We start from the raw sequence: 49,080 nt of genomic DNA, 5'->3' as shown, positions 1-49,080 counted from the left end.
ACCGGGATTGAAGGGCAATTACCCAAGATTTGTATGACAAATCGTACAAATGCAGCGGATTGAGGTGTGATTACCCGAGATTTGTATGACAAATCGTACAAATGCATACAAATGCATACAAATGCAAGGTCTTTAAGCTATTAAGGAACTGCAGTCAGTGGTTCAGACAAAATTTCGTAGCTGTTTTGTGATTGAGGTACGATTGCCCAAGGATTGCCCATCATGCGGGGAGTTTTATTTTCACAGACAATCTAAGGATGAATGAGTAAATGTAAGAAAACAATAATTAATTTTAACTATAAAGTGGGAGGGTATTTGATGCGAATATATACACGTACAGGGGATCAAGGAGAAACGAGCATTGTTGGCGGCAGGGTATCCAAGGCAAGTGCTAAAGTGGAGGCTTACGGAACTGTAGATGAAGCGAACAGTGTGGTCGGTATGACCATCGCTTTTATTCCCGAATCCGAGCAGGAAGTTCGCGCAGAGCTGGAGAATATTCAGCAAATATTGTTTGATTGCGGAAGCGATCTGGCCAAGAAGGAAGGAATGGAAGCAAGAAGGCCTTTTAAGGTGGAAGAAGACGTGATTGATGATTTGGAAGCTAGAATCGATGCTTATATCGAAGAAGCTCCTAATGTCGAGCGGTTTGTTCTGCCCGGCGGCTCGCAGGCATCTGCTTATCTGCACCTGGCTCGTACCGTTGTCCGCCGTGCAGAACGGAGAGTCGTTGCCTTGGCCCAGGAAGAGCAAATCAATCCTATGGTTTTAAAATATTTAAACCGCTTGTCTGATTATTTCTTTGCACTGGCGCGGGTTATGAACTACCGACTAGGCTATAAAGATGTAGAATACGAGCGCGGTGGCAAGGTGTTCCGGGATATTAAAAGAAAAGGTGACTGAAGCAATTAAAAACGGTGACATGTAGAAATGAGTCTGTTATGCCTCTAGAAAATGGTGTCATGCGGAAGGCGATTAGCAGGAAGGTGGAATTGGGCTACCGTCTCTTCAAGCCTGCAGGCTATGAGGAAAAGAAGAATAAGGCGTGGCCCCTTCTGTTATTTCTTCATGGCATCCGCAAGCGTGGCAATGATTTAAGTTCTGGACGGTTATGGAAGAAGTGTATGGAAATCCGAAAGCTCTACACCTGGCTGCTGAATCATAGGCTGTCTAGGTGAGGTTAATGTAACTGCGCTAAGAAGAAATACATTGGCGAACGAAGGGAGCCAGATCATGTACAAGTACCGCGATGCCCGAAAAGAAGACTTTGATACGATCGCCTCATTCCCGCAAAACGCACGGGAACAATTTTACATGTTTCCCAACGGGACTTACCCTGTCCAAGGCTCGCAATTGTATGAAGTATCTCTGCAGCGTCACCTGCCAACCGTGCTGTTAAAGGGAAGCGAAATTGTCGGCTACAGTGTGTTTTATGGCTGGGAACAGGAAAAGTGCCACCTGGGCAATTTTGTTGTTGCGCCATCTGTAAGAGGACAGGGTGCCGCAAGATTTCTCTTGATGACGATGTTGAAGAGGGCCAAGGAGGAACTGAAAGTCTCAGAACTGCATCTGGTGTGTCATAATCCGAATACGGCTGCGCTGCTGCTGTATACGAGTGTAGGATTTGTTCCTTATAGTGTAAAAAAAATGAAAGACGGCGAAGGCCAACAGTTAGCCGGTATTTCTATGAAAATAGACTTAAGATAGGATATTTAACTTGAGCTGGAAAAGCAAAGCGGAGGCAGCAATATGGATAAGCCTATAACTCTGCAGGCATTACAAGATTATATCAGACGAACCGATCATAACCCGGACAACAAGCATGCCTACTTTTTAAAATTGGTTGAAGAAGTGGGAGAGCTCTCGGAAGTGCTGCGCAAAGACAAGAGACTGGAGCCTGGAGGAACGATTAAAGGCACAATAGAAGAGGAATTGTACGATGTGTTATATTACGTTGTCGGGCTGGCCAATGTGCACGGGATTGATTTGGAGCAATGCTTCCATCTGAAAGAGGAAATCAACCAGGTCAAATGGAGCAAACCGGGGATCTAGCGAACGGCGGGAAACGACGACTGGCAGGAAGGCTGTGCTACCCGAACGATTCGATTCTATCAGTCTAGTATGCTGTTACGGTAGTATGAAGTTACGGTAGTATGCCGTCACGTTGACGTGAGAAGCTGCTTTGGTGTTAGACATGAGCGTGCTGTTTGTAATTATCCTTATATCAACGGTAAATTCAACTTGCAAAGTCAACTGCTTGAGTACAATCAGGCGGCTGACTTTTTTAGTTTACTTGATAAATGGTTTTTAAAATGGACATTTGATACAGGAAAGAAGGACCCGCGCTTAGTTTTACAGAATTTATATTGATATAGACAGAAGGAGGTTGAAAGAGTGATAGACGACGGAGTTAGGGCTATCCTCTTCGATTGTTATGGTACTTTAATCAGTACGGGAAACGGATCCATAACAGCAGTGCAAAAGATTCTCAAGGTTAATCAAGCCGTCCTTGATGAACGGGAATTCTACAGCCTGTGGAAAAGGCAGATGCGGGAAGAATGCATGTCCCGCACCTTTCGCTCGGAGGCCGAGTGCTTTGCAGCAAGTCTGGAAAAGCTATATATCCGCTACAATTTTGACAGGGACGCTAGAACCGATGTTCAATACATGCTGGATACGCTAGGAAACCGACATCGTTTTGAGGAGGCTGCTGATGTGTTAAACCAGCTTCGGGAGCGGTACATGCTAGTCGTTGCCTCCAATAGCGATGAGCTTCCATTACGGGAAGATTTGAAGCGGAGCAAGCTGCCTATCGAACGCATGTTCAGCTCGGAGCAGCTGCGGGCTTACAAGCCGGATCGGAGATTTTTTGAGCAAGTATTAACGAGCATCGGCTTGTCTCCTGAAGAAGCGGTTTATGTTGGAGATTCCCAGACGGATGATGTGCTGGGTGCCCAGGGAGCAGAGCTTCGATGTGTATGGATCAACCGCTTGCAGGAATCGCTTGTACCCGGCATTCCAGAGCCATTCCGGGAGTTAAGCGATTTAACTGGCCTGCTGGATTTTTGCTGAGGAATACGTAGCTCAAGGAGGAGCAGTCGTGTCACCGTTTTCGTGGCGGGAGACGCAAGCCGTGAAAGAATGGAGGCTGCAGTCCTATGACGGTCTACGTCTGACTGCTATTATCTGGCCCCGGCTGTATCTTTACTGAGGGAGGGGAAGGCAGAACAGAATCCCCCAAAGCTGTTATTCTTGCACACGGCTATTCCGGCTATGCTGGGCAAATGGGGGAACTCATCAAGCTATTCGTTTAGGATAAGATAAGCGAGCAGATGAGCTGGCATTTAATGCCGTTCACTCACCTCATAGTGTGCCTTGTCGAGCCAATCCGGGTTGACTTGCACTCCCCACAGGCTCCCGGGGAACCTTGACTTTGCCATCTTTAACCTCGACAGCAGGGTAAAAAAAGTTTTTCGTCCAGGGGTCCAAATACTCCTGATCAATCGAAATTTCAAGAAACGGATAGGCATTAGCAAGAGCTGCGTACATATGGATGCTGAATACCTGCAGCAGGGAGTGGGTGCTGTTATGGGGAGTACAGTACAGTCCTGCTTTTTCCGCCATCCTGGCTACCCGCAAGGCACGGGTAAGACCGCCAATGGAGAGTATATCCGGCTGGGCAATCGACAGGGCCCGCTGCTCAATAATACGTCCCCATTGGGCAAGACAGAAATCCTGTTCACCGCCGGCTACCGGAATACTGAGAGTACGTGCAACTTCAGCTGATTTTTCCATCTGCCAGAACGGACAAGGCTCTTCGAAAAAGCCAATGTCCAGCTGCTCAAACAAACGCCCCAGCTCGATGGCACGGTTGACATCATAAGCACCTTTTGAGTCCACATACAGCTCGCTGTCTGACCCCAGTGCCTGCCTGACAAGGGAGACGACTTCTTCTGTCCGTCCCGGGTACATATCCAAGTTTTTACCGATTCCTTTGCCAATATGAAGCTTGAAAGCTCGAAAGCCCTTATCCTGCATGAGGGCCTTCATTCTATCCGCCTCCAGCTTTGGCGTAATCGTTTTATCCATACTGGAACCATACACATCAACACTTGAGGCTGTGCTGCCAAGCAATTGGGCAACGCCTTTGCCAGCACGTTTGGCTTTCAAATCCCATAGAGCAGTATCAATTCCGGCAGCGGCCCGGCAAATATAAGAGCCGTAGAACTTGTATGTCGATTCGATACAGCGGTCTGATATCTCCTCAATTTGCCCGGCATCCATACCCAGCACCAGCGGTGCCAGCTGCCGATGAACGATCCTGCAGGTGATATCGGTAAAGTCGGGAGCTGTTTGACCGATTCCGCTAAGTCCGTCCTCCGTAGTAATTCTCACTACACATAAATGAGGAGTGGAGTAGGTTTCGATTTTATCAATACGCATAGGCTGCATCTCCTTACAGAATATGGCGGGCATCTGCTTCTAAAACAATCGCCCATTACCATTCTTCAACTGTTTGTAAAATTTCATACTATTTGTAAAAATTTCTAATATATTCAAAAAACGTGGTTATCATCAAGAACTCCGTGTGTTGCGTCGCGGATTTGTGCTTTCTTGATTATGAAGCTGTCAAACGCTTTAACGAGCCGGTGAAAAGGCGAAGCTGGCTTAATCTTGTGAATCTCCGGGTGCAGAGGTCTGTACAAGCTCAATAAAGCGGCTTGAGAACGATTCCGCAGATTCGAGTCCGGACCAGAAGAAGTCCATTTCCTGCTCCCAGTCCTTGAGCACGCTCGGCTTGTTAATCCATTCATATAGAAAATAACAATCACGCAGCTGTGTATCCAGCAACTGAAGGGAATTGAGATACGGCTTATCCCATATTTTCTCGTTCACTGCTTGATGCACCGATAAAAAACCGGTTTTCCGGCTTAACGTTTCCTGCAGCGAAGGGTCGAGAGCGGTCTCAAGGAAAAATAAAGCTAATTCCTGCTCGCTGCTTGCAGTAGGAATCATAAAGGTATTGGCTAGCAGCAATGTAGATGAATTGTGACCGAAAGGCATAGTGGCCACGCGGGCTTCAAAGCCCATCCCTTCACCTTGCCAGTTGCCGAGCTCTACAGAGGTGGTCATCACCATCGCTGCTTTCCCCCGCATAAAGGCTCTGGAGTTAATTTCGTTGTTGGAAGAACGGGACAAGGTAGCAACCCGATAACGGTAAAGAAGATCGTGCAGGAAAGTAAATGTCCGGACAACAGCAAGCTTCTCCAGGTGTTCCTTACGGGTAATGCCCTGCTGCAGAGCAAATACGGGCCAGCGATAAACAGAGGGGGATAACAGCAGGCCGTATTGATCGACAATGCCATCGCCGTCAGTATCCACCGTTAGCTTCTGAGCCGCTCTTAAAAAATCTTCCTTTGTCCATTCCACCCGGGGCTCAGAAACCCCATATTTCTCAAACAACTGAGGATTGTACGCCAAATATACAGTGGAGAACGTAACAGGGACCGCGATCAGCTTGTCTTGACGGAGGCAGGCATCCAGCAGACGGGGATATATTTGCCGCAGCTGGTTCTTGAAGGGTTCACCTAATTCAACATAATGCTTATCATTAGGATCGAGTTCGTTAAATTGCCGGTCTGTTATAAATATCAAGTCCGGAACGATTCCGTTTTCCCGCATGGTTCGGACGGACTCCCAAAAATTCACTGTAGGAAACTGGATAAGCTTTAACTCGACATGAGGATATTTTTGCTGAAAAGCTGTCGTGATCAACGGCATAACATGATCGACAAAATAGGACGGGGAGGTAACTGCTATCCGCAGCACCTTTCGTTCACTCTTTGGAATTACAAGGTCTGGAGAGACCATCGTGCCCTGGCCGGTTTTTTTGATAATCAGTCCTTCCTGCAGCAGCTTGTCCAAAGATCTCCTCACGGAAGTCCGGCTTAGCCCATAGTATTGGCACAGCTCGAATTCCGACATTAAAAACTGCCCTGGTCTGATGTACCCCGAATAGATTTGTTCTCTTAAAATATTTGCCAGTTTGCTGTATAAAAAGTTTTTCTCTCTTTTCATGTATTCACCTATCCTCTTTCACCGCGAAAATAAAAAAAGTACATGTTAGATACAATATAGCATTTTATCAAAGAAATTGAAGCTTTTAATCACATGTTTTTGCATATTTTTATTGGAATAACGATTTGTATGTTGGGTTTTTTTTATTTCTAGAAGGAAAATTTATGTTGACAGACCACATGTTAGAAGTATATCTTCTTTTTAGATACAGGTTAGATACATAGAAGGAAGAATGCCCTGTAGTTAGGAGCGTCAAAAAAAGGATAGGCAGAGTGCCTGTATAGCAAAGGGGGATTTCTAGTTGAATGAAGGACGCACGAACAGCTTTGTAAATCATGGAGTTCCCGTCCATGCAGAAGAATCGCGAACGGGAGCCGTGTGCACCAACAAATCGGGAGAAAGCCGGATCGTATTGGCAGCCAAAGGTTTTGTAGTCATTGTAGATCCATTGACAGAGCGGAACGTGCAGCTCTTTTTTCCCGCAGGAAACCGTGAATATCCTTATGCCTCCTTTAGTGATAGTCTAGGCTATTTTTATACAGGAGCCGGACGCATGTTTATGATGCTGGATCCTTTTCGGGAAAGCTTTGTTTATTATGAGACGGTTGGATATTCAGCAGAGCTGCTGTCATTTAGCTTTGAAGAGAATGCGGAAAAAGATGAGATCTATTTTACCGCTTATCCTACCTGTCATTTATATAAATTTAATAGAGTGAGCAAGCAGACGGTTCTAGTTACCCGTTTGGACAGCAGGCAGATGTATCCCAGTCATTTGGCACTGGGGAAGGATGGCTGGCTGTACGCTGGAGTAGGCACCGAAAGGAAAACGATCGTTGCTTATCACCTGGCAAACGGAGAATTGCGTTCCCTTGTTCCAGAAGAACAGCGGACCCGGGGTATGGGAGTCGTGTACCGCTGAGTAGACGGACAGGTATACGGGCATTGGAGCTATCAGGATTTGCGGGAAGAGAAGGAGCCATCGTCATTACCATGGTATAGATTGTACAATGGGAAGGCTGAATCAGTTCCTTACGCAGACATTGCCAAATCCCTGTACGAGGGAGACGGATTTCACAAGCTACATCGCCAGCTGGAAGGTGAGCTCCAGGTCGTCAGCTTCGAGTTAGCGGAGCGTGAACTGTTGCTTCGTGATTCTACAACAGGTGGGCATCGGCGGATAAAGCTTGATTTCGCGACGGAAGGTACTCCGCTCAGCACCCTTGTAGCCGGGCCGGACGGCAAAGTATATGGAACCTCCAAGCATCCGCTTCATTTCTATCAATTTGATCCGTTAACCGAATTATTTCATGATTACGGCGGGAGACCTATAGAACTGGGAGGGGGAGGCAATATTGCCGCTTTTGCAGTGACGGGCAGCTATATTGGTGGGGCAGCTTATGCCGGCGGTCATTTTCATTTGTTTGATGTTCGTCTGCCGGTAACGCCTGATCAAGCCGCTTCCCCTGAGCCGGAACGTGCAAACAGTCCAGGTCCCTGTACGCGAAATCCAAGAAAGGTATGCAGTCATGCAGCTATTCATCGCCCGCGATGCGCTTTGGCACTTAGCGATGGAAAGCATATGGTCTATGGCGGATTTCCCGGCTACGGAATGGTGGGCGGGGGACTTTGCTTTTACGATCTCGAGGAGGATCGAGACAGGCTGTTTACGCATGAGCAATTGATTCCGTACCACAGTACATTATGTCTGACCGAGAAATCAGCGAATTGCATCATTGGCGGCACCAGTGTAGAAACTCATGGGGGAGCCGTGCCGGTAGATTCGACAGCCCAAATCTATGAGTTCGACTGGCAACAGGGTGTCGTAAACCGGTCATGGAAGCCTTTGCCGGAAGCACGGGAATACGTCTGGGTCGAATTGGACGAGACCGGCCGGCTTCATGGATTAACGTCGCAGTCCGTCTATTTTGTAATGGAGCCGGACAGCGGAGTTGTTGCCGCCCGACGAGATTTGTCTTCCTGGGGTTTTCCCGTTAACGGTGGTATGCATAGATACGCATCAGACCGAGTGGTTGGGGTACTTAATCAATCGGTCATCTCGATCACCTTGTCAACAGCGCAAGTTACCCAGCTGGATAAAACCCCAGAGAAGATCACAGCGGGCTTGGCTGTCTTAAACGAAACAATGTATATGGCTGCAGGGAATAAGCTGCTGAGCTACCCGCTGCCAACAATTTGAAAGGAGTGAGGCTATGGCTTATCCGCTCGCCGCTTTGACCACCACACATTGGCCTTCGTTAACGGATGGTTTGAAAACGATTTCAGACTGGCAGAAGAGAAAAGAACAGCTATTGATTATATGGAAAGACTACTTAGGTGAAATACCGGAACGGGTCGCCTTAAACTATGAGATTTTGGCAGAGACTAAGGAAAAGGATCACTGGAGATTGCATTTGCGGTATGCGACCGGATTTGATGATTGGGTGACCGCTTACTTATTAATTCCTGGAACCAGCATGAATCCGAGTGGAAACTATCCGGCCATTATCGCCATGCATCCTACGAGTGAATTGGGCAAAGGCGATGTGGCCACGCCCGAAGGCAGAGCCAATCGTTTGTACGGAATAGAGCTGGTTTCCCGGGGCTTTGTCGTTCTGGCTCCAGATATGATTTCTGCTGGTGAAAGAATTTACGAGGGCGCTGATGCATATCAAACTGCACCATTTTACAAGCAATTTCCGGCTTCCACCGCTATTGGCCGCATGATTCACGATCATCAGCAGGGCCTGGATCTACTGGCAGCCTTGCCTTATGTGGACTCAAATCGCTTTGGAGCGGTTGGTCACTCCTTGGGGGCTTATAATGCTTTTATGCTGGCTACAATGGATGAGCGGGTCAAGGCTATCGTCTCGAGCTGCGGGTTAAGCTCCTTTGCAGGTGATCAGGATCCAAATCGCTGAGGGCTGCGTTATTGGTTTTCACATATACCCCGCTTAAGCGAAGACATTGAGAACGGAGTCGTGCCCTTTGAATGGCATGAAATAGCCGCTCTTTGCGCTCCTACTCCTTTCTTTAACTGGATGGGGCAAAAAGATCCTATTTTTCCTCATTGGGAATTTATTGCTAAGGCTTCACTTGAAATTAGCCATCTGTATAGTTTTCTGGATAAAGAAGATCATTACGTCGGGTGGATGGGCAGCGCCGGTCATGATTTTCCGGAAGCGGTCCGCAAAGCCAGCTATCAATTTTTGCAGAAATGGCTTGGATAAGTACTTCTGTGTACATTTTACTGCATCCTATGGAACTTGCGAGACCATCTTTCTAGCAGACAGGAGAGGATAGCAAATGTCATTAAGCCGTAATCGAATGATCCTATGGACCCTCATATTTTTTCTTACCCTCAGCACATTCCCGCTGGTTGCTCAAGCTTCAGTTATACAGGAAATGAACGAGCATGGGAGTTTTTCTGCTGCAGGGTTAACGAATGGAGGTTTTGAAAATGACGATGAAGACACGGGTGCAGTTGCAGGATGGCAGAGTAACGGTTCTGACGGTTCTGGCGGACCTATCCAGGTTACCGCTGCTGTTTACAAAGAAGGACAGCGGAGTGCTTTTATCGAGCATCATGCTTCGTTTACTGCCACTGGAATTGTTAGTGATTTGATTGCTGTCAATCCATTTGACAATATCATCGCATCTGCTGAAGTTTTGCGCGTTTTGGGCTCAGAGGCTACTATGGATTTGCGTTTTTACAATAACAATGAAGAATTGATTTCGATCGTCAGCGGACTTATCCAAGGACCAATCGGCGAGTGGAGTGAAGTCCGCGCTGCAGCCTCTGCTCCTAAAGACGGGGCTGCGGTACAAGTAGCTTTTACTATACCAGATCAGCAAGAGGGAAGCTTTTATGTTGACGATGTCCAATTGACGGTTAATGAAACACCGGATTATATTACCAGTCTGGGACCGCAATCCACAAGCCTGACTATCATGAAGGGGGCATACGGCCGGGACCCGCTTGGCCGGGATGTCCTCTACACTGTAGCGCAAGGAGATCCTGCTAAATTTATAGCGATGGATGTGCATACGAACGAACTGTATGCGGAGAAGCCTTTGGTTGCATTGGACGGCAGTTTTGCCACAGCTGCCTGGGCGATAACGGTTGCTACAGATGGCAAGGTGTACCTGGGCAGCACGCCGAACGGGACCTTGTTTCAATACGATCCTTTGACGGATCACCTAAGAGCTATCGGCAAACCGGCATCGACCGAGACGGTGATCTGGGTTCTTGTCCCCGGTCAGGACGGCAAGGTTTATGGAGGGACGGCTTACAATCAAATCTTGTTCGAGTATGATCCCGTCACGGATCAGACAACGACATTGACCTCCTTTAAAGGCTCTACCAGGGAGTACCATCTGCGCAGTCTGGCTTATGATGAAGACCGTCACGTGCTTTATGCAGGCGCTGCTGATGTAGTCCGGTTATATGAATATGATTTAACGACAGGCGCCAGCCGTGTCTTAAACCCGCCGGGCTTTGCCGGAAAAACTTCAGTGTACGATTTAATGTATACCGGGGGCAAGCTGTTTGTACGAACGGATCCCGGCCCGGAAATGTTCGTTTACGATCCCGAAGAGGAGACGTGGCTCGTTACTAACAATACAGCCTATAACACCCGGGGATTTTCGGAGGTATCTCCAGATGGACGCGTATTCTATACGTATTACGAGACAGTGGAGGGCGGAGGAAATCAATGGTCCTTATACGCCTATGACATCGAAACGGGGGAGTACGGCTCCCTGAATGCCGATGTGAAGGGACCGGCGATCGGGTTTCATTACGTGGAGCTTGAGGATCCCGATTTTCCGGGTATTAGCCTTGTAGGATTATCAGGCAACAGCGGTCGTGCCTTCTACTATAACCTGCAGAACGGTAATATAAAGACGGCTGAGCTGCCTATTCCTCCTCAATTTGTCGAGCTGTTCAGCATTGCCAAAAGCGTGGATGGAAAAATGTTATCATCCGGGTTTATTTCCGGAGGGGGAATGGGAATCTATTCTCCAACACTTAATGAAACGGTTCATCATGCAAGCCTCGGACAGATTGAGGGATATGGCAGCTTGAACGGACTGATGTATTTTGGGGGTTACCCTAATGCATCCGTATTCGTATATGACCCTTCAGCAGAATGGAACCGGACCGACCCAAGCCAGCCGCAAAACCCGTTCAGAATTGCCCAGCTTGGCCAACAGCAGGATCGGCCAATCGCTTTGCTTGGCGTGGAAGAAGAAAATAAATTATACATTGGCAGCTATCCGATAGCCGGTACTGTTGGCGGGGCGCTAACTATTTATGATCCTAATACTAATACATTTGATGTTAAGCGCCACATTGTTCCTAATCATTCTATTAATTCTCTATTATACCGGGATGGATTGCTCTATATGGCTACCAGTTCTATGGAGGGAGGAAGCGGCGAGATTGCCATCTATGATACAGCTCAAGGAAAGGTAGTGTCCTCTCAAGCCCCTGTACCCGGGAAACGGACCGTAACCGCTTTGCTTTGGGGGCCCGACGGCAACATTTGGGGAATGGCATTAGGCACGCTGTTTATTATGAATCCAGATACCGGGGAAATAGTTTATAGCGACGACAAGTTTCCGACGGCTGATTATTCCCACAGTAATCCGCAATTCATGATAGGCACAGACGGTCATATTTATGGCTCAATATATACCGGTTATGTCGCAAATCGGACTTATACAAGTAAACTGATCAGGATTGATGCAGAGACTAAGGAAGTAACGATTTTACTAGAAAGTAACGTGGAGAAATTGGCCCAGGACGATTTTGGCAACTTCTATTTCAAGTATGGCAGTGAGCTAATGAAGTATAGTGATCCGGCATTAGTTGTAGGTTTAACCGGTGCTCAGCTGGAGGTAAAAGCGACTCGCCTGAGCCGCGGAGAGACAACCACAACAGCACTTACGGCATTGCTGGAAAAAGGGCGCTCTACAGTAGAACTCTCCGGAGCAGAGATAAGCTATCACAGCAGCAAGACTAAGGTGGCGGAGATTGATGATTATGGGGTAATTCACGCCAAGCATCCAGGACGTACTGAGATTACAGCTGCGATTACGCTGGACGGAATCACGGTTGTTTCTAATTCTGTTTCTCTGTTGGTTACTGGATCTCATCCATAATTGGTTTGAAGGGTCATCTTGATGCAAATAATATAGTAGGGGCTGTCCGGAAAGTCCCCAAATAAAAAGTTGGGCGGAAGTAGTGTCCGTCCAACTTTTTTTGTCATGTTGTTTTTGTAAGAAAGTAGCGAGGCGGAGGCCTGCTACTTTCAGTAGGTTGCGGGCCAATGCCACAATCCCAAACTCCTCAACGTGAACCTTTTCAACGTGAACATTGTCCATTCCCCGTAAGGAGAACCGTCGGAATGACTGATTGCCCTTGAGGTGACCGCACACGCTTTTTATCTCCACTTATAGTTGTCCTAGGGTATGAGAAAATCAAATCGCGGCTGTTTTTCTTCGCCCGCCGCATCCAAGTAGTTTTCCTCACCGCCATAGCCCGCATCAGCAATCACGGTTTTGGGCATGGGTAAAGAAGACGCGGCCAATCGCTCGCCAATCACTCCATATGCGGAATGAAGCAGCGTGTATCCGTGGGACGCATTACGAATGCTGTAGAACAAAACAAACTGGTAGCGGCGATTGTATGCGGTTTTTCTGTGAAAATAACCCCCCCCGCGTATACTCCCCGCATGATGAGCAAGCTCGGGTAATCGGCCTTAATCACATAACTTGATACGAGATTTCGTCTGAAACACTGGCTGCAGCTTCTTAAACCCCGGCATTTGTACGATTTTGGGTAATCACCCTCCAATCCCCTGCATTTGTACGACGTTTCATACAAATCTCCGGTAATCGCACCTCACCCCCATGCATTTGTACGACATTTCGTACAAACCGCAGGCAACAAGCCCGCGAAGCCCTCGAACCCCGCCACCCGTGGCTACTTTTCATGCTGGAGTTGTGACTGAGAATTCAATGGCATGACTGTTTTCGCATACACTTCGCCTCGAGCCCCGCTACTGCAGCGAATGCATGCGGTTTTTCGCATACACTTCGCCCGGGGCCCGCTACTGCAGCGAATGTATGCGGTTTTTCGCATACAATTCCGCATACAATTCGCCACGGGGCCGCTGGCCTCGGGTTAGCTGCTTGGGGATTGCTTATTCTAGCTATCGGGCGGAACGTCCGCGTCCATTTTTCGGACAGCCCCAATCAGTACAGCACCAATCAGTTCTTCTAAACATAACTATATAACTCCATTCATTGCGGCTGCGATATTGGTAGGAAGATAGTTGTCCGGTTGATCGTAGCCGCTATATTTGAAATGCTGCTTTAGCCCAAGAATATTCAGGATCATCCTGAGCACCGTCCTTATAAGTGGAGATTAATGCCCAACGATCTTGACCGGAGCTGTTAGGATAGGAGGCATGGTACAGCAAATCGTGGAAAATAATCGCGTCTCCGCGTGATGCAACCACATCGATGATGTTCTGTCCTTCGATGTCTTTGTTCTCCAAACGATTTTTGAAACCTAGACCGTCAGAAGTATCTCCGTCATGGCTGGCTGACCCCAATAGATGGGAGCCAGGAACAATTCTTAAGCAACCGTTTTCCGGGGTAGCGTCATCCAAAGCAATCCAAACGGAAACTTTGTGGCTTCCTTTCCAATAGGGATAATCCTGATGCCAAGGCGAACCGAAATCAGTGGAAGCATCTTTGAAAACGAGCTTATCACTGAGGAACACAACGTTGTCCCCGATGATTTGCTGGAGTGCTTGAACCAGTACGGGGTGAGCAGCTGCTTGTTTAAAAACGGGACTGGCTACCGCCATTCCAACATAAACTCCTTCTTTTCCTACTCCGTTTTGCTTCAATACTTCTCTGGCAGTTTCTTTGTACCTGTGAATGTCTTCCTCCGAAAACAATCCGCGAATAATAACGTACCCTTCCCGTTCATAGTTTTCCTTGATATTTTCGGTCATAGCGTAAATCCTCCTAAACAATTTTGATGGCTCTCTCTAACAAAGGTAACGTGAAACGGATAAAACGAAAATGCATCATACGGGTGAATTTATGTACAAAAATGATATTTTGTCATGGACTTTTTTGTAAAAATCAAATTCGTGCACAAAATCACTATTTTCCTGCATTGAGGAGGTAAATGCTATCCCGGATAATGAAAGCATGCTTGACTTAGAATTATCAAAGTGTGAGAGGCGGTAATGAACAGGGGGTGGCGTTATTCAGTACGCTCCCAAAGTGGGAGGGAATGCGTGCAAAACCCGGTGGAGGATAACGAATTTGCGGCAGGGCAAGGTATAATACTTGTATTCAGTCAGAAAGGAGCTGCCTGCCATGTCTTCTCAATTAGTTCAATCCGCTTTTGACTTCGAGCGGGTCCGGCTCATTGTATCCGGGGACTTTACCGTTAAGCCTGGATGGGTGTATGGCCCGGTCCTTCACTCGAATTATCAAATCGTTTACTTTCCGGCCGTATCCGAAACCCGATTTGTAACCTCGAATAAATCGTTAGTGCTCAACAAGCCTTGCGTCATTATTACGCCGCCCGATGTAACTCATTCCTATGAATTTGACGCCAAACAGCCGGTCCGTCATTTGTTTGTTACGTTTCGGTGGGAGCGGGATGAGGCGGAGGGAGATAGCGAATCGGCGTATACAGAACCGGTTTTTCTACACTCCGTGGAGGAAACCATTGTGCCTATGCTGCTTCAGCAAATATTATTTCTTTCGAATAAGAAGGTATATAGGTGGGAAGAACGCTGTAAAACGCTGCTTGTCTCCGCTTTAATGGAGCTGGAGGGGCTGAAGGGCTCTCCTTCCTCGAAGCTTCCACCGATCTCGGACACCAGGCATTCTCTGCCGGTTCTAAAGGCTCTGGACTACATCGACAATCATTTGAATGAACAGATTTCAATTTATGAGCTTGCCAGAGAGGCGGGCTGGAGCCATGAGCATTTTACACGTAAATTTGTCCAATATACGGGAATTTCCCCCCAGAAAGCGATTGTTCAACGCAGAATTGAACGGGCGTGCCAGCTGCTGCTGCAGGGCAAGTCGAATATTTCTGAAATTGCCTATGCTGTTGGCTTTAAAAACGTACACTATTTCTACCGAACCTTTATGAATATTAAGAAAATGACGGCTTCTCAGTATCGCGAGAAATATTCTGCCCCGCATCTGATGCATTTGTCACCGGTGAACGATCTGGCCGCTGCTTATCCCCTTAATCGTTATAATTATTACCCCTAAAGGTAATTTGGGCTCACTCTCCTTCGCATCAGGCAGGTGCTGAAGCCCTGGAGCTTCTTTGGTAACCGTACCTTTTCGTTTGGCTGACCTTTGTGTAAACGATTTCTTCTGAGGTAGGGTGAAATTTTAAAAAAGAGGGGGATTTATGGATGAAAAGAAGGAACAGGACAGTCACCGCGGCGTGCGCTCTAAGCTTAGCTCTGCTCATGACGGGCTGCGGTGCACAAGGTGGCAAGGAGGGAGCTGAGGGGGAAAAGGAAATCGCGCCTAGTGAAAACATGAATTTGACCGGCTTTCCTATTGTGAATGAACCGATCCAGCTTACTTTCCTTGCAGGTGCAGCCCCTACGAGCAACTCGAACTGGAACACGGTCAGGCTGTTCACTGAGTACGCAGAGATGACAAATATAAACGTCGAATGGCAGATGGTGCCAACAGATGCGCTGCATGAAAGAGTCAACCTATTGTTGGCGAGCCGCGATTATCCGGATGCATTCCATACCGCCAGGCTGACTATAGCTGATATCATGAAGCACGGGGGAGAGGGCACATTTATCCCGCTGAATGATTTGATTGACGAATACGCTCCGAATTTTAAAAAGCTGCTGGATGATAATGAAGATTTGCGTAAGGGACTTACGATGCCGGATGGCAATATCTACTCTTTCCCGACGTACTATGATCCTGATTTTACTTACGTCCTCGTCAGTTCCCCCTTGTGGTTGAACGAGACCTGGCTGGAGCAGTTGGGGATGAACCCGCCGGCAACAACAGATGAGTTTTATAACTATTTGAAAGCGGTTAAAGAAACGGATTTAAACGGCAACGGTATTCTGGATGAAATCCCCTATGCGGGGGTTCGCCCAGATAATCTGGTTAACCATTTGAAAGGAGCGTGGGGACTAGGCAATCGTGGACGTTCTCATCCTTATGTTGATGTAAACCCGGAGTCTGGCGAGCTTCGGTTCATTCCTACAGACCCTAGATTTAAAGAAATAATGGAGTACGTTCACAAGCTGTACAAAGAAGGCTTGCTTAATGAAGATATTTATACGATTACGAGCAACGAGTTTTACGCTAGAGGGACTGAAGAAGGAAACTACGGCTCTTCCATTATTACAAGTATGGAGACGCTTATGGGACTGACCAATTATGTAGGAGCCCCTGCCTTGGAAGGACCGCATGGAGACAGGATTTTCTCTTTTTATGGATCACCGCTCGCAGCTCCAGGCTCATTTGTTATTACAAACCAAAATCCTTATCCGGCTGAAACGGTTCGCTGGATTGATTACTTTTATGGGGATGAAGGAAATCTTAAATTTTTTATGGGGTGGGAAGGGGAAACCTATGAGACGCTTCCGGACGGAACCCTTCAGTACACAGAGAACATAACTAACAGTCCGGATGGAAGAACACTTGAGCAGGTGCTTATGCAGTCTTTAACCTGGGCGGGCGGCTCTTACCCCGGTATCGTTAAGGAAAGTACATTTAAAGCCGCGCTGCCTGCAATGATTGAAGCGGCGGACCGGGTCGCTCCTTATAAGCCGGAAGAGGTGTGGCCGGCGTTCAGCTACATGCCGGATGAATCACAGCAAATGAGTCAGCTCCTTGCTGACATTGACGCATATGTTAAGGAAATGCAGGCAAAATTTATAACCGGTGGATTAGATGAGTGGGATCGTTACGTAGAGCAGTTAAACCGAATGGGCTTGTCTGAATTTATGGAGCTTTATAATGCTGCTTATAAACGCTACAAAGAAGGCTGAGTAAGTTCGCAGCAATGTAAAAAAACCACCAGGCTCCGTGTGGAATACCTGGTGGTTATACGTTTATAGGATTCCAATGGAAAGCTAATCGGCCCAACGCGCCATGATTGCCTCCAAGTACGCAGCGATCGTGGACCTGGCGTCACTCGTGATGCTGTTATCCCGAGCGCGGTCAAGATGCTTCTTCGCGTTGGCTAATTGATGAAGCGCTTGACGCTCCCGTCCATGATCGTAATGATGAATTGCTTTCCTAACGGCGTTGCTTAGCTGCTGGCTTAACGGATGCCGGAGATCACCGCTGGCTGTTAAATCCTCGATGGCTGTCAAAAGCTTTTGCGGAGAGACCATCAGCGTATACGAAATCGATACATCATCGTAGAATGCAGTGGTCATCCACAGCTGCGAACAGAATAACACCACCCGAACCGTGGCCGCATTTTCCGGTGCATGGGCTGCGAGCTCCAATGGGATCCATTGGCCGTGGCCGGAGGTGATTTGCACGCTTTGCCCGCCGACTTGGGTGCCTGCTTCGTCATAGAAATTCATAGAAGCCAGCGTGCGCCCTGACTCCAAATACACTTGCAAGCGTGTTTTATATTCTTCTCCCGGCTGAACGGGCAGAGGTTCTGAAGCCAAAGCTACCGTCTCTGTTGTCGATGCATCAGTCAGCTTCAAGCTGTATTGACCATCAGCAGCACGTTCATTGCTGATGCTGTAGGCTGCGTTAGGTGTAATCGTAAACAGGGAAGGCCAGCCGTTCACCGCTTGCTCTGGCTCCCACGGCTCCTCGAACGAGCTGTTGGCCAGCGGCAGCTGAATCGTCACGGGGAATTCGCCTGTACCCTCACCTACTTCAATCTTCATTAACTGAGTATCATCAGCATAGTAAATGTGGCCGTCGTGCCCCAGTGTCATAAGAGGGGTGGTGGCCAGCGTTACCGATTCCAGAGAGTCTGGATCCACGACGGTAATGCGTCCGGCCAATGTCGTATACAAGAGACCATCTGCGCCAGTACGGATATATACAGGGCGCCATCTTCCATAATTCGATACTTCGGGATAAATCGTTTCGCTCTTCGTGATTTCGAGAGTGTCGGGGTCAAAGGCAAAGAGCGTGCCATCCGCGGCAGCCCATATTTGTCCATCTGGTCCTGCCGTCAATCCGCTGATCATACGGGGAGTGGAGCTTATTCCCGGTATGGCAGGTACCCATTCCTGAAGCTTGGTTCCGCTCGCAATGTCCCATACAAACAGCTTGGCTGCTGTTTCCACCGGATCGATGCCCAGCCCCCCTGCCACTGTGGTAGAGCCGTACAGCTTACCGTCAGCAACGGTTAGTCCAACAATACTCTGGTTCTCAATCAGGTTCTCGTGGACTACAGGAGCTGACCCGGTCTCAGGCTCATAAATCGTTAAGGCGCCGCCTAATTCTCCATAATCCGGGATTGTGCCAATAAATAGCCTTTTCTCATCAGAAGTCATACTGAACGGACGATCCTGATGCGGAATCGTAAAGCGCTGAACAGGGTTGACCGATGCCTGTAAAGGCTTGTTCGTGTCAAGCTCATGGATAGCGGCTCCTGGATATACACCTAGAAAGAGCTTACTGCCAAAGCTGGTCATACCTTCAGCCTGACCGAGCGGGAACATCTGAAACTTATCAGTATCCGGAGAGTAAACTGCCGCTTGCCCGCCAGGATAACCGCTCATGTACAGCTTGCCGTCAGGACCGGTTTCAAGTGCTTGGATAGGAATCGGATTTCCTTGAATCGGATACTGCACAGATTTGACAATTTGGCTTTGTGGATTGAAAAACACGATTCCCCCGCCGAAGGTAACCGTTATTAAAGAAAGACCGGGAAGATCAGGGTCATTAGGCACATTTACCCAGGTTGAATTCCGCAGGTAAGAGCCATAAGCCAGGCCTGTTTCCTCCAGCTGCAGGGTATTTATGTTCAGCTCCATTAACTGGCCGTTACGGATAAAATAAACAACATTGCTTCCCTCGACGCCGTAGGATAAGCGGATACCCCGGTTGTTTTCATAGTAAGTGCTGCTCCACTGCTGAAGTTCAAGATCATAGAAGAGAAGGGGGCTCGTTCCGCTGTTCACCCCGGCTACGAGATAACGTCCGGCTACATCCAGCTGATTAACCGTTCCCGTGAGCGCTACACCGGGGTAATCCGGCAAAGCGATCGTTTCTTTTTCCCCGGTTTCCGCATCAATCTTGACCACACTAGCTGATGTCCCAATCCCGGCATAAATATATCCGTCATGATAGGCTGTGGAGCGGGTGTAACTTTGTCCCGGAGCTACCGTACCATAGTCTTTCATTTCTCCTGTAGCCGGATCATATCTTCCAATCTTTGCGTTAGGATAGGAACCAAAATAAACTCTACCTTGCTCGTCATGAGACAAGCCGTATACGACGGACTCGCCAATACCGCCGAGATCGGTTAACGATTGTGTTTGCGGCGAGTATTGATACAATTTACCATTACCGCCTATATAGACAGTTCCATCAGGGACGGTCAAATGCGTCCAGGAGCTTTCACTGCCCGGCAGCGGAAAAACACGCAGTACTTCCTGACTTAGGACATCGATAACTTGGAATTGCGCCGGGTTACCGGAAGTAGTGGTATACATGACATCTCTGCCGTTTTCCACACCATAGGCAGAATCATAAATCGCTATGCTTTGAATCGGGGAGCCAAGGTCGATAGGGGCGCTAAACGACCGGTCCACATAAGCGTGAGCGGGACGGGCAGGAAATAGGCTAAGCAACAGGACCGCGACCAAACTGATACAACCGACTGTCTGTATGCGCTTCCATTTAAATGTAAACAAAACGGTAGTCATGGAGAATTCCCCTCTTTCGTTAAATGATCTTGCTTTCGGGTTGTGATTGGAGATCATCCATAGGGGCAGAACGGTAGTTACTGGAGCACCTCCTCATTAGAGTTGTGGTATATATGTGGTTCATATTTCATGTAGAACTTACCATGTGTTTTACGAGAGTGTCAATACGACTTAAGGGGGATTGTCCAGATATAGGTCGTGGGGCCTAACGATAGGAGGAATGCCTACCTGTACAAGCAAAGATGACATTTGCTTGAAAATTCCGCCTACTAAGTCACGCACGCGAAAGCTTTACTCAGCGGTGCTAGAAAGTGAAGTCATCACTCTGCAGGACTAGAGCAGGAGAAAGCTTCGCTCTGCAGAGCTAGAGCAGGAGAAAGCTTCGCATTGCAGCACTAGCGCTCGTCCCCGCAAATATATTTGGAGACTGATCTAGTTGAAGCAGGACAGGTATTGTATAATATATCCAGCCAATCAGGGGAGGGGATTTTTCTGTCAAATAGCAGTGCAGCACATTTATTGCTGGAGCGCTTAATAACAACTAGCGGACTAGCCGTTAGAAAAAGCATGCCAAATTTCGAGTATAGATCATGTAAAGGCTGAGCGGGTCCAAGCTTTTAAAAGCAGCGATCCTTATCAGCTGAAGAATGAATTTCCCGAATTTTTTGCTGAGCCAGAGGTTTAGGTAAATAAAAAGCTGGTATTGAGAGGTGCCGGTTGAACATGAACTTTTGTTTATGGCTTATTGTGATTGTTGCAATCTTAAATATCCTGTTTCTGTTGATAGGGAACTGAATATTGTCTCAAGCAGGCAACAGCATGGGGATCGATCGTTTACGCGATGAGCAGGGAAATGATATTTTCCTTGATACTCCTTCAATGCGGGAATTGTTCATGCAATATTGCTCGCCGGTCTAATGAGAACCCCGAGTGGTACGTGCAATATATTATAGAAAAGCGGCGCGCGGAGGGATTGCCGGAACTGAAAGGTTTGGAGTAATGAACATGAATAGGAGTCGTTCAGTCTGTTTCATCCGCAGGCGATAACAGGCTGTAGGCTGAGTGAGTCGCCTATGATCGAAATTTGGTATGGTAACAAGCTTAGGGAGTTAGTCAAGATGCTGAAAACCGAAATAAAGGTGGAGGTGGATTAAAATGAGACATATTATAACGATATGGGGGGCCAACTTCTCCTCCGAAGAAGAACTGGTGGCATATGTCGAGAGCGCCTATGATGATGACGGAGAAGAAGTGCTTCCTTCCGCTTTTTTAGAAAGCATAGGCCACTCCTCGATAGATCGTGACTTTCTGGAGCTGCATTTTTTAAGCAATGAAGAGGAACATACTGCTTTTATCCAATATTTGAAGTCAGAGTATTCGTCACACGATTCGTTCGTTAACCTGCTGCCGCCAACTATGGATGAATCTATCCGAAGCTATAATTCGATTCTTCTTTTGTCCGGGAATGACTCGCCTTACGGAGCTGTAAACGAGGAGCTGTTCCATATCGTCAAAGCAGATTTGCCGGTTGATGCCCCTGCACTTCTTGCCAGCATCGAGTATTGGGGCGATTGAACAACGCAAATCATAATCCGGCCAATACTCATGGAAGTAGGGGCCTAATAGGTCCTCTTCCAATGTAAAGGTGTCAAAATAAAACACCCAGAAATGTTGTTTTTTACAGCATTCTGGGTGTTGACTTTTTAAGGTATCACTAACAAGCAGCTTTCGGACAGGCCCCTGTTTTATATATATGCAATAATCTGCATAGAATGAGCCGAAACCCGGGGGAAAACGCGAACATCTTGTTTTGGGAACTTATTGGACAGTCTCTTCGCTAGTCAACGTCAATACTGGCAGGGTTTGGCGGTCGTCTCATAAACAGCATTTTAATTCCAAATACCACCTTCAACATTCCGTCAATCGCGGCCAACAATAGAAATGGAATATCGGCTAACAGAATACCCATTACAGCATTTGCGGTTGTCAATACCCCTAACAGAAGCATGATTTTCCCTTGAGAAAAATAAAAACCAAAGAAATGAACACCAATGATCGTCAAAATACATAACCACAGCAATCTCAAGTCCTCTGTACCGATAACCAGCCCGCAAATCGTACAGAGAACGATCGTTACCGCTACAGACACATTATCCATTCGATCCTGAAACTTAGTATTTTTGCCATAGGATAATTTGTTGTTTACAAAAGGCAAAACAAGGATTAATAAAAAACCGACAAAATAACCGAACCCCATAATATAAGGGTGTATAAATAAGTCCCCGCCAGCGGCCGCAGATATTATAATGATAACTCCGATATAAAGCAGCCACACCCCAACCGTTCTTTGAGTATTGTATTCTCTGCTGCTGATCCCTGTATTCGTGCCCATTGGTTCCCTCCTTATTTTATCCTAATTGCTTCATTAAATCCTGCCAAGCCGAATGGCGACTGCTCACCTTTTTAGACATGCTCTAGATTTTCCTGCATGGAAGGGATAGCGAGCCACTGTTCCTCCTCCATTAAGCCAATGGCGTAGAGTTTAAGCTGGTTCGAGAGCTGAAACAGCTGCTGGATCGGATAGCCCAAATCACCGTAAGTTTTATATTGATTACGGTATGTTTGATAAAGGTTTAGCTTCGCAGGCAGGTTTTTGAGCAGGACGGGTTTTTGAGCTGCCAGTTGATGGGCAGGCAAGGTAAAAGTGTTTTGCCGAATATGGCTCTGACTCTGTTCCGACATGAGGAAGCTGACCAGCTTGCTTGCCTGTTCTTGATGAACGGAAGCCCGGCTGATGGCAAGACCCGTTACCAGCAGAAGCGTATTGCCGTTTGCCCAAGCGGGTAATGGAGCGATGTCGAAGAGAACATTCGATTCGCGCAGATCATTAAGCCGATAATAGGTGGTCAGAATGGCCGAAACTTTTTGCTCCCTAAATAGATTCTCCGCTTCGAATTCACCTTGCGCGAGCGCCAGCGGAAACATGCCCTTTTCGTGGATGAAGGAGCGAAGCCGCGTAATTCCTTGCAGGCTGGCAGAGTCGGGAAAATCCGGGTGCTGCAAGAAAAACAATGGCCAGCGGTTAATAGAAAACAGCTGGAAAGCGAACGCGTAACGATTAGGAGCCCTTAACTCGCGCAGCACATTGAACAGCTGTTCCCAGTGCCAGCCGCTCTCCGGCTCAGGCAAGCTTTTTTCCTGCCAATGCTGCTTGTTATAACATAGGATGACCGGTGAATAAACGAACGGTTGAACAGTCAGACGGGCAGTAGGGGTTTCCATAAACGGATGACGCAAAAAGTCGGGCACCTCCTCTGCCAAAGGCTGCTCGGTTAGCCAATCGTGCTCCTCAGGCCTCCATTGATACCAGTCCATCAAATTGAGGGTCACTACATCTACTATACCGAGGCGTATCATGGTTTTAATGCTCTCCACATTGGAATAGGGAAGCTCGATCGGTTCAATATGAATATCCGGATGCTGGTTGTGAAACTGATGGATAAGAGTGTGAATGTCTGTTTCCGAGTTCATGGAAGGGTAAATCCCGAAGCGGATGGTTGTTTTATCAGGGAAACCGTTGACGATAGTGCCTACTCTAGGCTGTTTGCTGATCAAACCCTCATCGGTTAGCCGCTGGAGGACAAGTCTAACCGACTTTTTACTAAGGGCATATTGTTTAGTCAAAATTAGCTCAGGAGGCAAATATTGTCCCTTTGCGTACTCTCCTGACTTTATTTTACTGCGGAGATCCTCCGCCATTGCACTCATTTTGGATTGGAAACTCAACCGGTCTGATCTGGCCATGTACGTTCACCCATTTTCTTATGTTAGCGTTATGTTACCATAGTCTAGAGGGTTAAGTATACTTGAGTGATATCTGCTGATATCATAGGCGCAGCAGCTTTAGAGAACGGAAGGAAATACACAAAATTGCACCATGTTCATGTGCTTCCGTCTAATAAAATATGAGATAATAGAACAAGAAAATATAGAGTGGAAAAGAATGGAGTTTAAATCGATGAGCTATCAATGGTTAGAGCAGTGTATAGATGACTTGGAAAAGCACGGGCACCTCGTGAGAATCCGCGATGAAGTGGATCCGCATCTTGAGATGGCGGCGATTCACTTGAAAGTGTATGCGGCTGGGGGACCTGCGTTATTATTTGAAAAGGTAAAGGGATCCAAATTTCGCGCGGTGTCCAATTTGTTTGGCACGATCGAACGCAGCAAATTTATTTTTCGTCATACTTGGGAAACGACTCAGGCTATCATCGGCGTTCGAAATGACCCGGTGAAAGCATTAAAGAATCCGTTGAAATATGCGGGAACCGGATTGGCCGCCAGAAGAGCTCTGCCTTTGAAGAAGAACGGGCTCCCTGATGACTTTGAGGAAATTTCGGTGTCCGATCTGCCGCAGATCAAGCATTGGCCCGATGATGGAGGTGCATTCATCACCCTGCCTCAGGTATACAGCGAAGACCCGGACAAGCCGGGAATTATGAACGCAAATCTGGGCATGTACCGGATTCAGATTAGCGGCAATGACTACGAGATGAATCGGGAGGTAGGCCTGCACTATCAAATCCATCGGGGGATTGGTATACATCAGGCAAAGGCGACGAGGAAAGGGCAGCCGTTGAAGGTAAGCTGCTTCATTGGCGGGCCGCCCGCTCATACGCTGTCTGCTGTCATGCCGCTTCCTGAAGGCTTAAGCGAATTGACGTTTGCAGGACTGCTGGCCGGCCGTCATTTCCGCTACAGCTATGTAGACGGCTATTGCATTAGCCATGATGCGGATTTCGTTATTACTGGCGAGGTCTACCCTCATGATACTAAGCCGGAAGGGCCTTTTGGCGATCATTTGGGCTATTACAGCTTAGTACATGAATTTCCGGTGATGAAGGTACACAAGGTGTATGCTCGCAAGAACGCCATTTTCCCTTTTACGGTTGTCGGCCGCCCACCCCAGGAGGATACGTCTTTTGGCGCACTTATTCATGAGCTGACGGGAGGGGCAATTCAGCAGGAAATTCCGGGTGTCAGAGAGGTGCATGCCGTCGATGCGGCCGGTGTACATCCGCTGTTATTTGCTATTGGAAGTGAACGCTATACACCTTACCAGAAAGTCAAACAGCCTGCGGAAATTTTAACGATTGCCAATCGGATTTTGGGGACGAACCAGCTCAGCCTGGCCAAATATTTATTTATAGCTGCACAGGAAGAGGAGCCGCTTGATACTCATGATGAGGCAGGATTTTTCCGCTACATTCTGGAACGGATAGATTTGCGAAGGGACCTGCATTTTCAGACGAACACGACCATCGACACATTGGATTACTCAGGTACCGGGTTAAATACCGGAAGCAAGGTAGTATTTGCTGCAGCCGGAGATAAGAAAAGAGAGCTATGCACTGAAGTTCCTGCGGTTTTCCAGGAGCTGCATTCTCTCATAACTAATCCATGTCTCGTATTGCCAGGGGTCGTGGCTGTCCAAGCGGTACATCCTTTCCTCGATCATCAGCAAAGCGCGGACTTTATGAAGCAGCTCAGTGATGCGGTTATAGAGCAGGGAGGGCTTCCTGATTGCCCAATGATTGTTGTCTGTGATGACAGTACATTTACCAGCGAGTCTATTGCTAATTTTGTCTGGACCACCTTTACCCGCAGCAATCCGTCCCATGATTTGTATGGGGTCAAGGAGTCGATTGAATTTAAGCATTGGGGCTGTGATAATGTCATCATTGACGCGAGAAGCAAGCCGCACCATGCACCTCCGCTGGTGCCGGATGCTGAAGTGGAGAAGAGCATTGAAAGATTTTTTACAGCGGGCGGGCCTTTGGGCTAGTCGCTGCTTAGTGCCCTATCAATGAAACGAGGACGCAAGGGACAGGACATTGGGGGACAGGGAGCAGAAGCACGGGGAGCAAGGGTGCGATACAAAAGGAAAGTATATCTTTTGAGGGATGCACGTCCTTTTTTGGAGCAGTAGGCAAGGGTAGTGAGGCTGTTTGCAATATGCAGGCGGCTGCGGATCGTTTGCGACTCATTTGCAGCTTTTATTTGCAGCTCTTTTTGCAACTCTCATTGTGACCCGTTAACAGTTAAGTCGAAGTCCGTCTGCACCATGAATCCTAGTACATTGCTGATGTAGTGCAGGGTAAGCAGGGATAGATCAATTAAAGACAGATTAATTAGAGATAGATTAACTAACTTCAAAACGTTGGCTATTCCGCAGATTGTGGGCTCCTAAACGATGTATCTTATATAAGCAACAAATTTTCGAACCAATCGACACCATAGCAGAGTCGGTTTTAAACTTATGCTATTATATTCATATATTTAGTTGAAGTAAGGGGTAGGATTATGAATCAAAATATCCAGCAGTTTAAAGCCGAGTTTTTTAAAGCTTTGGCTCACCCGTTACGAATTCGCATTTTAGAGCTGTTAAGCGATGGGGAAAAGACGGTGAATGAACTGCAGAGCATTTTAGGCTTGGAGGGCTCTGCGGTGTCTCAACAGCTTGCGGTATTACGCAACCGAAACGTAGTTCAGGGAATAAAGGAGGGAACTTCTGTCATTTATTCTCTTCGTGATCCGTTAATTAAAGACTTGCTGCTAGTAGCCAAGCAAATTTTTGACAACCATCTGGTGGATGCGATTAGTTTACTGGAAGACATGCGAAATGAATCTTGATCAGAAAAACAAGGGGAACCGTGAGCAAGACGATGGAACTTCTTGTTTTTTTAACCACATCAGAAAGTATAAATTTTCTATATCCAAAAAGACGCTTTCTGATTGGCATGAAAAGCTACCGCTAATACCGGGTTATTCATCTTCGAAAGGGCTTCGTTAGAAGCTTTTTTATGTTTATTTCCGCGAAAGTCAGTTACTGCTCTTATAAGAGATTGACAGAAGAGCTGAAAAGGGGGTAGTATTTTAAATATATTCAAATATTTAAATATTTGAAAGAAGGAAGATATAGTGAAATGGATGGGGAGATTTGATCATTACAACGCTTCTGCGTTTCGCAAGGATCTTATGTCAGGTCTTATTGTTGGTATTATCGCCATTCCGTTGGGAATGGCGTTTGCTATTGCCTCTGGAGTCAAACCGGAGTACGGGATCTATACGACGATAATTGCCGGTATTTTGATATCACTTTTTGGTGGTTCAAAGTTCCAGATTGGCGGGCCGACGGGCGCTTTTATCCCGATTCTCTTTGCGGTTGTTATGCAATATGGCTATGAAAATTTGTTGATCGCCGGATTTATGGCGGGAATTATGCTTGTGCTTATGGGGTTGTTTAGGCTTGGGGCTTTAATCAAATTCATTCCCCGGCCGGTGACGATTGGATTTACCGCAGGAATTGCGGTCATCATTTTTAGCGGTCAGCTTGCCAATTTTATAGGCTTGGATCATATAGAAAAACATGAATATTTCCTGTCCAACATGAAGGAAATCGGGATTCATTTGTCCGAATTCAACGGGTATAGCATACTTACGGCTGTCATTTGCTTGACTGTTATTCTGGCTCTGCCGCGGTGGCTACCCAAGCTTCCCGCCTCCTTAGCGGGACTGGTTGTTTCCAGTTTGATAGCGGCGATCTTTTTTAAAGATCAGGTTGCGACGATCGGATCGGCTTATGGAACTATTCCTAGCACGCTGCCCGGGTTTCAAATTCCCGAGATTACTTGGGAACGAATTGTTATGTTGATCCATCCCGCTTTTGTGATCGCGATGCTGGGTGGAATTGAATCGCTTTTGTCGGCTGTAGTCGCTGATGGCATGACAGGAAGCCGGCATAACAGCAATCGTGAATTGGTCGGGCAAGGAATCGCCAATATAGTAACTCCACTGTTCGGGGGAATTCCCGCAACAGGAGCAATCGCACGTACAGCTACGAATATTAAAAACGGCGCGGTATCGCCATTGTCGGGAATCATTCACGGTATCGTTGTTTTGTTGGTGCTCGTGCTTTTTGCTCCCTATGCCTCCCATATTCCATTGGCCAGTATGGCTCCTATACTGATGGTTGTTGCATGGAATATGAGTGAACGCAGCGCTTTTTTGCATGTGCTGAAATCGAAAACGAGCGATTCTCTTGTGCTGGTTACCACTTTCTTGCTGACCGTATTAACAGATTTAACGACAGCAGTCGAAGTGGGGTTGATTTTTGCTGTGCTGCTATTTGTTAAACGGATGAGTGATATGATGAAAGTGGCAAAAGTACTGCCAGATCCGAACAATAAACATGAGAAGGTTAAAGAGCATATGGTATATGAGGGGCATGACTGCCCTCAAATCAGCTTGTATACGATCGAAGGGCCTTTGTTTTTTGGTGCGGCCGCTATGTTTGAAAAGTCCATTATGGATTCCGCAAGAAGACCAAGAATTTTGCTGCTGCGGATGGGGAAAGTTCCATTCATGGACACTACCGGGGAAGCTAATCTAGCCAGTCTAATTAAGCATTTTAAAAAATCGGGCGGGACTGTGCTGTTTTCAGGAGTGCAGCCACAGCCGCTGGAAATGCTGAAAAAAACCGGCCTGTACGAACAGATTGGCGCCGATAAGTTTTTTGAGCATACGGGTGATGCCATCAATTATGCCTTGAACAATTTGAACTACAGTCAATGTGTCGGATGCAAACAGTTTGCTTTCCGTGAATGTAGTGTCCTTTCCAGTACGGGAACTTTGCCCGCAGCGAACAGCTTGAACAAAGAAGTGATGTAGGGAAGAGCACGGCGAGTAGGAAGGCTTGTTTGGCGTAATTTATTTTAAATATTGATCTACATTTGTCTCGAAGTATTTGGTGTAATCTGTATATGGGAGGATGGATAGAAATAAAATTAACTAAGAGATAAGGTAAATCAGGGATGAGATAAGGTTATTAAGAAATAGGATAAATACAAATACGGAAATAGATGCTATACTTGGGGCCAATAGGATAGTATTTTCTTTTACCCTATTCTTTTACATAAGGAGCCATTCCTGTAATGCATGCTCAGAAAATTAAGCCGCTGTTACATACCATATCCATTCTCTAGAAAAGAGGTGAAAAAGTCACGGGAAGTCTGCCACGATACACGATCTATCACGAATCAGTTGAGGATGGCCAGCTAAAAGACTCAGTAGTAACCGAGGAGCAGACCGAGGCATTGAAATGGCTGTCTAATGCTTATCACGAAGGAATTCTCGATCCGGAATTCGCCATTATGAATAAAGAACAGGCTATGGCGCGCAATGCTTCCGGTCATGTGGTCTTAACGGCAATGACACCCTACGAAGCAGCGGCTCTTACCCTAGGCTACCAGGAAGAAGGGCGGACCGATATGTGGATTCCGCTGGCCGGATTACAGGCCGATCCTGACTCTCCGGTGCTGGTGCCTACTAATACGAATAACCCTATGTTCTACGTAGTACCTAAAAATTTGCCAGAAAGAAAAGTACGGGCTGTTCTCAATTGGCTTGACAAAGGGTTACACAAGAGTCCGGAGCAATGGATAGCGGAAGGAATGGCTGGTGAGGAACTGGAATTTGTGCTGCAATGGTTCGGCAGAGAGGATCTCCTGAGCGAGCCGATATTTTCCTCTGACCGCTTACAGGAGCCCGCACTCGCTCATTTTGAGAGAGTATCAGGCGAGTGGCAAAATACAGATGTGCAAAAACAAGGGTTTCCGCAAGCAGATCGTTTATTCAGCCGCGGTGAATATGCTGAGCTTAATGGACAGATTCATCGCAAAAAGATCGAAGTCATTATGGGCAAATTATCGCTCGAAGAGTGGCGGCAATTTATTAACGAGCTGCAGGAAAGCCTGGAGTATCAAGCTATGATGTCGGAATTATCTGTATTGCTGGATGAATGAGGACCAAGCTTTTAAAAGAACCATTAAACCAGCTGCACATCTTTGAACCTGCACAGGACTGGCAAAGAGAGGGCGCTTTCTATGGGATTGGATGAAAAATTCGACGTTTTTAATGAAGAAGGAAAAATTATTGGCAGCGAGACCCGTCGGCAGGTTCACCGCCTCGGCCTATGGCACCAAACGTTTCATTGCTGGATTATTAAGCGCAATAACGCAGGCGAATGGCTACTACTGCTCCAGCTGCGGCATAAAAACAAGGATACTTACCCTAACATGCTGGATGTTTCTTGTGCCGGACATCTGCTGGCAGGGGAAGGCATAGAAGACGGAACGCGTGAATTGAAGGAGGAGCTCAATGTAGAGGTGAGAATCGAGGATCTGACCTATTGCGGAACCATTCTAGAAGATCACGTGTTATCGGATGAATGTATCGACCGGGAGCGGATTCATCTTCATCTGCTTCGCTGTGATCAGCAATTGGAGGATTATCAGGTGCAGCTGAGTGAAGTTAGCGGTTTGTTTGAGCTTACGCTGGCGGACTTTAAGAAGCTGTATGAGAAACAATTGCAACGTGTCCAGGCAAAAGGCTTTCTTGTTAACCAGGCGGGGAAGAAAGTGCTGGTCTCCAAATCAATACCAAGAGAGCGGATTATTTGGAATTCTAAAGCTTACTATGAAGCCTTGTTTTTTCATATAGCCAAGCTGGATCAGCTCGAATCGGCGTCTTTCGAATAAGCGGTGTTGATGGAATGATCATTATCACGGTAAGAAAGCTCTTTACATAGTTGAAGAGCTTTCTTTTTTTGTATACACTAAATAATAACGATAATCATTCTCAATAAATCCTCAATTAACACTAGTAGATTTTATTCGCAGATGCTGCACTGAAGATAATAGATTTTCCGGCATTGCATTTATATCGCAGTCGGTTGCCAAGGTAAGGAGAGATGAGCGGATGTGGTTTATTCAAGGCAAGGAATCGGCGGACAGTCGAAAAACAGAAAGGGAGCTTTCCAACAGGCTGTCTGAGGATTGGTTTATTCGTCTGCATCAGGTAAGGGAGATTCAGGTCGGTGAGGATCAGAAGCTGGCTCACCAGCTCTCTCATACCTACGTTCTTGTTGTCGCTTTGCATGGTTCGGGGAAGCTCTATTTGGACAACCGCGAATATTTGCTTGAGCCGAATACGTACGGCTTTTGCCTGCCCGCACATACTTGGGGAGCCCGCAGCGATAATCGTCCGCTCAAGCTTTATCAATTCACTTTTCATACCTTCCAAAAGATAGATAGCCGTACTGCATCCCTAGTATCTGCTGGCGAAGAGCTGCCGGAGCTGCGTAAAGAGCCAGAGGAGCCCGGCCGATTGCTCCAGCCCTGGGTTTCTGAATATGGTGAGCTTAACGGGGGGGCAGGCAGTTCATTGCAGCGAATATGCGAGTCGATCATGCAGGATTGGGATAGCAAAGATTTGTTTGCCCGCTACCATGCCAATGTGGGATTTGAGCAGCTGCTGTATGTTATTTGGACTAATTCGCGTTCAGCCAAAAGAACCCCGAGAGCTTCAATGGAACAGGTACGGCGCTACATAGAGCAAAATTATGACGCCAGTCTAACGATAGGCCAGCTTGCTCAACTAGCCGGTGTCAGTAGTAATTATTTTGTAGGGCTGTTCAAAAAAACATTCGGAATTAGCGCTATGGAGTACGCTGCGGAGTGCAAAATGACTCAGGCCAAGCGGCGCATGGCGAGAGGGAATGTCAAACTGAAGGAAGTGGCTTCACAAGTCGGCTACGAGGATGAGTTCTACTTCAGCCGCAAATTCAAAAAGCATACAGGCTTGTCACCCACTCAATATATGAACGCCAGGCGGAGAAGAATTGCTGCCTATAGCCCTTCCGTGTGCGGTCATCTATTGGCGCTCAATCGAATTCCGTATGCTGCGCCGCTGCATCCAAAATGGACGGAATATTATTATGAGAACTACCGGAATGAAATACCGGTCCATTTGAGTGCTTACCGTCATAATGTGGATTGGTCATCCAATGTAGAAAGACTTATGAATTCTGATGCAGAAACGCTCATATGTCTTCAGCCTTTACGCTCCGAGGAAGAGGCTTTGCTGCAAAAAGCTGTCCCGGATCTGCTTATTGTGCCGGAGCACCTGCATTGGCGTGAGCAGTTTTGGCAAATCGCGGAATATTTGGGCGATGAAGCAGAAGCGAATAGCTGGCTCTCCCGCTACAAGCAGAAAGTAAAGTGGGGTCAAGCCCAGCTGCGGCAGAGCGCAATAAAAGGACAACTGCTGATCCTTCGGGTTTTCAAAAACCAATTGTACCTTCACCGCAGCCGCGGGGCGGAGTCCGTACTGATTGATTCGCTTGGTCTGGAGCTTGCTTCTGTCCCGAAAGAGCCTAATGTTGCCTCAGATCAGTCCAATGAGGTAACCATGGAACAGCTGAGTGAAATCAATCCGGATTATCTTTTCGTCCTCATATATCAGGAAACAGAAACGCTGGTTTATTGGGACGAGCTGCAGACTACAGAATGCTGGCAGGGATTGCAGGCCGTCAGGAGCGGACATTTATACCAATTATCTTCCGATCCGTGGCGGGAATACTCCGCTTACTCTCAATTAAGAATGATCGATGAGGCCGTTAGACTGTTTTCGGTTCATAGTCCATAGTTTTTCCGGATTTTGTCCATGGCGGTGTAGGACAATATCCCTTATATTCAATAATGATAATCATTATCAATTAGAAAGAGATGGAGAAAGGAGCAAGAAATCAATATGAGCCACACCGTATCCGGAAAGCTGCTTACTGCCGTACTTTCCATCATGCTGCTGTTGATTGCTGCAGCTTGTGGGAACGGACAGAGTGGAAGTACAGGTGGACCATCGCCCGCGCAATCGGGCGGAAATGAGGCCAATCAAGCGAATCAAGAAGGGGGAAATCCGTCCGGAAAAGGAGCGGAAGGTGGGTCGGAGCCGTCCTCCGAGGGTGATAATGGAACGCCTGCCGGAGAACAGACAATCACTTATTTGGGTCAGGAATATACACTGCCAGACCCCGTAGAAAAAATCGTCATTACTGGAGCTATGGAAGCGATGGAGGATGCCTTGGTGCTGGATGTCAAACCTGTTGGGGCGATTACGTTCGCAGGCCAATTTCCGGAATTATTTGCGCCTATCGTGACAGATGCGGAATCCATCGGGGAGAAATCCCAGCCCAACTTCGAAACGATTCTGAAGCTCAAACCGGATGTCATTCTGGCATCCACTAAATTCCCGGATGATGTAGTAGAACAATTAGAAAAAATAGCAACTACAATTCGCGTCTCCCATATCGCGACTCATTGGGAAGACAATCTGCGTCTTATGGGCGAGCTTTCCGGCAAAACCGAGCAGGCTGAACAGGAAATCGCCAACTATCAGGCTGCTTTGGAGCAGGTTAAGCCAGAATTGACAGAGAAGCTGCAGGACAAAACGGTATTGTTTATCCGCATCCGTGCGGGACAAATGTTTATATATCCGGAAACCGTCTTCTTCAATCCGATCTTATATAACGATCTTGGCTTGACTGCGCCAGCGGAAGTGAAGGCAGCCCAAACCCAAGAGCAAATTTCGGTAGAGGCGTTGGCTGGGTTGAACCCTGATATTATATTTATTCAGAATGCGGATGTGGAAAATGCAGATAACACAGCCGTACTGGAAGAGCTGCAGAACAATCCAATCATCAAAAGTGTTGAAGCGGTAAAAAATGACAAAGTGTACGTCAATGTAATCGATCCGCTAGCAGAGGGCGGGCCAGCCTGGAGCCGAATTACTTTCTTGAAAGAAGCGATCCAACATCTTACCGAATAACCAGGCTGAAGCCCAACCGGGCATGAGCAGGCCGGACACACGTCGTGCCACCACACTGTATGTACTTTTGCTGGTCTTATCACCGCTAGCAGCCATTGTCATTGTGCTGCTTTCGGTGATGGTCGGTGCAAAACCTATTAGCGGATCGGTTGTGGCGGACGCCATATTCAGCTTTGACCCTGGGAATGTGGATCATCAAATTATTCGCCACTCCAGGCTGCCTCGTGTGGCAGGCGCGCTTCTTATAGGAGCGTGTCTTGCTGTTTCCGGCGCTTTGATGCAAGGGATGACCCGCAATTATTTGGCCTCTCCATCGATTATGGGAGTGTCCGATGGCTCCGTCTTCGTCATCACCCTGTTCATGATCATGCTGCCTAACGCAGGTTCCTTGACGATGATCGTATATTCCTTAATCGGTTCTGCTCTTGGGGCCGGTATCGTATTTGCCTTGGCGTGGCTGCTGCCCGGCGGCTTATCTCCGGTACGCATGGCGGTCCTGGGAACGATCATCGGGACGTTCTTGGCCGGCGTGTCCCAAGCACTTTCCACGTACTTTCAAGTATCACAAAATGTGAGCTTCTGGTACAATGCCCGCCTTCACCAGATGGACCCGGCCTTAATTCAACTGGCCCTGCCTTTCGTGGCGGCCGGTTTGGTTCTTGCGCTAGTTTTGGCGAGATCGGTTACCGTATTGTCTCTCGGAGATGATATCGCCCAGGGGCTCGGCCAAAAAACAGCAGCCGTCAAAGCGCTGACTCTCATCAGTGTCATTCTGCTAACAGGCATTTCGGTCGCTCTGGCTGGTAAAATCGCTTTTGTCGGATTAATCGTGCCGCATATATGCCGCTTCCTGGTGGGTCAGGACTATAAGCGGATCATTCCTTCTGCAGCCGTATTTGGAGGTTTGTTCCTTGCAATCTGCGATCTCATCAGCCGGCTGCTGAATCCTCCCTTTGAAACTCCGGTAGGGGTAGTCACCGCATTATTTGGTGTACCCTTCTTTCTTTACTTGATCAAGACCAAGGGGGGAGGAAAACATGGATAGCAGGTACGCACGAAAGTTTAAATTTTCGTTATTGATTTGTACTGTGATTATTCTCGTTGGGATTTATATCAGTTTAACTAATGGAACCTTTGATTTAACGGTTCGGGATATCGTGCAAACGCTGCTTCGCATTGATCCGCAGGACGATCATGATCTGGTTATCTTTGATTTTCGCCTGCCGCGAATAGTCATCGGAGCTTTGGTTGGCTTTGGGCTCGGCATAGCCGGAGCGGTTATTCAGGGAGTCACCCGCAATCCGCTGGCTGATCCGGGGATTCTCGGAATCAATGCCGGTGCCGGAGCTGCAGTCGTTATCTACATGTTCTTGGTAGAAGGTCAAATTAAAGGGGCAGACTGGTTCTCGGTAATAACTATGCCGTTATTCGGCTGGATTGGCGGCTTGGCAGCGGTAGGCTTGATTTATTTGTTTGCGGTGGAACGGGGGGCTTTGGACCCGCAGCGGTTTGTTCTGGTTGGAATAGCGATTGCCTCCGGCTTTGGCGCCCTGACGTTGTATGTATCTTTAAAAATGAACCCGCGCGATTATGAGATGGCAGTGGTCTGGCTTGCCGGCAGTGTGTACCATGCTAACTGGAATTACGTTCTTACCGCGCTGCCCTGGCTCGTTATTCTCACCCCGCTCATATGGCGCAAAGCGAGGATTCTTGATCTTTTTCAATTGCAGGAAGCGAGCACAAAAGGACTGGGGGTTGCCGCTGATAAGGAACGCCGTTTGCTGCTGTTATACAGCGTTGGCCTTGTCAGTGCGTGCATTTCCGTAGCCGGCAGTGTAGGCTTTATTGGCCTCATTGCTCCGCATATGGCCAGGCGGCTGGTTGGCTATCACCACAACTATATGATTCCGCTTTGCGGAATGATTGGCATGGCAATGGCCGTAATCGGTGATTTGATCGGAAAAACAGTATTTGCTCCAGCCCAGCTTCCGGTAGGTATTGTCATTTCTATAATCGGAGTGCCTTATTTTATCTATTTGTTATTTAGAGCCCGTAAGTAAAAGGAGGGGATCAGGTGATTGCAAGATTACACCACCATAAGACAGGGGAGCGTGACCTTCATATATATGTTCCGCCCTCTTATGAGCAGAGCCGGCAGCAGCGCTATCCGGTTGTTTATGTACATGACCAGGGGGAGTTAGTCATGGGCTGCTTCAACACCCTGGAGCATTTGTTTCTGAGCCGGCAGCTTCCCGAGCTGATCTTTGTCGGGATTGGTACAGAAAACCGCATCGATGACTATACACCGTGGCCAGCGGAAGCCTTGATGGAGTCGGCCCCGTCTTTTGGCGGGAAAGGCAGAGACTATTTACAAGAGCTGACTGAACAGATCAAACCGGAGATAGACGCCCGGTATCGCACGCTTGTTGAGCGGGAGCATACGGCTTTGCTTGGATGCTCCTTGGGCGGACTGATCTCGGTTTATGCCGCTTATGAATATGCGGATAGATTTGGAAATATCGGTGCGATATCCGCTTCTTTCTGGTATGAGGGCATGCTGGATTTTATCCAGACCCGCTCCTTGCCGCCCCTTCAACCTAAGCTTTATTCTTATGTCGGGTTATTGGAAGGGGTATACAAAACCAACCTGCAAAAGAATATGGTGCCCAATACGATGGCGGTCCATGAACATTGGAAGAAGCAGGGGTGGGCCAAGGAACGGCTTAAGCTGGAGGTTCATCCGCAGGGTACCCACGATCATCACTTTTTCATCCAGCAATTTCTGTCCGCTCTGCATTGGTTTTTTGGCGGAAGGGAGACTGTGATCGCATGATAGTTCATACAGATACGGGCCGTTCTTATCTGATCCCGAGAACCAGGGAATTCCAGGTGTTCCGGAAAGGCGCAAGCGGGCATGAGCAGCATGAGTACCGATTGTTTTTGTATACACCAGAGGAACCCCCTCCCCCGGGCGGATATGCGGTTGTTTTTTTGCTCGATGCTAATTCGTGCTTTGGCTCTTTCGTAGAGATGGTGAGGCTGCAAACGCGCAAACCACATGGCTATGACCCGCTGGTCGTAGTAGGAATCGGCTATGATACCGATGCGCCCTTTGCCACTTCCAATCGCTTTCGCGATTTTACTGTACCTGCAGACCCGGACGAGCTGCTGCAGAGAGGAGATGGCTCAGCATGGCCGCCAGGAGGAGAGGCGGAGGTTTTTCTGGATTTCCTCTCCCACGACATCAAGCCTTTCATTCAACAGCAGCTGCCTATACATCCCGGTAAACAAGCATTGTTTGGCCATTCATTGGGCGGTCTATTCACAATGCATGTGCTGCTCACCCGGCCCTTTGAATTTCAAACCTACATAGCAGGAAGTCCTTCGCTTTGGTGGAAGAACGGCTATCTGTTTGACGTGCTGTCTTCCTTCAGTCAGCGGATGCTAGCGGCCGGAGCGATCCCCGGTTACGCCCGCTGCAGCACTACTCAAGCTGCTATTGCTAGCATTGATGTGCGCACGGACCTCCAATTGAGAGTGGAGGGTCGAAAAGAGAGCGATGCAGGGACTCTAGTAAAAGATACGGAGGGTCTGGTCCAGGATGCGGAGAATCAGGTGAATAATACCAGAGTCCTGTTAGCTGTAGGGGGAAGAGAAAAGCCGCATATGATTGCAGATGCCGACAAGATGTATAGACACCTGCAAGAGATGAAACAAGACCTTCCCCATTTTCAGGTAGATTACGGGTGGTTTGAGAAGGAAGGGCATGTAAGCATATTGCCGGGCTTATTCAATCTTGCGCTGCAGTATATCCTTGGTGAGCATCCGGGAAAACTGAAGTGATTTCTTCCCTGGCTTTCGCCCTAGTGAGGAACTGTCGGACCTATTATTTTCAGATTATGCAAAAAATGATGTGGCGAAATCCCGGATAACGTGGGACTAGTGATGCAAAACCGCCCCTGCCGCTTGTCAAGTAATGGTGAGATCCTCATAATAGATAGGGAGACTAGCTGTAAGGGGGAGAGATAGTGGAAGACATGAACCTGTATATTTTTGGTGTCATTACTCTGGTCATCCTTGTAGGTACTCTTCCCTTAATAATAAAGTCAGTCAAATTGATGAAGGATTCGCTCTCGACTATGCAGCAGGATGCAGATCTTATGGCTATAGGCACCGAAGCGGAGGCCGTAGTGCAGGCTGTCACGGAAACTAATACGACCTATAATCAAAACCCGCAGGTCATCCTGGATTTGAAGGTGTTCAAAGAAAACGGAGAAACGTTTACCACCCGGGTTAAAACGATTGTCCCCACAGTGAATCTGCCTCAGTACAAGGCGGGAAGCAAAGTAATGGTTCGTTATGTGGAGGAAAATGGAGAAAAGCGAGTAGCAGTGCTGGGGGCTTACCGTTTAAATAAATAAAACAGACTGTTGCAGTGCAGTCTGTCGCAGTAGCAGTGGTGCCTATCGTAGCTTGCAGCCTGTTGCAGTAAGTTGTGCAGTCAGCCCGTCGCAGAAGCAGTGGTGCCCGTCGTAGCTGCAGCCTGTTGCAGCAGCGGTTAAGCCCATTACTGCCCTTTGCGGCCCAGGGATGCCTATGTTCGGCGTGGACCTGCTCCCATCAGTTCACATCGAGGTTGTACAGACCCTCAAAACTGCTGCTGAGGGAACCCTCCGCGGCCTGCCGATGGATCTGCAGAACGGAAAAAACAACCGAGCTTCTTATTTTTATCAAACTAAAAAACCGGCAAGCGGACGAGTTAGATGGCCGCTTGCCGGTCTTTCTATATTGTATCGACTTCCGTAGATTGTACTGCAGTATCTGCAAACTGCTGCTCCATGCATGCCAGGCAGTCAGTTACTTTAAACGGACAATGACCCGCCCCCGCATGCCTCCTCGAAGAATACGCTCTAACGCGGCAGGCACCTCTTCCAAGGAAATTTCCCGGTCGACTATAGCTTCTAGAGAACTCGGTTTCAGATCAGCTGCTAGCCGCTGCCAGATTTGTTTCCTTGTGCTGCTGGGACAGTACACGGAATCGATACCAAGCAGGTTGATCCCCCGCAAAATAAATGGGAGAACGGTCGCCTGCCACTCACTGCCCCCAGTTAGTCCGCTAACCGCGACTGAACCGTTCGGCTGCAGTTGGCTGAGAATGGCCGACAGTGCTTTCCCGCCAACGGGATCCACTGCAGCCTGCCATCTCGTTTTCGCCAGCGGCTTGATTGGATCGGGGTAGACCTGCTCTCGGGAAATGACGTCCTGCGCCCCCAATTGCCGGAGGTAGTCCCGCTCCTCGGCTTTGCCAGTGCTTGCGGTTACCGAATAGCCTTTCGCAGCCAATAACGCTACGGCAACGCTGCCTACGCCGCCGGTAGCTCCGGTGACCAGCACAGGTCCACGCTTTGGCTCGGCTCCGTTTTCCTCCAGCCGATGCAGGGATAACGCTGCGGTAAAGCCGGCTGTACCGTAAATCATCGCTTCGCGCAGGCTAAGGCCTTGGGGAAGAGGGACGAGCCAGTCGCCCTTTACGCGGGCATACTCGCTTAATCCGCCATAATGGGCGACGCCAAGCTCATAGCCTGTAGCCAGGACCGAATCACCCGGCACATAGCGGGGATCGCTGGAAGAGATGACGACCCCTGATAGATCTATTCCTGGAATTATCGGATACTGCCTAACTACTTGACCGTCAGGCATAGCGGCAAGGGCATCCTTATAATTCACACAGGAGTAGTGAACCTCAACCAGCACTTCCCCCTCCGGCAGCTCATCAACTGTTAAAGATCGCAGCTTTAGAGGAAGCAGCGGCGAAGTATCAGAATGGCGAGTGTCAGATCCGACGGCTGGCTTGTCTATCCATAACGCCTGGAAGGTCCTATTCATCTTTCATACTCCTTTATTGAAGCTTTGATTCGCTCTTGGGCAGCGCTCAATTCCTCGATGACACGGTCACACCAAGCGTCAAATTGCGGATCCTCTCGCTGCAGCTCCGGGTGGGCGAGGATATGGTTTACCGTTTCTTTTATCCCCTGATCAAAACGTATGGTTGCTGTGAATTCCGGCACGAGCCGCTTCAGCTTGGAATTGTCGAACACGACGGAATTCGCTTTATCGCCGAGCAGCCCCCCACGAAAATCCTGCTGGCTGCAGGCATCCAGAAATGAGGAGGAAACGTGTACCGCTTGTAAAGGGACGCCTAATGCATCAGCAATTGCGCTGTAGATTTGGTTCCAAGTCAGCGTTTCATCCGAGGTAATTTGTACGGCTTCACCATAAGCATGAAGATTGCCCATCAACCCGATGAAGCCATTGGCAAAATCTCGGCTGTGCGTCATCGTCCATAACGAGGTACCGTCTCCATGAATCAATACGGGCTTGCCTTCGAGCATCCGCTTGGCTACTTGCCAGCTGCCTTTAGTTCCATGAACTCCTAAAGGTATGGAGCGTTCGCTGTAAGTATGGCTTGGCCTGACAATAGTTACAGGAAAACCGTTTTCGCGATACTGCCGGGTCAGATAATCTTCACATGCGATTTTGTTGCGGGAATATTCCCAATAAGGATTGGATAAAGGGGTGCCTTCAGTAATTCGGTAATCCGACAGGGGAGTCTGATAAGCAGAAGCGGAGCTGATAAACATATATTGCTTCGTTTTTCCGGCGAATAAACGATAATCCCGCTCCACTTGTTCAGGGGTAAATGCAATAAAGTCAGCCACCACATCAAAATGCAAATCGCCGATCAGCTCGGCTACCCGCTGTTCATCCTGAATATCCGCTTGCAGCAGATGGACATTTTCGGGCAGCGTAGTGATACGGTTGCCGCGGTTGATCAGGTACAGCTGCCAATCCGTTTGTGCCAGCTGGTGGGTAATGGCCGTGCTAATTGTGCCTGTGCCTCCAATGAATAAAGCCTTCATCACTCATGCACCTCCACAAATATTGTAACATAGCTATTTCAGCAAGAGCCCGCCGAGCAGGTAAATTAATAGATGGATAAAGTATAGCAAGAAGGATGAAAACTATGAAAGAAGGAGGGATAGACTTTGCCCGCACAGCTGGCATTTTCAACGCATTTTCGATCACAGATTACTGACCAGGTCTGCCGGAATACGGAATGACAACAAGCTTATTTAGCAAGCAGGCCCGCATGAATCAGCCCGTTGCGGATTCCCTGTTCATCAACCGAACTTGTGATGTAATCGGCGTACTGGAACAGCTTCGGATGCGAGTTGCCCATTGCTATGCCCAATCCGACGCAGGAGAGCATTTCAATATCGTTCAATCCATCGCCGAAAGCTACTGCTTGAGAAGGCTTGAGATTCAGTGAATCGAGCAAAAATTCTATGCCTTGGGCTTTAGAGCCTCCAATCGGCATTACATCCATAGCTTCCGGGTGCCATCTGACTAGGCGCAGGTCAGGAAAGACATCTTTATATACCGCTTCTTCTTCCTCAGTACAATGCAAAAAAGCTTGAAAGACATCCGCACTTTTCCAAAATTCAGGATCATACTGCGGGTGATCGACTTTTAAGGTGTTAATGGAATTAATGACATAAGGATTTCCAACGCTATTCGCGTAATAGAACTGATCCCCTTGATACACCAGGGAATGTTTATGCCGGGAGGCGTGTTCGACCAGTTTTTCCAAGCTCGCTCTAGGGATGACTCTTTTGTACACCACTTGACCTTGGTAAACAACATAGGCGCCGTTTAAACTAATAAACGAATCAATACCGAGCTGTTCAGCGATTGGTTTGAAAAAATACGGGGCTCGGCCAGTGGCAATAACCGCCTCAACCCCGGTTGCCTTAAGCTCAGAGACGGCACGTACTGTATCCTCGGGCACCTGTTTATCCTCATTGATTAACGTTCCGTCAATATCAAAAAATACAATGGAATAGCTCATTTCCTGGTTCTCTCCTTATCTTTTATCTTAAAACTATTTATTATTTGGCTACAGCACTCTTTATCACCTTACATAAAATCGATTTTGAAATCGGAGGGTTATCCAATTTTAAATCATTAAAAACCTTGGAGCAGCTTAGTTTATTGCGATGTTAGTAGTGTAATGGTGTTTGGCAGTTTACGCAAGCTTTGCCCGCCGGGGGGCAGAATGCTCGAGAGATTTCACACAAACGTGAAGAGCACAAATTTCAGCTTGAATCCTCAATCGGAATAGGTCAAAATCAAAGTAATTGAATCCAACATGAACTAGCTGCTGAAGTTTTCATATTTACCCTGCTTGAAGTTTTACATACCTAGCCTGTGCCTAGAGTCTATCGCATCCATCCTGCGGTCTAATTGCGCAATTTTCCTTCCGGGAGTTATAGTATTTGCATTCCCCATCCTGCTGGAGTCAATTGCATATCTAACCTTCCGCTATAGTTTTACTGCATCTTCTGTTGCCAATAACATTTTCATCCTGCCGCTCACGTTATGAAATGCTCGTTAAAAAACAACCTAGTTGCTATTAAAATGCTTGCTGAGAAAGATCCAGCGAATGCTTCTATCTTAATGGATTGGAGAGATGATCTGATGGACAAAACAAAACCGCAAAGGCAGATCCCTAATGTAAAAGCATATCTCGAGCGAATAGGCTACAACGGCCCGCTGGATGGTAGTGCCGCCGTGCTTGGCGAACTTCAGGAGAAGCACCTGCATTCCGTTCCTTATGAGAATCTCGATATTTTGAAGCGGGTCCCACTATCGCTGGAAATTCCCGATTTGTTCGATAAGATCGTTGTTCGCCGCAGAGGAGGGTACTGCTTTGAATTGAACGCATTGTTTGGCTGGCTGCTGCGGGAGCTGGGCTATTCCGTAACCGATTACTTTGCTAGATTTTGGCGGGATGAACCGAATCCTCCTCCAAAACGGCGCCATCATGTGTTGAAGGTAGAAGCAGAAGGAAAAGCATTTTTATGCGATGTAGGTGTTGGCGGCATCGTACCGCGACGGCCGATTGAGATGGTCCCGAGGCTGGAGCACCGGCAGGGGGAGGAATGCTACCAGCTGGACAATGACCCGCATTTCGGCTGGATGCTATACGAGCTGAAGGACGGGCAGTGGAGTCAGCTGTACTCTTTTTCCGAGGAGCCGCAATTGGCACGGGATTTCTTGATGGCTACATATTGGTGCGAGAACAGCCCGGATTCCATCTTTACCCAAAACGCCATGCTGGCAATACGTACGCCGGTCGGAAGAAACACGGTGGCGGGAAAAGAATTTCGTCTATTTACCGATGAAGGAGTCCGAGTGTTTACTCCATCAAGTGATGAGGAATATGCGGATGCATTGCAGAAGTATTTTGGCATTGTACTTTAAAAAGGAAGCTTGCAACGGTGCGTATAAATTACTGCCTGTCCTGGAATCCGGACTTCTATCTGAAAAATGGGCCGAGGTTGCATAGCTTGTCCAATGTGTTAAAATGAGAGTAGACGACATACAATATGAAAGGCTTCTAACGAAGCCCTTTCGAAGAGGAATAACCCGGTCAAAGCGTTTCTTTTTCATGCCGATCAGAAAGCGGGCTTTCGGGTATCGGAAGCTTGTACCTTTCTGATGTGGTAAAAAAGCCTGGGGTGCTGGCACACCTGCAGGCAAGGTGAAGAGCTGCTTAAGCCGGGAACGCATTAGCCGAAGCAAACTTCAAACGACACATTACAGACAACACAACAACGCATGACTCGAGTATGGCTCGGGTCAGATTATAGACCGTTATCCGTGGGGGATGCAGCGGTCTATTTCTTTTTGTGGAAGCCAAGGATTAGAACGACTAATGTTGAGAAGCTGATCATCAGCGCTAATGCTTGGTAAATTTCCACAGGCTCCACCCCCTCTCTTCAGGGAGTAGCGGCCGCGTTCCGAGCTTTTTCTTTATATTTCCATTATACCCTATATCCCTTTTCGCGCCTATGCTCAGTTGTAGGCTTACCCAAAAAAAACCTTGAAGACAGCGGCATCTCTGATGGAAGTCAAGCACTGATTTTTAGATTGAGCCTGAAGAAGGACAGTAATTTTAAGCAGGGCAGCAGCATGAAACAGAACCGCAGCATGAATTAGAGTATTAACTTGCAATAGCGGTGCCGCAGCAAATTTGCGGAAAACGCGACAAAAGCATCTTGTCTAAAGCAGGTTTGTCCCCTACACTTAAGAAACCAAGTATGAAACAGTGAAAACTGCGTAAAGGAGGAAGGTTGTGTATAAGGCTATTTTATTTGACCTAGACAACACACTGCTTGATTATGATCTCTCTGAAATGAATTGTATGAAGCGTGCTCTTCACCAACATGAGGTGATGCCGGAGCTGGCCTGGGAGACGTTCTGGGAAGTCTTTGCACCGATCAATTTTGGATATTGGATCGAGCGGCCGCCCAGAAACGAGTCACCTGCTTTTATCGTTGAGCATTTGGACGAAATTCCTTTGCTGTTGGAAAGGAAGAATCAGGCGGTATGAATGTGGGGTAGTCATAACTGCAATCAAATTGAAAACATGATATACACAAATTTGAGCTGAATAGGAGAGCGAATAACTTGTTCCATTACTGCAGTACCCATACCGGATATAGGCAAGCATGCCGGAGAGCATTGTCTAAAACTATTCCAACAGTTTTTCTTATTCTGGCCGTTCTTTTTATTAGCTCCTGCACATCGCCGGAACCTGTCCAGGGGACGACGGAACACGTTAACAATCCGTCCCGGTCGCTCATTCTGGCAATTGGCCAGGAACCGGCGGAAGGCTTTGATCCCACGACCGGCTGGGGACGCTACGGGTCGCCATTGTTTCAAAGCACGCTTTTGAAGCGGGATGCGGAGCTCTCCATTGTTAATGATCTGGCCTCCGGATATGAAGTGTCAGACGATGGGCGCGAGTGGACCGTTACCCTGCGGGATGATGTGCTGTTCTCAGACGGGCAGCCGCTCACCGCAGAGGATGTTCAATATACTTTTGAAACAGCAGCTAGCAGCGGCTCCGTGGTTGATCTGCAATTACTGGATTCCGTAGAGGCTGTCAACGCGCATACGGTCCGGTTTCTGCTCAAAGAAGCCCAATCTACCTTTGTAGATGTGCTGATTACGGTCGGTATTGTGCCGAAGCATGCACACGGGCCTGACTACTCACGGCATCCTGTAGGATCCGGACCCTATCAATTTGTTCAGTGGGATGCCGGGCAACAGCTGATTGTTGAAGCCAATCCTGAATATTATGGTCCTGTTCCATATTTTAAGAGACTAACCTTTGTTTTTATGCAGGAAGACGCTGCTTATGCTGCCGCACAGGCCGGGCAGGTTGATATAGCCGCTATCCCGGCTATGCTGGCTAAACGGCCGGTAGACGGGATGGAACTGGTTGCACTTGATAGCGTAGACAACCGGGGAATTTCTTTTCCGATGGTGCCTTCGGGGGAAAGGACCGGAGAAGGTATTCCTGTCGGAAATGATGTGACTGCCGATCCGGCAATCCGCAAAGCGATTAACATTGCAGTTGATCGCCAGCAATTAATAGATGCAGTATTTGAAGGCTACGGTACGCCGGCCTATTCTGTTGCAGACGGAATGCCCTGGTGGAATCCGGACACGATCATGGAGGACGGCCGATTTGAGGAAGCGGAGGCGCTTCTTGCCGAAGCCGGTTGGGTGGATGAGAATGGAGACGGCGTTTTGGATAAAGACGGCTTGCGGGCGGAATTCGAGCTCGTCTATCTGGCTAATGATGACTCCCGCCAATCTCTCGCTATTGCTGTAGCGGATTTTTTGCGGCCGCTTGGAATAGACATAAAACCAGTCGCCGGTAGCTGGGAAGACATCGCGAGCAAAATGCATTCACAGGCGGTTATGTTCGGCTGGGGCAGCTATGATCCTCTCGAGATGTACAACTTGTACAGCAGCAAAACAAGGGGAACCGGCTGGTACAATCCGGGCTACTACAGCAACCCGGAAGTCGATCGTTATTTGGACCTCGCCTTGACATCCAAGAGTGAGGAAGAAGCATTGCAGTATTGGCAAAAGGCCCAGTGGGACGGTACAACCGGATTTAGTGCGATGGGGGATGCGCCGTGGGCATGGCTCGTTAACCGCCAGCATCTGTACCTCGTTAACGAGCAGCTCTCCATAGGTACACCGAAAATTCAACCGCATGGACATGGCTGGCCGATTACCGATAATATCGCGGAGTGGCGCTGGAAGGAATAAAAAATGTTGAGCGAATCTAAGAAACGCTTCTGGAAACAGCTTGTTACGTTTGGGCTCGCTAAAGCGCTGCGCCTGGCCCTGCTGCTAACGGCACTTGCCGTCATTTCCTTCTGGCTGGTCAGCCGCTCGCCTATTGATCCGGTACAGGCCTATGTTCAGGCGGATTCGCTGAGAGTCGGGGCGGAGCAGAGGCAGCAAATCGCGGAATATTGGGGGCTCGACAAGCCGCCGGCGGAACGCTTTATCCTCTGGGGAAAAGCTCTGCTGCAGGGCGACATGGGGACTTCCGCGTTTTACCGAGCTCCTGTGGCGGATATTATCCAGGAACGGTTTTTTGCTTCGCTGGCCCTAATGGGAGCGGCCTGGCTTCTGTCTGGACTTATCGGCTTTGCGCTCGGCTCGCTGGCAGGCATGAACAGCGGAACCTGGGTGGACAGGCTCATCAAAGGCTATTGCTTTGTGCTGGCTTCCACACCAACTTTCTGGCTCGGCCTGCTGCTGCTGATGGTCTTCGCGGTCTGGCTCGGCTGGTTTCCGGTAGGGCTTGCCGCACCTGCCGGAATCATTGCCGAAGACGTGACGCTCGCAGACCGGATTCGCCACCTGGCGCTTCCGGCCTTTACCTTAAGCCTGCTCGGCGTTGCTCATGTCACCCTGCATACTCGGCAGAAGGTGCTTGATGTGCTGGCAACTCCTTACATGCTTATGGCCAGGGCGAGAGGAGAACGCGGCTGGCTTCTGTATTGCAGGCACGCTATGCGCAACGTTTCGCTTCCCGCCCTTACCCTGCATTTCGCATCGTTCAGCGAATTATTTGGCGGTGCGGTGCTGGCCGAGCAGGTGTTTGCTTATCCGGGATTGGGTCAAGCCGTTGTGCAAGCCGGTTTACGGAGCGATGTACCGCTGCTGTTAGGCATCGTACTCTGCAGTGCCGTGTTTGTTTTTGCCGGGAATACTATGGCGGATTTGCTTTACCGCATAGTGGATCCCCGGATGCGGGGAGGGAGGAGCCTATGAGCAAGCGATTTTCATCCTTCCGTATTTCATCTGAACCTCATCCCCGCACAGAAGATGCTTCCAAAAGCGCAAGCTTACGCTTCAGGACGCTGCTGAGCGGCGGCCTGGCGCTTGCAGCGCTGCTGATTCTGATAGGTTCCGGCCTGCTGCTTGATCCCGAGCGGCTGTTAACTGCGCCTGACAACCGCAATCTTCCGCCTTCATGGACCTATTGGTTTGGCACCGATTGGCTGGGCAGAGATATGCTGGCCCGGACGATGAAGGGGTTGACGCTCAGCATCGGGATTGGAATGGCAGCCGCGATGCTCAGCGCTTTGGTCGCGCTTGCCCTGGGATTGCTGGCAGGGACGATGGGGAAGCAAGTGGATGCCGCTATTTCCTGGCTGATTGATTTATTCCTTGGCGTTCCCCATCTGGTTGCTTTAATTCTCATCTCCTTCAGTCTGGGCGGCGGGGCCAAGGGGGTATTAATCGGAATTGCACTTACCCATTGGCCTAGTTTGGCCCGTTTGATTCGCGCAGAGGTATTGCAGCTGCGCTCCTCAGAGTATGTGCATATATCCCGGCGTTTGGGGCGAGGCCGCTGGTGGATCGCAACGCGGCATTTTATGCCTCACCTTCTGCCGCAGCTTTTCGTCGGGGCTATGCTGTTATTTCCGCACGCCATATTACATGAAGCTGCGCTAAGCTTTTTAGGATTAGGCTTGCCTCCGCATGAGCCGGCGATAGGCATTATTTTATCTGAATCCATGAGATATATGTCGGCGGGGTTGTGGTGGCTTGCCTTTTTTCCCGGGCTTGCGCTGCTGATTACCGTTGGTTTGGTCGATTGGCTCAGCCGCAATGTACGCCGATGGCTGCAGCCTAGTGCTGCACTCCCTTATATGAATAAACGTTGAAGGGGTTGACGAGGGAAGGAGGAGGAGATATGAATACTATGCTGGCCCATAACGATCAACTTCATCCTGCTGATGATTCAGCAGACTATTCTAGGGCAACTGTGCCGCAGCGTGCCGACCAATATGGGCGGCATTCACCGTTGTTAGAGATTGGACAGCTTGCGGTGAGAATGGAACATTATACAAGAGGGCTGCACAGGCAGAGCTTGCAGGTCATTTCGGACTTGAGCTTGAGAGTAAATGCGGGAGAGATGGTTGCAATCGTCGGAGCGAGCGGTTCTGGAAAAAGCTTGCTTGCCCAGGCGATTCTCGGCATCTTGCCGGCAAATGCAGCGGTATCTGGAAAGATGACTTATGCAGGCGAACCGTTAACTCCTGAGCGGCAAGCCCGATTGCGCGGAACGGAGCTTGCATTTGTGCCGCAGTCGGTCGCTTCCTTAAACCCGCTTATGAAAGCGGGCAAGCAGGTGCGCTTGGCGTTCAGGTCACAGCCTGAGGAGCGGATTCCGGATGACAGCCGCAGCCAGCGGGCCAGCCGCCGATATTTGCTCAGCTCATCTGCTCTGAAATCTTGGCGTGCGCGGCTTAAGGTTAAGCGGCAAGCAGGAGAGGCGCAGCAAAGCGTCTTTGCCCGCTACGGGCTGGACCCCCGGGTGGACCGGCAATATCCGCATGAGCTTTCCGGCGGCATGGCCAGACGGGTGCTTGTCGCTTCCGCGCTTGTCCATGAAGCCAGGCTTATTGTTGCCGATGAGCCGACACCAGGACTTGATCAGGAAGTGATCACGGAAACACTTCGCCATCTCCGTGAGCGAGCCGGGGCCGGAGCAGCTGTACTGTTGATCACGCATGATATTCAAGCAGCCATCCGCTATGCCGACCGGGTTGTCGTCCTCTATGCCGGCACAACGGTAGAAGCTGCCTTGTCAGAAGACTTTACAGGAGCTGGAGAACGGCTCAGGCATCCTTACACGAAGGCCCTGTGGCGAGCTCTTCCGGAAAATGGATTTGTCCCCCTCCCAGGAGTGCAGCCGCATCCGGCGGCACTGCCCCCAGGATGCTTGTTTGCGCCAAGGTGCAGCATGGCTAGCCCGGAATGCCGCTTGGAACGTCCACTGCTGCGCTCATGGAGGGCCGGTGAGGTGAGGTGCATCCATGCTACTTGAAGCAAAGCGGCTCGGATATCGGTATAATGCGCGATGGGTGTTAAGGCAGCTTGATCTAACGGT

At 48.4% G+C, this 49,080-nt stretch carries 41 protein-coding genes (1 of these 41 running past the window's edge); 31 read left to right on the top strand and 10 right to left on the bottom strand.

Translation table 11 applies throughout. The features are described 5' to 3' along the window. Positions 1-318: 318 nt before the first annotated feature. The 4 genes from PSHG_RS02300 to PSHG_RS02280 all read left to right on the top strand — a co-directional run bounded on the left by PSHG_RS02300 (position 319) and on the right by PSHG_RS02280 (position 3,072). Positions 319-903 carry a cob(I)yrinic acid a,c-diamide adenosyltransferase gene (locus tag PSHG_RS02300; RefSeq protein ID WP_010268854.1) on the top strand — a complete coding sequence of 195 codons (585 nt, stop codon included), beginning with the start codon at positions 319-321 and terminating at the stop codon, positions 901-903. Between the two features lie 330 nt (positions 904-1,233). Then, positions 1,234-1,707: a GNAT family N-acetyltransferase gene (locus PSHG_RS02290; RefSeq protein WP_010268850.1), complete on the top strand. Its 474-nt coding sequence runs from the start codon at positions 1,234-1,236 to the stop codon at positions 1,705-1,707. Between the two features lie 42 nt (positions 1,708-1,749). Beyond that, on the top strand, positions 1,750-2,052 hold the full coding sequence (locus PSHG_RS02285) for a MazG nucleotide pyrophosphohydrolase domain-containing protein (protein ID WP_010268848.1): 303 nt from the start codon (positions 1,750-1,752) through the stop codon (positions 2,050-2,052). A 342-nt stretch (positions 2,053-2,394) separates the two neighbouring features. Next, positions 2,395-3,072: an HAD family hydrolase gene (locus PSHG_RS02280; protein WP_010268846.1), complete on the top strand. Its 678-nt coding sequence runs from the start codon at positions 2,395-2,397 to the stop codon at positions 3,070-3,072. 291 nt (positions 3,073-3,363) lie between these two features. Here the strand turns inward: PSHG_RS02280 and PSHG_RS26405 are convergent, their stop codons facing one another. Further along, positions 3,364-4,443 (bottom strand): mandelate racemase/muconate lactonizing enzyme family protein, encoded by a 1,080-nt coding sequence (locus PSHG_RS26405; protein ID WP_010268843.1) that lies wholly within the window; start codon positions 4,441-4,443, stop codon positions 3,364-3,366. A gap of 225 nt (positions 4,444-4,668) precedes the next feature. After that, positions 4,669-6,078, bottom strand: coding sequence for an extracellular solute-binding protein (locus tag PSHG_RS02270; protein ID WP_010268841.1), 1,410 nt, complete (start codon positions 6,076-6,078; stop codon positions 4,669-4,671). A gap of 301 nt (positions 6,079-6,379) precedes the next feature. Between PSHG_RS02270 and PSHG_RS02265 the strand changes: the two genes are divergently transcribed. From PSHG_RS02265 to PSHG_RS02250, 5 genes are all read left to right on the top strand, one after another. Then, entirely contained in the window at positions 6,380-6,997 is a 618-nt protein-coding gene (locus tag PSHG_RS02265; RefSeq protein WP_010268839.1) for a hypothetical protein, read from the top strand. 39 nt (positions 6,998-7,036) lie between these two features. Continuing rightward, positions 7,037-8,275 (top strand): hypothetical protein, encoded by a 1,239-nt coding sequence (locus PSHG_RS02260; RefSeq protein WP_148497609.1) that lies wholly within the window; start codon positions 7,037-7,039, stop codon positions 8,273-8,275. Positions 8,276-8,288: 13 nt separating this feature from the next. Then, on the top strand, positions 8,289-8,996 hold the full coding sequence (locus PSHG_RS26400; RefSeq protein ID WP_052310042.1) for a dienelactone hydrolase family protein: 708 nt from the start codon (positions 8,289-8,291) through the stop codon (positions 8,994-8,996). A gap of 60 nt (positions 8,997-9,056) precedes the next feature. Next, a complete protein-coding gene (locus PSHG_RS29145) occupies positions 9,057-9,305 on the top strand; it encodes a hypothetical protein (RefSeq protein ID WP_052310041.1) in 249 nt (82 codons plus the stop codon). Positions 9,306-9,381: 76 nt separating this feature from the next. Further along, positions 9,382-12,240, top strand: a complete 2,859-nt coding sequence (locus tag PSHG_RS02250) for a hypothetical protein (RefSeq protein ID WP_010268829.1) — start codon at positions 9,382-9,384, stop codon at positions 12,238-12,240. A 1,196-nt stretch (positions 12,241-13,436) separates the two neighbouring features. Here PSHG_RS02250 and PSHG_RS02240 read toward each other — a convergent pair. After that, positions 13,437-14,105: a phytanoyl-CoA dioxygenase family protein gene (locus tag PSHG_RS02240; RefSeq protein ID WP_010268826.1), complete on the bottom strand. Its 669-nt coding sequence runs from the start codon at positions 14,103-14,105 to the stop codon at positions 13,437-13,439. A gap of 373 nt (positions 14,106-14,478) precedes the next feature. Between PSHG_RS02240 and PSHG_RS29140 the strand changes: the two genes are divergently transcribed. Both PSHG_RS29140 and PSHG_RS02230 read left to right on the top strand, forming a co-directional pair. Beyond that, complete coding sequence (locus PSHG_RS29140) at positions 14,479-15,393, top strand: AraC family transcriptional regulator (protein WP_010268823.1); 915 nt, start codon at positions 14,479-14,481, stop codon at positions 15,391-15,393. Between the two features lie 149 nt (positions 15,394-15,542). Next, positions 15,543-17,159 carry an extracellular solute-binding protein gene (locus tag PSHG_RS02230; protein WP_010268820.1) on the top strand — a complete coding sequence of 539 codons (1,617 nt, stop codon included), beginning with the start codon at positions 15,543-15,545 and terminating at the stop codon, positions 17,157-17,159. An 84-nt stretch (positions 17,160-17,243) separates the two neighbouring features. Here PSHG_RS02230 and PSHG_RS02225 read toward each other — a convergent pair whose 3' ends face one another. Further along, a complete protein-coding gene (locus tag PSHG_RS02225; RefSeq protein ID WP_010268818.1) occupies positions 17,244-20,018 on the bottom strand; it encodes an FIMAH domain-containing protein in 2,775 nt (924 codons plus the stop codon). 1,155 nt (positions 20,019-21,173) lie between these two features. On the opposite strand from PSHG_RS02225, the gene PSHG_RS02220 reads away from it, so the two are divergent. Continuing rightward, a complete protein-coding gene (locus PSHG_RS02220; RefSeq protein ID WP_010268816.1) occupies positions 21,174-21,593 on the top strand; it encodes an immunity 22 family protein in 420 nt (139 codons plus the stop codon). 262 nt (positions 21,594-21,855) lie between these two features. On the opposite strand, the gene PSHG_RS02215 is transcribed toward PSHG_RS02220, so the two are convergent. Together PSHG_RS02215 and PSHG_RS02210 are read right to left on the bottom strand one after the other, a co-directional pair. Further along, the gene (locus PSHG_RS02215) at positions 21,856-22,410 is read right to left on the bottom strand and encodes a DUF6609 family protein (RefSeq protein WP_010268813.1); all 555 of its coding nucleotides are present in this window, start codon (positions 22,408-22,410) and stop codon (positions 21,856-21,858) included. A gap of 71 nt (positions 22,411-22,481) precedes the next feature. Next, complete coding sequence (locus PSHG_RS02210) at positions 22,482-23,822, bottom strand: extracellular solute-binding protein (protein ID WP_010268809.1); 1,341 nt, start codon at positions 23,820-23,822, stop codon at positions 22,482-22,484. A 214-nt stretch (positions 23,823-24,036) separates the two neighbouring features. Between PSHG_RS02210 and PSHG_RS02205 the strand changes: the two genes are divergently transcribed. The 12 genes from PSHG_RS02205 to PSHG_RS02150 all read left to right on the top strand — a co-directional run bounded on the left by PSHG_RS02205 (position 24,037) and on the right by PSHG_RS02150 (position 38,164). Continuing rightward, entirely contained in the window at positions 24,037-25,863 is a 1,827-nt protein-coding gene (locus PSHG_RS02205) for a UbiD family decarboxylase (RefSeq protein WP_010268802.1), read from the top strand. Positions 25,864-26,381: 518 nt separating this feature from the next. After that, on the top strand, positions 26,382-26,711 hold the full coding sequence (locus PSHG_RS02200; RefSeq protein ID WP_010268800.1) for an ArsR/SmtB family transcription factor: 330 nt from the start codon (positions 26,382-26,384) through the stop codon (positions 26,709-26,711). A gap of 288 nt (positions 26,712-26,999) precedes the next feature. After that, positions 27,000-28,748, top strand: a complete 1,749-nt coding sequence (locus PSHG_RS02195; protein WP_010268796.1) for a SulP family inorganic anion transporter — start codon at positions 27,000-27,002, stop codon at positions 28,746-28,748. 425 nt (positions 28,749-29,173) lie between these two features. Continuing rightward, the gene (locus PSHG_RS02190; protein WP_010268792.1) at positions 29,174-29,881 is read left to right on the top strand and encodes a type 2 periplasmic-binding domain-containing protein; all 708 of its coding nucleotides are present in this window, start codon (positions 29,174-29,176) and stop codon (positions 29,879-29,881) included. 81 nt (positions 29,882-29,962) lie between these two features. Further along, positions 29,963-30,616: an NUDIX hydrolase gene (locus tag PSHG_RS02185; protein WP_010268788.1), complete on the top strand. Its 654-nt coding sequence runs from the start codon at positions 29,963-29,965 to the stop codon at positions 30,614-30,616. 220 nt (positions 30,617-30,836) lie between these two features. After that, the gene (locus PSHG_RS26390; RefSeq protein WP_010268784.1) at positions 30,837-32,564 is read left to right on the top strand and encodes an AraC family transcriptional regulator; all 1,728 of its coding nucleotides are present in this window, start codon (positions 30,837-30,839) and stop codon (positions 32,562-32,564) included. Positions 32,565-32,669: 105 nt separating this feature from the next. After that, entirely contained in the window at positions 32,670-33,743 is a 1,074-nt protein-coding gene (locus tag PSHG_RS02175) for an ABC transporter substrate-binding protein (protein ID WP_010268780.1), read from the top strand. Between the two features lie 22 nt (positions 33,744-33,765). Next, the gene (locus tag PSHG_RS02170; RefSeq protein WP_010268776.1) at positions 33,766-34,788 is read left to right on the top strand and encodes a FecCD family ABC transporter permease; all 1,023 of its coding nucleotides are present in this window, start codon (positions 33,766-33,768) and stop codon (positions 34,786-34,788) included. Further along, the gene (locus tag PSHG_RS02165; protein WP_010268774.1) at positions 34,781-35,803 is read left to right on the top strand and encodes a FecCD family ABC transporter permease; all 1,023 of its coding nucleotides are present in this window, start codon (positions 34,781-34,783) and stop codon (positions 35,801-35,803) included. The genes PSHG_RS02170 and PSHG_RS02165 overlap by 8 nt, the downstream gene beginning before the upstream one ends. A 14-nt stretch (positions 35,804-35,817) precedes the next feature. After that, complete coding sequence (locus PSHG_RS02160) at positions 35,818-36,576, top strand: alpha/beta hydrolase (protein ID WP_010268770.1); 759 nt, start codon at positions 35,818-35,820, stop codon at positions 36,574-36,576. Further along, the gene (locus PSHG_RS29135; RefSeq protein WP_010268768.1) at positions 36,573-37,586 is read left to right on the top strand and encodes an alpha/beta hydrolase; all 1,014 of its coding nucleotides are present in this window, start codon (positions 36,573-36,575) and stop codon (positions 37,584-37,586) included. The genes PSHG_RS02160 and PSHG_RS29135 overlap by 4 nt, the downstream gene beginning before the upstream one ends. Positions 37,587-37,771: 185 nt before the next feature. Beyond that, positions 37,772-38,164, top strand: coding sequence for a hypothetical protein (locus PSHG_RS02150; protein ID WP_010268764.1), 393 nt, complete (start codon positions 37,772-37,774; stop codon positions 38,162-38,164). 436 nt (positions 38,165-38,600) lie between these two features. Here PSHG_RS02150 and PSHG_RS02140 read toward each other — a convergent pair whose 3' ends face one another. The 3 genes from PSHG_RS02140 to PSHG_RS02130 all read right to left on the bottom strand — a co-directional run bounded on the left by PSHG_RS02140 (position 38,601) and on the right by PSHG_RS02130 (position 41,652). Continuing rightward, positions 38,601-39,629: an acrylyl-CoA reductase family protein gene (locus tag PSHG_RS02140; protein WP_010268757.1), complete on the bottom strand. Its 1,029-nt coding sequence runs from the start codon at positions 39,627-39,629 to the stop codon at positions 38,601-38,603. Next, positions 39,626-40,663 carry an SDR family oxidoreductase gene (locus PSHG_RS02135; RefSeq protein WP_010268755.1) on the bottom strand — a complete coding sequence of 346 codons (1,038 nt, stop codon included), beginning with the start codon at positions 40,661-40,663 and terminating at the stop codon, positions 39,626-39,628. Before PSHG_RS02135 ends, PSHG_RS02140 begins: the two co-directional genes overlap by 4 nt. A gap of 209 nt (positions 40,664-40,872) precedes the next feature. Beyond that, entirely contained in the window at positions 40,873-41,652 is a 780-nt protein-coding gene (locus PSHG_RS02130; protein WP_010268753.1) for a Cof-type HAD-IIB family hydrolase, read from the bottom strand. Between the two features lie 629 nt (positions 41,653-42,281). Between PSHG_RS02130 and PSHG_RS02125 the strand changes: the two genes are divergently transcribed. Continuing rightward, entirely contained in the window at positions 42,282-43,067 is a 786-nt protein-coding gene (locus PSHG_RS02125) for an arylamine N-acetyltransferase family protein (RefSeq protein WP_010268749.1), read from the top strand. Between the two features lie 416 nt (positions 43,068-43,483). Here the strand turns inward: PSHG_RS02125 and PSHG_RS31930 are convergent, their stop codons facing one another. After that, the gene (locus PSHG_RS31930) at positions 43,484-43,567 is read right to left on the bottom strand and encodes a putative holin-like toxin (RefSeq protein ID WP_392392007.1); all 84 of its coding nucleotides are present in this window, start codon (positions 43,565-43,567) and stop codon (positions 43,484-43,486) included. A gap of 374 nt (positions 43,568-43,941) precedes the next feature. Here PSHG_RS31930 and PSHG_RS02120 point away from each other — a divergent pair, with 374 nt between their 5' ends. The 6 genes from PSHG_RS02120 to PSHG_RS02095 form a co-directional block, all read left to right on the top strand. Beyond that, positions 43,942-44,199, top strand: a complete 258-nt coding sequence (locus PSHG_RS02120) for an HAD family hydrolase (RefSeq protein ID WP_010268740.1) — start codon at positions 43,942-43,944, stop codon at positions 44,197-44,199. A gap of 131 nt (positions 44,200-44,330) precedes the next feature. After that, a complete protein-coding gene (locus PSHG_RS02115; RefSeq protein WP_042121297.1) occupies positions 44,331-45,935 on the top strand; it encodes an ABC transporter substrate-binding protein in 1,605 nt (534 codons plus the stop codon). A 3-nt stretch (positions 45,936-45,938) separates the two neighbouring features. Next, positions 45,939-46,952 (top strand): ABC transporter permease, encoded by a 1,014-nt coding sequence (locus PSHG_RS31160; RefSeq protein ID WP_010268738.1) that lies wholly within the window; start codon positions 45,939-45,941, stop codon positions 46,950-46,952. Next, the gene (locus tag PSHG_RS31155) at positions 46,949-47,851 is read left to right on the top strand and encodes an ABC transporter permease (protein ID WP_010268736.1); all 903 of its coding nucleotides are present in this window, start codon (positions 46,949-46,951) and stop codon (positions 47,849-47,851) included. The genes PSHG_RS31160 and PSHG_RS31155 overlap by 4 nt, the downstream gene beginning before the upstream one ends. 29 nt (positions 47,852-47,880) lie before the next feature. Further along, positions 47,881-49,017 (top strand): ABC transporter ATP-binding protein, encoded by a 1,137-nt coding sequence (locus PSHG_RS02100; protein ID WP_010268735.1) that lies wholly within the window; start codon positions 47,881-47,883, stop codon positions 49,015-49,017. Beyond that, on the top strand, positions 49,007-49,080 hold the beginning of the coding sequence (locus tag PSHG_RS02095) for an ABC transporter ATP-binding protein (RefSeq protein WP_010268733.1). Its footprint extends 553 nt past the window's final position; only the first 74 of its 627 coding nucleotides appear in the window; its start codon is at positions 49,007-49,009; the stop codon falls past the right edge of the window. The genes PSHG_RS02100 and PSHG_RS02095 overlap by 11 nt, the downstream gene beginning before the upstream one ends.

Source organism: Paenibacillus senegalensis JC66, from assembly GCF_000285515.1.
Taxonomy (GTDB): Bacteria; Bacillota; Bacilli; order Paenibacillales; family NBRC-103111; genus Paenibacillus_L; species Paenibacillus_L senegalensis.
The sequence above is the reverse complement of the archived record's forward strand: the minus strand, read 5'-3'. Positions and strand labels throughout refer to the sequence as shown.

Coding starts and splice junctions, on each gene's coding strand:
- PSHG_RS02290 (WP_010268850.1), top strand. CDS start 1,234: ATGTACAAGTACCGCGATGCCCGAAAAGAAGACTTTGATACGATCGCC.
- PSHG_RS02285 (WP_010268848.1), top strand. CDS start 1,750: ATGGATAAGCCTATAACTCTGCAGGCATTACAAGATTATATCAGACGA.
- PSHG_RS02140 (WP_010268757.1), bottom strand. CDS start 39,629: ATGAATAGGACCTTCCAGGCGTTATGGATAGACAAGCCAGCCGTCGGA.
- PSHG_RS29135 (WP_010268768.1), top strand. CDS start 36,573: ATGATAGTTCATACAGATACGGGCCGTTCTTATCTGATCCCGAGAACC.
- PSHG_RS26390 (WP_010268784.1), top strand. CDS start 30,837: ATGTGGTTTATTCAAGGCAAGGAATCGGCGGACAGTCGAAAAACAGAA.
- PSHG_RS02130 (WP_010268753.1), bottom strand. CDS start 41,652: ATGAGCTATTCCATTGTATTTTTTGATATTGACGGAACGTTAATCAAT.
- PSHG_RS26400 (WP_052310042.1), top strand. CDS start 8,289: ATGGCTTATCCGCTCGCCGCTTTGACCACCACACATTGGCCTTCGTTA.
- PSHG_RS02270 (WP_010268841.1), bottom strand. CDS start 6,078: ATGAAAAGAGAGAAAAACTTTTTATACAGCAAACTGGCAAATATTTTA.
- PSHG_RS02170 (WP_010268776.1), top strand. CDS start 33,766: ATGAGCAGGCCGGACACACGTCGTGCCACCACACTGTATGTACTTTTG.
- PSHG_RS02215 (WP_010268813.1), bottom strand. CDS start 22,410: ATGGGCACGAATACAGGGATCAGCAGCAGAGAATACAATACTCAAAGA.
- PSHG_RS31155 (WP_010268736.1), top strand. CDS start 46,949: ATGAGCAAGCGATTTTCATCCTTCCGTATTTCATCTGAACCTCATCCC.
- PSHG_RS02100 (WP_010268735.1), top strand. CDS start 47,881: ATGAATACTATGCTGGCCCATAACGATCAACTTCATCCTGCTGATGAT.
- PSHG_RS02300 (WP_010268854.1), top strand. CDS start 319: ATGCGAATATATACACGTACAGGGGATCAAGGAGAAACGAGCATTGTT.
- PSHG_RS31160 (WP_010268738.1), top strand. CDS start 45,939: ATGTTGAGCGAATCTAAGAAACGCTTCTGGAAACAGCTTGTTACGTTT.
- PSHG_RS02230 (WP_010268820.1), top strand. CDS start 15,543: ATGAAAAGAAGGAACAGGACAGTCACCGCGGCGTGCGCTCTAAGCTTA.
- PSHG_RS29140 (WP_010268823.1), top strand. CDS start 14,479: ATGTCTTCTCAATTAGTTCAATCCGCTTTTGACTTCGAGCGGGTCCGG.
- PSHG_RS02240 (WP_010268826.1), bottom strand. CDS start 14,105: ATGACCGAAAATATCAAGGAAAACTATGAACGGGAAGGGTACGTTATT.
- PSHG_RS02165 (WP_010268774.1), top strand. CDS start 34,781: ATGGATAGCAGGTACGCACGAAAGTTTAAATTTTCGTTATTGATTTGT.
- PSHG_RS02200 (WP_010268800.1), top strand. CDS start 26,382: ATGAATCAAAATATCCAGCAGTTTAAAGCCGAGTTTTTTAAAGCTTTG.
- PSHG_RS02205 (WP_010268802.1), top strand. CDS start 24,037: ATGAGCTATCAATGGTTAGAGCAGTGTATAGATGACTTGGAAAAGCAC.
- PSHG_RS02210 (WP_010268809.1), bottom strand. CDS start 23,822: ATGGCCAGATCAGACCGGTTGAGTTTCCAATCCAAAATGAGTGCAATG.
- PSHG_RS02220 (WP_010268816.1), top strand. CDS start 21,174: ATGAGACATATTATAACGATATGGGGGGCCAACTTCTCCTCCGAAGAA.
- PSHG_RS02135 (WP_010268755.1), bottom strand. CDS start 40,663: ATGAAGGCTTTATTCATTGGAGGCACAGGCACAATTAGCACGGCCATT.
- PSHG_RS26405 (WP_010268843.1), bottom strand. CDS start 4,443: ATGCGTATTGATAAAATCGAAACCTACTCCACTCCTCATTTATGTGTA.
- PSHG_RS02125 (WP_010268749.1), top strand. CDS start 42,282: ATGGACAAAACAAAACCGCAAAGGCAGATCCCTAATGTAAAAGCATAT.
- PSHG_RS02175 (WP_010268780.1), top strand. CDS start 32,670: ATGAGCCACACCGTATCCGGAAAGCTGCTTACTGCCGTACTTTCCATC.
- PSHG_RS02185 (WP_010268788.1), top strand. CDS start 29,963: ATGGGATTGGATGAAAAATTCGACGTTTTTAATGAAGAAGGAAAAATT.
- PSHG_RS02225 (WP_010268818.1), bottom strand. CDS start 20,018: ATGACTACCGTTTTGTTTACATTTAAATGGAAGCGCATACAGACAGTC.
- PSHG_RS02250 (WP_010268829.1), top strand. CDS start 9,382: ATGTCATTAAGCCGTAATCGAATGATCCTATGGACCCTCATATTTTTT.